The sequence below is a fragment of the Aureimonas sp. AU4 genome (assembly GCF_001463765.1).
GTDB lineage: Bacteria > Pseudomonadota > Alphaproteobacteria > Rhizobiales > Rhizobiaceae > Aureimonas.
Window position 1 is genome coordinate 1 of the sequence record NZ_BBWK01000051.1, and the last position, 56,757, is coordinate 56,757.

Here is a 56,757-nt window from a genome sequence, read left to right on the forward strand (position 1 = left end):
AGGGATAGGACCCATTGATCTGAGGTGTGCCGTCTAACTCAGGCTATGTCAGCGGGCTGGATATTGGCTGAGAGACCCAACCGTCCTCTTCTGGTTCTAAGCCGTGAGCCCTGCCCTTAGGCGCTATGCAACCTGTTTTCGCTTGCCGCCGTGTCGTTGAGACTCATCCGCGACAAGACGTATGTAAAGCCGCTCTAAATCGCGGGCTAGCAGCGCGGTTGCAAACGGGGGTGACGTATTGCGGCTGAGCCGAATACGATCCCGCAAGATACGAAGGCGATCGGGCGATTGGGCGAGATCGATCGCCCTTTGCTCATACTCGTCGAGATTTTGAGTAACAAGCTCCGGCAAGCCCATAGCTGTCAGGAGGCTTGCTGAGCCGCGCCCAGCAGGCGTATCGCCAGCGCATGTCAAAACAGGAAGTCCTGCCCACAATGCATCGCTAGCGGTCGTAAACGCGCTGACAGGTAGGGTGTCGAGAAACAGGTCAGCGAGGCCGCAACGGGCAAGATGTTCCTGCGGCTTCGCTGGCGGTGCCAGAAGAAGCCTCGCCGGATCGATGCCGCGGCGGCATGCCTCGCTCCGAAGATTATTACCCTGTTCCTCGGAGCGTACCAGCAAACAAAGTATGCTACGTGGAACTGCATGAAGGATGCGCATCCAGCGATCGAAAACATGCGGCGCAAACTTGTAAGCAGCATTGAAACAACAGAACACGAACACATTGTCGCTCACGCCGTAGTGATTTCGCGTAACCGATCCATCTGGCTGAGGTCGAAGCGTATCGTTCGGCTGAAAGCAATTTGGCAAATAAGCGAAGCGCTCGGTCGAGTGAGCCTCGTATTCAGGCGGAGACACAACCGGATCAGTTATGACGTAGTCGATGAAGCTCGCCCCCATTGTGCCAGGGAACCCAAGATAATTGACTTGGATGGGTGCAGGGCGCCAACTCAAAATTTCGGTCCGTGCCCGACTGGTGTAACCTTTCATGTCGACAAGAATATCGATCTGATCGGTGTAGATGAGTTGCGCTGCGGCTTTTGAAGACGTGTCTCGCAGATCTCGGAAGTGGTCAAACGAGCGGAGCACCCTGGTCCGCATATCACTCTGATGGTTCGGGCCATAAGAGTAGCCAAACACTTCGACACTGCTGCGATCATGCGCTTCGAAAAGTTCGGCTACTAGCCGGGACGTGGCGTGGTCATGAAAGTCGCCCGATAGATACCCAACTTTCACGCGCTTACCTGGCTCCGAGCGTCGAAGGGGTAGCTGTTGACTGACTTCTTTTTCGAAATCACGGGCCCATAGTAGAGCGCAAGCATGCTGCTCCGCATTCGTTGCTTGCGTAGCCATTAGAGCGAGCGGAGGAACTCGAATTCCCTGCGCCACGAAGTCTCGTATACGTCCATCATCCTCATCGAAGCTATCCCAGTCGCAAACTTGACGTTTTAAACTTGCGACCTGCAGCAATAAATTGCAATTGTTCGGCCGCATTCTATAAACGCGTTTCGCGTGACGTAGGGCTTCCTGCGATCGTCCCAGCGCCAACAAGATCGAGATTAGCGCGTGATACGCTTCGGGGTTTTCAGGAGCAGCAAGAACAGACTTGTTTGCATGACCCAACGCGGTATCGAGACTTGATTGCTGGAAATCAAGTTGGGCCAAGTTTTGCCAAGCGCGATAGTCTGATGGCGCGCTTGCAGCGGCTCGGCGAAAATATGAGCGAGCGATCGCCTCTTTCCCGAGTTCAATCGACATAACCCCTGCGGCGAGAAGCGCATCCCCATGTCTAGGATTAACTTCGAGGATGCGACGATATAGGCTGAGCGATCCACTAAAATTTTTCTCCTGCGATAACTTTCTCGCCGACTTCAGGAGATCATCGATACGCCGCATTGGCTTTCTCAGTATGGAGGCTCAAAAACTATAAACCGACAGGCAAAATCTGACCTGACATGTTTCTGACGATACGGCAATCATACGATTCTCCATCGAGAATGCAGCGAACCGAACACAACTCCAAATTGATCCGCTCACCAACCCGGTTCCCAAACTCGGCGTTGAAGCGCGATGTCGTTCCCCGGCCCAAGCAACTACTACGGAATCAACTACTTCGACTCACGTATTGAGGAAGGGCGCAAGAAGGAGATCCGTCGGCTCGGCTAACGGACCACCTGCCGCAAAAAACCTTGCCTAGGAACGAGCCTTCCAGATGCTGATCGACGGCATGACGTTCGACTTGGCGCTCGCTCAGAGCGTCTTTACGCATCCGCCGATCACTCACCCGCGCCCGTGCATGACGCACCTATGGCCTCGCATGCGTAAGGGCGGCCGCTTCTTCTGGACGTTCTTCATGGCGTCGGAGAGCCTCGATGCGAGCGTATCACTGCGACCGCCGCCCTTTGGCGAGGAGCAAACCTTCTCCTACTGCGACCCGTTCCATGCCTGGAACAAGGACATCCTGTTCGCGACGCAAGGACTCGCCTGGCACCTCGAAGGCGTTCGAGATTCGGACCACCCGCGCGGCCAACAGATAGCGCATTTTGTTGCGGTCTGACGGCGGCGATAGCCAACCGCAGGACTATCGCGCGGGAGTATTCGCTGCTGTTGAGATCGAGACCCGCAAAGAGCCAGAACGAAGGGGGTTTACGCCTCAACACTTCCAGCCATGTTGCATTTCATGTCGCACGGAGTAGCCGGGGCTAACAGGAAACCCCTGCAAATCAGGGGAAATAGTTGCAACACAGATGCGACATGAGCGGAGCCCAACGCTCCTACCCTGCCAGATTTATATCACTGTAATCGTTGACAAAAAGAATGGTACGGTTGGGCGGGTTCGAACCGCCGACCTTCGGAGCCACAATCCGACGCTCTAACCAGCTGAGCTACAACCGCACGAAGACGTGCCCGGCTGAGCCGGGCGTGGTCGAGGAGTGATTAAGGGCATTTGCGACGGCGCGCAAGCCTTTAGCGTGAAGGACGAAACGGAAAGCCGCCGTCCGGGCGGCTCTCCCCTTCTGTTTTGCGAGCCTTTCAGCGGCTCTCGCCGCCGCCATCGGGGCGTGGCGCGGCCTCGCGCGCCGGCCGCATCACCTCCTCGGCGGCCGAGCGCGTCATCTCCTGCATGGCGCGCGCCTGGTCGGTCGCCAGCTCGATCTGGCGACGAAGGTACCGGGTCTGGATCTCGATGAACTCCGAGAAGGACCCGGCGGACGACAGCTTCTGCAGGTGCTCGAAATTCATCTCGGCCTGCGCGCGCAGGCCTTCGATGGCGCGCTTCGACAGGTTGAGCGAGCCGTTATGAGCCTGGTCGACGGTCGCCTCCAGCGTCCGCGTCGCCTCGTCGGCGGCGCTGCGCATCCGGCCGTAGGCCTCGCGCGACTGTTCCAGCGAACTCTGCGTCATCGTGCGGAAGGCCTCGCCGAGGCGCGCCGGATCGAGGCCCATGGCGGCCTGTGCGCCGCGCATGGCGTCGGCGCCGGGCATGGCGTCGAAGGCGCGGCGGGTCTCCTCGAAGGGATCGCGCGGAGCGCCTCCCGATGGCGTGTTGGCGTCGCTCATGCTTCTCCTCCCTGTCGGTTGATTCCCGTCTCCCGACAACACCGCAGCCCCCGTCCCGGTTGCCTTTGTGCCGCGGTCCCGTTAACCGTCCGGGCGGCTGATCGCGGTGCCGACGCTCCATGTTCTGGATTCGATCCGCCCCAGCCCTTATTAACGTCGCGGTAACCCTGTCCTCTTGACCGCGACATCGCTCCCTTGGCCTCCATCCTCGACATCATGAGCCGGAAGACGGTTCGGCGCCTGAACGGCGCCGGCACGGCGCTGGCGGTTCTGTCGCCGGATCTCGGCGGCATCCTGTGGGCGAACCGCGCGGGGCGCAGGCTCCTGGGCGCGGACGCCGCCGCCAACCAGCCCGGCCTCCGCGCCGCCACGGCCGCGCTGGCCGAGCGCGGCCGCACGCAGCTCCTGCTGCGGCCGGCCGATCCGGCCCTCGGCCGCGCCGTGCTCGCGCGCCTCGAGCGCGACGAAACGCTGGGGGTTCTCCTGACGGCCCGCCTGGAGACGGCCGAGGAGACCCTGGGCGAGCGCGCCGAGCGCTATCTCGAGGAAGCCGCCGTCGAGGGATCGCCGGCCTGCATCGCCTCGGCGGACGGATGTCTCGCGGGCACGCCGGCGCTGCCCGCCTCCGAGCGCGGCCTTCTCGGCCTTCAGGGCTCGGAGTTCCTCCAGTCCGACGAGGACCACCTGACGATCGAGGACGAGGCCGGCGCGCTGGTCTTCGCGCGCGTCGCCGACGACCTCGTCCTGATCCATCTCGCCGACCGCCTGCGGGACGAGGACGCGCCGTCCACCATCGCGCCGGCGGAGATCGAACCGCCGCCGGCCGAGCCCGAGCGCCCGCCCGAGCCCGAGCCGGTTTCCGAGCCCGAGCCCGTCGGTGAAGTCGAGCCGCCCGAGGTCGTGCCCGCGCCGCTCGAGCCCGAGCCCGTGGAAACGCCGGCGCCCGCAGCCGAGGCCATGCGCGAGCCCTTCCGGGCGCGGCTCGACGCCGAGCCCGTCCGCTTCGTCTGGCAGATCGACGCGCAGGGTCGCTTCTCGCAACTCTCGCCCGAGTTCGCGGCCGTGGTCGGCCCCCACGCGGCGGACGTGATCGGTCGCGCCTTCTCGGACGTCGCCGCCGTGTTCGGCTTCGACACGGGCCACGAGATCGAGCGCCTCCTGGAGCGCCGCGACACCTGGAGCGGACGCTCGGTCCTGTGGCCGATCGAGGGCACCGACCGGCGGGCGCCGGTCGATCTCGCCGCCTTGCCCGTGTTCAGCCGCGAGCGGCGCTTCGAGGGCTTCCGGGGCTTCGGCGTCGTGCGCCCGGCCGAAAGCGCCGCCGATCCCGACGCGATCGGCCTCGCCCTGTCGGCGCCCGAGCCGCGCCTGCCCGCCGCCACGCCCGAGCCTTCCCGGCCGCCCGAGAGCGAGACGCAGCCCGGCCGCCCCTTCGGTCGCCGCATCGGCGGACCGGAGCGGGGCGCCCCCGCGCCCGCCGGCGTGGTGGCCCTCGAGGAGCGCCGGCGCCAGCGCGAGCAGGTCCTCTCCAGCGCGGAGGAAGCCGCCTTCCGCGCCATCGGCGCCGAGCTTGCCCCGCGTCCCGCGCCCGCGCCGGCCGCCCCCACCTCGGCGGGCTCGCCGGCCGCCGCGCTCGCCGCCGTGTTCGACGCCCTGCCCCTGGCCGTCGTGGCGCTTCACGACGACAGCCTTGTCTACGCCAACCAGCGCTTCTTCGATGCGACCGGCTACGAGGACGTCGCGAGCCTCGAAGAGGCGGGCGGGCTCGACCGCCTGGTCGTGTCCTGCGGCGGGGCCGAGGGCGAGGAAAGCCGCCTGCGCCGCGCCGACGGCTCGGTGGTCGAGACCGGGCTCCATCTCCAGCGCATCGCGATGGCCGGCCACAACTGCCTTCTCCTGTCGTTTCCCCCGCTGGCCGAGGACCCGGCGGCGCGCGAGGGCGAGCGTGCGCAGGCGCGCGAGCTGGAGGTCGAGGTCGCCGAACTCCAGACCGTTCTCGACACGGCCACCGACGGCATCCTGCTTCTGGACGAGGGCGCGCGCGTGCGCCGCATGAACGGGGCCGCCGAGGCGCTGTTCGGCCTCGAGCCCGACCGCTACCTGAACCTGCCCTTCACGGAGCTCCTGGCGCCCGCGAGCCGCGCGCTCGCCAAGGGATACATCGAGACGCTACGCGACGAGGGCATGGCGGCCGTGCTCAACGACGGTCGCGAGGTCGAGGCGCTGGTGGACGGGGGCGCGGCGACGACGCCGCTCTTCGTCACGCTCGGCGCGCTCGCGGGCCGGCGCGGCTGGTGCGTGGTGGTGCGCGACCTCACCCACTGGAAGGACGTGGAGCGCGACCTCGTGTCCGCCCGTCGCCAGGCCGAGGACGCCTCGTTCCACAAGAGCCGCTTCCTCGCCAACATCAGCCACGAGCTGCGCACGCCGCTCAACGCCATCATCGGCTTTGCCGACGTCATGGCCTCGGAATGCTTCGGGCCGATCGGCCACGAGCGCTATCTCGAATATCTCGGCGACATCAAGCGCTCGGGTCACCACGTGCTCGACCTCGTCAACGACCTCCTTGACATCTCCAAGATCGAGGCCGGCAAGATGGAGCTGAGCTTCGAGGCGGTCCCGCTCGACGAGGTCGTGGCCGAGGTGGTGGCCCTGATGCAGCCCCAGGCCAACCGCGAGCGCGTGATCGTGCGCTCGGTCCTGCCCTCCGACGTGCCGCCCGTCGTGGCCGACCGGCGCTCCGTCCGGCAGATCGCGCTGAACCTTCTGGCCAACGCCGTGCGCTTCACCCCGCCCGGCGGCCAGATCATCGCCTCCACCGCCTATGGCGAGGGCGGCGAGGTGGCGCTGCGCTTCCGCGACTCGGGGATCGGCATGACCGAGCACGAGATCGCCATCGCCCTCACCCCCTTCCAGCAGGTGAAGAGCGGCGGGCGCGGCGAGGGAACCGGTCTCGGCCTGCCCATCACCAAGGCCATGGCCGAGGCCAACCAGGCGCTCTTCACGATCTCCTCGACGCCTGGCGAGGGAACGCTCGTGGAGATCGTCTTCCCTGCCCAGCGCGTGCTCGCCCACTGACCGCCGCCGACCCGCCTTGCGGGGAACGCATTGTCCTGCGACAGGCCGCGTGACACGATGTCTCTTTTGGGCCCCGCCCGATTCCCAACCGGCCGTTCGGCCCGAAGGATCTGAGTTGCCGAACCCCCTCCGCCCGGTCGCCGCTTGGGCATCGCGCCGGCTCCCCCCGAGGGGAAGCGCGCGCCGGCGCCGGCGGGTCCTGGGCGCGCTGGCGGTTCTCGGGCTCCTGTGCGCCGGGCTGGCGCTTCTCGTGTCGCAGGTCTCGCTCGCACTGCCCGACGCGCGGCGCGAGGTCGAGGCCCGCCTTTCGCGCCTTCTCGACGGGCCGGTCCACGTGGACGGGCAGGCCAGCTTCTCGCTCCTGCCCCTGCCGCGCGCCAGCCTGCGCGACGTGCGCATCCTCGCGGCCCGGCCGGACGAGGACCCGGTGGCGGTCGACATCGACCAGGTGGATGCCGACTTCGACGTCGTGGCGGCCCTGTTCGGCCGGGTCGCGATCAAGCGCGTCACCCTCCTGCGCCCCGAGATCATGACGGAAGCGCCCGAGCCCGTGGCCTCGCCCCCGCCGGCCGCCGAGGCGCCGCCCCTTCCCCCGGCCATCCCCTTCGCCGCGCAGACCCCCGAGGCGTCGCGCCGGCTCGACGACTTCCTCCAGCGCTTTTCCGGCATCAACGAGATCCGGGTGCGCGACGGGCTCCTGCGCGTTCCAGGCCAGGCCGGCGGCTTCAGCAACGCCAACCTCGTGTTCCGCTGGCCGGGCGAGGACGAGGCGGCGACGCTGTCGGGCTCCTATGTCTGGAACGGCGAGCCGACGCAGATCAGCCTCGTCGTGGAGCGCCCCCGCCCCTTTCTGGCGGGCACGGCGTCGCCGCTGAGCCTCACGCTCAACGCGCCGCCGCTCGCCGTGCTCTTCTCGGGCGAGGGCTCGGCCGGGGACAGGCTGCAGCTGGCGGGCCGCCTCCAGCTCTCCACGCCCTCCCTGTCGCGCACGGTGCGCTGGCTCGGCGAGCGCTCCCTGACCCTGCCCGACTTCGGCGCGCTGGCCTTCGACACGCAGCTCAAGGTCTTCGGCACGCGCGCGAGCCTCGGCGCGCTCGAACTGAACCTCGGCGGCAACCAGGCACGCGGCGCGCTGGAGGCGACGCGCGACGAGGGAGGACGGCCCGCCGTCTCGGGGACGCTCGCCTTCGACACGATCGACCTGGCCGCCTTCGGCGGGGCCATGGCGCCGCCGCCGCGCGCCCTCATCGACTTCCAGCGGCCCCTGCGCACGGCGTTCCTGCGCGACATCGACATCGACCTGCGCCTGTCGGCGGCGCGCGCCAGCCTCGACCGGCTGCGTCTGGGCGAACTCGCCGCCGCCGTGAAGGTGACCGCCGGTCGGGCCGTGTTCGACGTCGGCGACATGGCGATCCTGGGCGGGCGCGGGCAGATGCGCCTGTCGCTCGACACGCGGCCGCCGAACCGCCTGTCGGGCTCGGCCAGACTACGCGGCATCGGCCTGGCGTCGCTGCGCGAGACGACCGGCACGCTCCTGCCGCTGAGCTCCGGCACGGCCGACATCGAGGTCGACGTCGACACGCCCGCCGACAACTGGGGCGACGTGGCGCTCGCCAACCGGACGCGCATCGAGGTGAGCGCGCGCGACGGTGCGCTGGCGGGGCTCGACCTGCGCCTCCTGCGCGAGGCGGGCTCCCACAAGCTCTCGGCGGCCGAGGCCGGCGCCGGGTTCCGTACGCTGACCGCCCATCTCGAGGGCACGGGGGGCACGCTGCGGCTCGACACCGCGCGGATCGAGACGCAGGAGGGCGCGACCACCCTCTCGGGCCGCTACGACCTGCGCACGGCCGGGCTCGAGGCCACCGGCTCCTTCGACCCGGCGAAGGTCGAGGCATCGGGTCGGGGCGACACGTTCATCCCTTCGCAACCCATACCGTTCAGGATCGGGGGCGAATGGCCCAGCCCGGAGATGACCGTCGGTCCTCCCCGCCGGCCGATCTGACGAGAGGTCGTCTCCCCGAGCCTTTCGTCCGTTTCAGCGCGAACGGAGCCGCCCCCGCGATGCAGCCCACCCGATCCCGGCCCCGCCTTTTCCTTGCCGCTCTCCTGCTTTCGGCGACGGCCCTGCCGGGCGCCGCGCTGGCAGCCGGCTCGGTGATCGTCCAGGGCGCCCAGAAGGGCGCGGGCTCGGTCGCCGAGGCGCGCCCGGCCGGCGCGAAGCAGGCGGCAAGCGATCCGCAGCGCTGCGCCGCCGCCTTTCACGAGCGCCTCAAGGCTGTGCGCGAGGGCCCCTATGCCGCGCTGAAGGCGCTCGGCACGCCGCCCGCCGGCACGGCGTCGGCACCGGCGGAGGGCGCGACCTTCCTGTTTCCGCCCTCGGGTCGCCCCCGCACCGAGGCCGAGACGCGCGCGCTCCGCTCGGCCGCCGCCTTCCTGCGGCGTGGCCCGGGCGCGGCCGCGCTCCCGCTGACGAACGACGGGCGCTGGGTCGCGGCGCGGCTGCGCGAGGACCTTGCCGACTTCCTGACGCAGTCCGAGACGACCTATCTGTGCGCGGGCACGGCCGAATATCTCGCGATCCTTCGCCGCCAGGCCGAGCGCCTAGGCCCCTCGGGCGACCGCCGCGAGGAGGATCTTCTGACCCAGCGCGAGGCCGCCCGCCGCCTCGTCGCGCAGGCGAGCCGCCTGATGGAGCCCGCCCCCGTTCCCACCGCCGCGCCCGAGCGCGAGGCGCCGGCGATGGCGGGCGGCGAGACGCTGCGCCGCAGCGTCGGCCTGGAAGCCGAGCCCATGGGGCCGCCCGCGCCCTCGATGCTGGTGGCGGCAAGCCACGGCGCGACGCGCATCTCGGAAGGCGATTTCGACGCCGACCTTCCGCCGCTCGCCCAGAAGCCGGAATGGCGCCTGGACTCGGAGGGCGACATTCTCGCCGCGATCGACCATCTGACGGACGAGGCCAAGGTCGCGGGTCTGCTGGCGCCCGCCGCGCCGGGTGGCACGGATGCGATCACGACGGGCGCGATCGCGGTCGCGGCGCCGGAGCGCGCCGTTCCCGCGCGCCTTTTCGCCCTGCGCGATGCGGTGGCGGGATCGGCGCCGCTTCGCGCCGACGGCCTCCTGCGGACCGATCTCGTCGCCGCCCTGTCGAGCCTGGAGGTCCTGGACACGCTCCGGCTCGCGGCCGCCGAGCCCGCCGATCCGCTGCCCTCGGCCTTCGAGGCGGTGTTCAAGGCCATCGAGACGGCGCGCGAGGAAAGCGGTCGCGTCGGTCCCTGAAGGCTATCGGCCGCCGGCGGCCAGCCGCTCGTCGGTGACGCGGCGCCGCTCGCGCCGTCGCGTGACGACCGCGCCCGCGACGACGCCGAGCGCGACCACCGAGATCAGCATGGTGGAGACGGCGTTGATCTCGGGCGTCACGCCGAGGCGCACCTGGCTGTAGATGCGCATCGGCAGCGTGTTGGCGCCCGGCCCCGAGGTGAAGCTCGCGATCACGAGGTCGTCCAGCGAGAGCGTGAAGGCCAGCATCCAGCCCGCCGCGACCGCCGGCCAGATCACCGGTAGCGTCACGAGCCAGAAGGCGCGCGCCGGCGTGCAGCCGAGATCCTGGGCCGCCTCCTCGAGGCGCGGATCGACCGAGACGAGGCGCGACTGAACCACGACCGCCACGAAACAGAGCGTCAGCGTCGTGTGCGCGATGGTGAGCGTCCAGAAGCCCCGGTCGAAGCCCACCGCCACGAACAGGAGAAGCAGGGACAGGCCGGTGATCACCTCGGGCATGACGAGGGGCGCGGCGACCATGCCGGAAAACAGCGTGCGACCCGGAAAGCGCGTGTAGCGGGCGAGCGCGAGCGCCGCGAGTGTGCCCAGAACGGTGGCCGCGCTCGCCGACAGGACCGCGACGCGCAGGGTGACCCAGGCCGCGTCGAGGAACTGCTGGTTCTGGAACACCGCCCCGTACCAGCGCGTCGAGAAGCCGCCCCAGACAGTGACGAGCTGCGAGGCGTTGAACGAGTAGACCACCAGGATCAGGATCGGCAGGTAGAGAAAGCTGAAGCCCAGCGCGAGCGAGACGAGGTTGAAGACGGAAGGACCGCGCCCGTTCATGCCGCGCTCCGCGCCTGGATGCGCTGGAACAGCATGATCGGGATCACGAGCACGAGGAGAAGCAGGATCGCCACCGCCGAGGCAACCGGCCAGTCGCGGTTGGCGAAGAACTCGTCCCACAGCGTCTTGCCGATCATCAGCGTCTGCGAGCCGCCGAGAAGATCGGGGATCACGAACTCGCCCACCGCCGGGATGAAGACCAGGAACGAGCCCGCCACCACGCCCGGCAGCGAGAGCGGAAAGGTGATGCTCCAGAAGGCCCGCAGCGGCGGGCAGCCGAGGTCGGCCGCCGCCTCCAGGAGCCGCCCGTCGAGCCGCTCCAGCGAGGCGTAGATCGGCAGCACCATGAAGGGCAGGTAGGAGTAGACGATGCCGATGAAGACGGCGGTCTCGGTGTTGAGGAGTTGCAGCGGCTGGCTGACGATCCCGAGCCCGAGCAGCGCCTGGTTGAGATAGCCCTCGGGCCGCAGGATGCCGATCCAGGCGTAGACCCGGATCAGGAAGCTCGTCCAGAAGGGCAGCACCGTCAGCATCACGAGGACGACGCGCGTCGAGGGCCCGCAGCGCGCCATGCCGTAGGCGAGCGGATAGGCGACAAGAAGCGTCAGGACGGTCGAGATCGCGGCGATGCGCAGGCTCGACAGGTAGGCGTTGAGGTAGAGCGGGTCGCCGGCGAGCCACGTGTAGCTCTGGACGCCGAGTTCGCGCGCGGAGGCGGCGAGCGAGGAAATCCCCTGCCCGGCATCGAAGGTCGGAACGTAGGGCGGCATCGCGATCGCGCTCTCGGAGAACGAGATCTTGAGCACGATCAGGAAGGGAACGAGGAAGAGCGCGACGAGCCAGAGATAGGGGATGCCGATGACGGCCGCGCGCCACGTGTCGAAGCCGCGCCTCCCGCTCAAGGCGCGTCCCCTTCCAGGATCACGCCCGCCTCGCGGTCGAAGGTCAGCCAGACCTCCTCCTCCCAGCCGATCTGCTCGCTCTTCTCGCGCTGCCGGTTGACCACGGTCGAGCGCACCGTCTCGCCGCCGGAAAGGCGCACGTTGAACAGCGTGACGTCGCCGAGATAGGCGATGTCCCAGACAAGGCCCCGGAAGGCGTTGACCGACGGGTCGGCCGGCGCGCGGCGCGAAAGCTCCAGCTTCTCGGGGCGGATCGCGAAGCTCGCGCGGGCGCCCGGCGCCAGCGCCGCGCCCGAACGCGTCTCGACGAGGCCGGCGGCGGTACGCAGCCGCACGACCCCGTTCGCCGTTTCCTCCACCTCGCCCTCGAGGATCGTGACGTTGCCCACGAAGTCCGCGACGTAGCGGCTGGTGGGCGCCTCGTAGACTACGGCGGGCGGGGCGACCTGCAGGATGCGCCCCTCGCGCATCACGGCGATGCGGTCCGACATGGTCATCGCCTCCTCCTGGTCGTGCGTGACCACCACGAAGGTGAGGCCGAGCTCCTGCTGGAGGTCCATGAGCTCGAACTGCGTCTCCTCGCGCAGCTTCTTGTCGAGCGCGCCGAGCGGCTCGTCGAGGAGCAGCACCTTGGGTCGCTTGGCGAGCGAGCGGGCGAGCGCGACGCGCTGCTGCTGTCCGCCCGACAACTGCTGCGGCCGTCGCTTGGCGTAGGGCTCGAGCTTCACGAGCTTCAGCATCTCGGCGACGCGATCCTGGATCTCGGAGCGCGCCATGCCGTCCTGGCGCAGCCCGAAGCCGACGTTCCGCTCTACGCTCATGTGCGGAAACAGCGCGTAGCTCTGGAACATCATGTTGAGCGGCCGCCGGTAGGGCGGCACGCCGCGCAGGCTCGTCCCGCCGAGGCGGATGTCGCCCGCCGTCGGCTCCTCGAAGCCGGCGAGCATGCGCAGGAGCGTCGACTTTCCGCAGCCCGAGGCGCCCAGGAGCGCGAAGAACTCGCGCGGGTAGATGCCGAGCGACAGGTCGTCGACCGCGGTCGCGCTCCCGAAGCGCTTGGTGACGCGGTCGAACTCGATCAGCGGCCGGGCGGCCGGGTCGTTCCAGGGCTCGAAGGAGCGGCGGATGTTGCCGAGGGACTTGGCGTTAGCTGCGGTCGCCATGCCTCTTACTGGCCGGTCTTCACCGTGGTGAACAGGCGCGTCACCAGGCGCTGCGCGCGGCTGTCGTAGGGCGCCTTGGTGAACAGAACGGCCAACGTCTGCTCGTTCGGGTAGATCGCCGGATCGTCCAGGATCTCCTTGTTGATCAAGGGTTGCGAGGTGAGGTTGCCGTTGGCGTAGCTCACGAAGTCGGTCGCCTTGGCGATGACCTCGGGCCGCATCATGAAGTTGATGAACTCGTGCGCCTCGGCCACGTGCGGCGCGTCGGCGGGGATCGCCATCTGGTCGAACCACATCATGGCGCCTTCCTTGGGGATGGCGTAGGCGACCTCGGTGCCGTTGTTCGCCTCGCTGGCGCGGTCTCGCGCCTGGAAGACGTCGCCCGAGAAGCCGACCGCCACGCAGATGTCACCGTTGGCGAGCGCGTTGATGTATTCCGAGGAGTGGAACTTGCGGATGAACGGACGGATCGAGGCGAGCATGTCCTCGACGCGCTTGAGATCGGCGGGAGCCGAGGAGTTCGGGTCGAGGCCGAGATAACGCAGCGCGGCCGGTACGATCTCACCCGGCGCGTCCAGCATGTCGATGCCGCATTTCGACAGGGCCTCGGCGTTCTTCGGGTCGAACACGAGGGCCCAGCTGTCGGTCGGGGCACCGGGCAGGGCCTCGGCCACCTTCTTCGGATTGTATCCGATGCCGGTCGTGCCCCACATGTAGTTGACCGAGTAGCTGTTGCCGGGGTCATAGGCGGCGACGCGCTCGCTCACCAGCGGCCACATGTTCTTCGAGTTCGGCAGCTTCGAGGGGTCGAGCTTCTGGAAGACGCCCGCCTGGATCTGGCGCGCGAGGTATTCCGCCGAGGGCACCACCACGTCGTAGCCGCTGCCGCCGGCGAGCAGGCGCGTCTCCAGGATCTCGTTGGAATCGTAGGTGTCGTAGACGACCCGGATACCGGTCTCCTTGGTGAACTGGTCGATCAGCGAGGCGTCGATATAGTCCGACCAGTTGAAGACGTTGACCACGCGCTCCTGCGCGGATGCGGAAGCGGCGAGGAGGGCGAGCCCGCCGGCAAGAAGCAGGGAAAGGGAGCGCATCGGCGTCGTCCTTCGTGGGAATGCGTCGTCGGGCGACGAACGACAGACCCGCTCGCGGGTGGACGAGCGGGCGGCGGATAGGCGTTACGGCTGCGCACATTATGCGCAGGCTTTCGCGTCCGCCTAGTCCCGCGCCGCCTTTTCCTCGCCGGGCTCCCGCGTCATGAACACCGCGCCCGCCCCGAAGGAGGCGAGCTTGGCGGCGATCCTCTCGCCCTGCCGCTCGCAAAACCCGAAGCGCGCCCAGAAGGGCGCCGTGCCGTAGACCGAGACGAGCATGGCGGGCCGCCCGCCCGCCAGTCGCAGGAGCCGCGCGATCACCGGCTCGGCGAGCCGCCGGCCCCGAAAGGCGGGGTGGAGCGCGACATCGTGGATGTAGAGGCTATCGGCATCCTCCGGCAGCGCGCCGAGCACCGTGTCGAGGGTCGGCGGCGCGCCGAGGCGGGCGGGGTAGCTCACCGCGTAGCCGGCCAGCTCTAGACCCGGCCCCGGCAGAACCCACTGTCCCTCGGGAAACAGCGCGAGGCGGTCGTGGAACACGCTCGCCCCTTCGAAGAACGTGGGGTGGACGACGTCCGCGAGCCGCATCACCGCCGGAACGTCGGCGGCGCGCATCGCGCGCCATTCGCCCGCCGGCGGCGCCGCGCTCACCGATGCTTCTGCCCCGCGCCGTAGAACATGCGCTCCCAGGCCTTGTGGGCCTTGTAGCCCTCGCGCACGAAGGGGGTGAAGACGGCCATGTTGAGCACCGCCTTGTTGGTGAGCGAGGCTGGAAAGCGCAGCGGCTTCTCGAAGTCGACGAACAGGACCACGCGCACCTGGTCGGAGTGGTTCCAGGCCTCGTGCTCGTAGGCGTCGTCGAAGATCAGGGCCTTGCCTTCCTCCCAGTGGCAGGTCCGGTCGGCGACGCGGATGCCGATCTTGTCGGGCTGGTCGGGGACGACGAGACCGAGATGGAAGCGCAGGACCCCGTTATAGGGGCCGCGATGGGGCGGCAGGTGCTTGCCCGGCTCGAAGATCGAGAACATCGCCGACTTCAGGCCCGGAATCTTCTGCAGGATGCGCCAGGTCTCGGGGCACTGGCGGATGGCCTCCTCCGACTTGATGCCGTAGCCGCACAGGAAGAAGGTCTTCCAGTTCTGGTCCGACGAGATGGAGCGCACCTCCGACGAGATCTCGTGGAAGGCCGGAAGGTCCCCTTTGCGCACCAGGATCTTGTCGAGCTCCGCCCGGATCAGGCGCCACTCGGCCTCCACCTCGCGCGCCCAGGGGAAGTCGTCGGTCGGATAGACCGGCGGGTTGCCGTTGGCGGCATAGCGCAGGTTCAGCCGCTCGGCCCCGTCCACGAGGCGCTGGACCGTGCGCGCCACCGCGCTCTGCCCGCCCATCGTGTCCTCGAGCCCCGCCGTCTTCGTCTTCTGTTCCGCCTGCGCCATGCCTGAAGTCCCTGGGGCTCTCGGGGCCGACGATCGTCGCCGGACCTTGATGAGGTTCACCGAACCTTGATCGCGGCGTTTCGATGACAAGCCTTCGCCCGTCAACAGCGCTTCCGAAACGGCGACCCGGTTGTTCCGGTGCCGCCTTCCTCCCCCATCGGTGCCGGGCTATGCTCACGTCCGAGGAACCTTTGCCAAGCCTTAGGACCGCATGTCGGAACGCCCCAGACCGCCCAAGCCGGACAACGCCTCTTCGGCCAAGATCCGGCGAGACAAGCCCAAGAAGCGCACGGGCGCCGAGCCCGCAGGCGGCGCAAGCCCGGCGCCCGGCCGCTTCGCGCAGCCGCGGGAGCCTGCGGGCCGGCGCGCCTTTCTCGACGCGCGCCGGGGCGTTTCCACCATGGGCGAGGCCGCGCAATGGCTTCAGGCCCGGCGGATCGAGGATATCGAGTGCATCACGCCGGACCTCGCCGGCGTGGCGCGCGGCAAGATGATGCCGGCCAAGAAGTTCACCGGCAACACGTCGCTGGCGCTGCCCTCCGCGCTCTTCATGCACACGATCTCGGGCGAGTATCCGGACGAGACCGGCACGTTCCGCTACTCGCCCAACGACGGCGACCTCAAGCTCGTGCCCGACCTCTCGACGCTGGCCGAGGTGCCCTGGGAGAGCGACCCGACCGCGCAGGTGATCTGCGACCTCGTGGACACGAGCGGGCAGGCGGTGGACTATACCCCGCGCAACGTCCTGAAGCGGGTCGTCTCGCTTTACCAGGAGCGCGGCTGGCGGCCGATCGTGGCGCCCGAGATCGAGTTCTACCTCGTCTCCAAGAACGTCGACCCGGACTATCCGCTGACGCCCCCGGTGGGCCGCTCGGGGCGGCAGATCTCGGGCGGCCAGGCTTATTCCATCGGCGGCGTCAACGAGTTCGACGAGCTGATCGACGACATCTACCACTTCTCGGACGCGCAGGGGCTCGAGATCGACACGCTGATCCACGAGGACGGCGCGGCGCAGCTCGAGATCAACCTGCGCCACGGCGATCCCGTCCAGCTCGCCGACCAGGTCTTCATGTTCAAGCGCACGATCCGCGAGGCGGCGCTCAAGCACGACATCTACGCGACCTTCATGGCCAAGCCCATCCAGGGCCAGCCGGGCTCGGCGCTCCACATCCACCAGTCGGTGGTGGACGCGGAGGGGCGCAACGTCTTCTCCCTGCCCGACGGCAGCCCTTCCCCGCTCTTCTTCCATTTCATCGGCGGAATGCAGCGCTACGTGCCGGCGGCCCTCGTGATGATGGCGCCCTACGTCAACTCCTACCGGCGCCTGACCTACGGCATGTCGGCGCCCACCAACAGCGCCTGGGGCTACGACAACCGCACCACGGCCTTCCGCGTGCCGACCTCGGACGCGGCGGGGCGACGCGTCGAGAACCGCCTCCCCTCCTCGGACGCCAATCCCTACCTCGCGCTCGCCGCATCGCTCGCCTGCGGCTGGCTGGGCATGGTCAACGAGGCGCAGCCCGACCAGCCGACCGACAAGACCGCCAACGAGGACGGCGCGATCTCGCTGCCGCGCGGCCTTCTGGAGGCCGTCGCCGCCTTCGAGGCGGAGGAGGCCTTCGGAGACGTTCTCAGCCGCGAGTTCGTGGGCACCTATGCCGGCATCAAGCGCGGCGAGTTCGAGACCTTCATGCAGGTGATCAGCCCCTGGGAGCGGGAGTTCCTGCTCCTCAACGTCTAGCGCGGGCGAACCGCTGGATGGACGCCGCCGCCTACCAGTCGCCGATCTCTCCGGGCCGCTCGTGGTACGAGGACTCCGTGCCAGACCGGCCGCGCTACCCCGCACTCGACGGCTCGCTCGACGTGGACGTGGCGATCGTGGGCGGCGGCTTCACGGGGCTCTCGGCGGCCCTCCATCTGGCCGAGCGGGGCGCCCGGGTCTGCGTCCTCGAGGGCGCGCGCCTCGGCGACGGGGCGTCGGGGCGCAACGGCGGCCAGATGGGCACGGGCCACCGGCTCTGGCCCGAGGAACTGGAGGCCGCCTTCGGGCTGGAGCGGGCGCGCCGGCTCTTCGCGCTCGCCGAGGACGCCAAGACCCATCTCATGGAGCTGATGGCGACCCACGGCATCGAGGCCGACTACCGTCCGGGCCAGATATCCCTCGCCCATCGCCGGCGCTTCCACGAGCCCTTCCGCCGCCATGCCGAGACGATGGCGAGCCGCTTCGGCTACGCCTCGATCCGCTTCCTCGACGCCGCCGAGACGCAGGAGCGGACCGGCTCGCGCACCTATGGCGCCGGCCTCCTCGACACCGGCACCGGCCATCTCCACCCGATGAAGCTTCTGGTCGGCACCGCGCGGGCGGCCGCGCGCGCAGGCGCCCTTCTGTTCGAGGAAACGCGCGCCCGGCGCATCTGGCGGCGCGAGGGACGGGTCGAGATCGAGACGGCGCGCGGCACGGTGCGCGCCGAGCGCCTGCTTCTCGCCACCAACGCGCATGGCGGACGGCTGAACGCGCGCAACGCCGCCCATGTGATGCCGATCCGCTCCTTCATCGCGGCGACCGCGCCGCTCGCCGAGCCGCATCGCGTCCTGCCCGGCGGCGAGGCGGCCGACGACTCGCGCTTCGTGGTGCGCTACTTCCGCAAGAGCGCGGACGACCGGCTCCTGTTCGGCGGACGCGAGGCTTACGGATCGGGCGCGGGCGACATCGCGGGCGCGATCCGCCGGCAGATCGCGGACGTCTACCCCCATCTCGCCGATGTCGCGATCACCCATGCCTGGGGCGGTTCGGTGGCCGTGACGACGACCCGCATGCCCTATGTCGACAGTCCCGAGCCCGGCGTGACCACGATCGGCGGCTATTCCGGCCACGGCGTCATGCTCTCGCACTTCGCGGGCCGGCTCTATGCCGAGCGCGTGATGGGCAATCGCGACCGCCTCGCGGAACTGGAGTCCCTGCGCGTTCCCGCCTTTCCGGGCGGCGACCGGCTTCGCGCGCCGCTGCTCTTCCTGGCCATGACCTGGTTCGCGTTGCGCGACCGTTTGTAGAAGGCGTCGGCCGCCATTACTCTCTTGTATCGCGCGATCAGATCGTTAAGCCCTCGGTCCGGCTGCGCCCCGCAGCCAAACGAGCCCCGCTCGCGCGACGAAGGCCCCGCCGACGTGACCCATACGCTGACCCTGCCCGGCGCAGACCCGGCCGGCGCCGACGCTCCCGGCGAGACGTTGCGCGACCGGCTGCGCGCCGACACGCGCGAGGCGCACGAGGCGCTGGACGCCCGCTTCAGCCCGATGATGGCGGGCGACGCCGGCCGCTACGCGCTGTTTCTCCTGATGAACCGCGACGCCCATGCCGCGATCGAGCCCCTCCTGTCCGCCAGTCCCCTGGCCGGCGAATGGCGGGCGACCGGTCGCCTCGAGGCCGCGCGGCAGGATTGCCGGATCCTCGGCCTCCCCGCGGAGCGCGCGGTTCCGGCGCCCCCCGAGCTCGACGCGGGCACGCGCGCGGGCGCGCTCGGCCTCGCCTATGTCCTGGAGGGATCGCGGCTCGGCGCCAAATATCTACTGCGCGCTCTTGCGCGGGCGCCCGCTCGAAATCCGTTTCCGACGCATTATCTAGAGGCCTCGAGCGATGCCGGCCCCTTCACCGGGCTGATGCGGGCTATGGCGCGCGAGAGCTTCTCGCCGGCCGAGCTTTCGCGGTCGACCGAGGTCGCTCGCCATACATTCCGCTTCTTCGGACGCCTGGCCGACGAACACGAGACCGCAGGACCGCTTGGCTCTTGAACATTAGCCCTCCCTCCCACGCTGCGGACGTCGACCTCACCAACTGCGACCGCGAGCCGATCCAGTTCCTCGGGCACATCCAGAATTTCGGCATCCTGATCGCGGTCTCCATGGACTGGCTGATCGAGCGCGTGTCGGAGAACCTGTCCGACCACGTCGCGTGCGACGTGCGCGACCTGCCGGGCGAGCCGGTGCTCAAGATCCTGCCCGAGTCGGCCGTCCACGCGATCCGGGGCCGCCTCCAGGTGCTCTCGGCCAACGAGGGCGCCGAGCGCATCTTCGGCTTCGACCTCTTCGACAACGGCGGGCGCTTCGACATCGCGGTCCACGTGTCGGGCCACTCGATCGTGATCGAGGCCGAGCCCGCCTCGGAGCGCCCGAACATCAATCCCGGCGCGCTCGTCAAGAGCATGATCTCGCGCGTCCAGAAGACCGACGGGCTCGACCCCCTGTTCCGCGAATGCGTGCGCCAGCTGCGCGGTATCACGGGCTTCGACCGCGTGATGCTCTACCGCTTCGCATCGTCGGGCGCGGGCTCGGTGATCGCCGAATCGGTGCGCTCGGGGCTCGGCGCGTTTCTGGGCCTGAACTACCCCGCGACCGACATCCCCACCCAGGCGCGCGCGCTCTACGTGCGCAACCAGATCCGCATCATTGCCGACGTCAACGCGCCGACGGTCGGCATCTTCCCCGAGCTCGACCCGCACGGCCAGCCGCTCGACCTCTCGCTCTCGACGCTGCGCTCGGTCTCGCCGATCCATCTCGAATATCTCCGGAACATGGGCGTCTCGGCCTCCATGTCCGTGTCGATCGTGATCGACGGCAAGCTGTGGGGCCTGTTCGCGCTCCACCACTACGCCCCGCGCCACCTGCCGATGGAAATCCGCAACGCCACCGAGCTCTTCGGGCAGATGGTGTCGCTGATCGTCGAGGGCCGGCTCTACAAGGAGCGCCAGAGCGTCGAGGAGGCCGCGCGCGCGCTGCACGACAGGTTCGTGGCCAAGATGGCCTCGGTCGCGACCACGCTCGAATCCATCGTCGAGTTCGCCGACGAGCTGCGCGAGATCATCCCCTGCGACGGCTTCGCGGTCTGGGCCAAGGGCGAGGGGCGCTGCTTCGGCTCGACGCCTTCGCCCGACGAGCTGCCGGGCCTGGCCCGCTTCCTGAACCGCGCCGGATCGAGCCGGGTCTACGCGAGCGACGAGATCTCGGCGCTCCATCCGCCGGCCGCCGACTACATGGACCGCGCGGCGGGCGTCCTTGCCATTCCGATCTCGCGCGCCCCACGCGACTACATCCTCTTCTTCCGCCGCGAGATCGTCCAGACCGTCACCTGGGCGGGCGATCCCAAGACCAAGGAGCGCATGGTCGGGCCGCACGGCGTGCGCCTGACGCCGCGCAAGAGCTTCGAGGCCTGGAAGGAGACCGTGCACGGGCGCTCGCTGCCCTGGACCGACTCGGAGCGGAAGTCGGCCGAGGCGCTGCGCGTCTCGATCCTGGAAGTGCTCCTGCGCTTCAACGAGGAGTCGGAGCGCCAGGCGAACCTCGCGACCCAGCGCCAGGAACTCCTGATCGCCGAGCTCAACCACCGCGTCCGCAACATCCTGTCGCTGATCCGCGCCCTCGTCGCCCAGTCGAAGCCCGGCGCCGCCGATGTCGACGAGTTCGCCCGCATCATCGGCGGCCGCATCCAGGCGCTCGCGCGCGCCCACGACCAGATCACCGGCACGGAGTTCTCGGCGACCTCGCTCGCGAGCATCATCCAGACCGAGGTCTCGGCCTATATCGGCTCCAAGATCCAGCGCGTGCACCTGGACGGGCCCGACATCTTCGTGGAGGCGGTCGCCTTCTCGACGCTCGCCCTCGTGTTCCACGAGCTCGTCACCAACTCGGCGAAGTACGGCGCCCTGTCGGACTCGTCCGGCACGATCGACGTCCGCTGGCACATCGACGAGAGCGACGACAGCTGCCGCATCACGTGGACCGAAAGCGGCGGTCCGCCGGTCGCCCCGCCCGCGCGGCGCGGCTTCGGCTCCACCATCATCGAGCGCTCGATCCCGCACGATCTCGGCGGCGAGGCGAGCCTCGACTATCGCCTGAGCGGCCTCACGGCGCGCTTCACCCTGCCCCAGCAGGTCTTCCACCTCCAGCCACCCAAGCCCGCCGGCGCCCAGCCCGTGCCGAAGGACTCGAGCGACATGTCCCAGCCCCCCGTTCCCACGTCTCTCAAGGGACTGCGCGGCCTGATCGTGGAGGACAACATGATCATCTCGCTCGATGCCGAGCAGCTGATGATCGACAACGGCATGGTGGAGGTCTACATCGCGGCGAGCGTGGCCGAGGCGCGGCGCATCATCGAGACGCAAGCCATCGACGTCGCCCTTCTGGACGTGAACCTCGGCACCGAGACGAGCTTCCCGCTCGTCGGCAACCTCAACCAGCGCGGCATTCCCTTCGTCTTCGTGACGGGCTACGGCGAGCACGTGGAGCTTCCCCCCGAGGCCGAGGAGGCCAGCGCCATCAAGAAGCCGTTCGGCAACGACCAGCTCGTGGGCGCTATCGCCCGCGCCGTCGCCAAGCGGTCGTCGAACTGAACCGGAGTGGAGCTGGAGGGCATCGAGAGCCCTCCTTCCCCATTTCAATCGATTGAATTATACCGGGCCGTCCGGCGCCTCCCCGCCGTGCGTCAAGTCCGGCAGAGCCTGAGGTGGCAGAGGAAAGCCCGTGTCCAGTCAGATCATACCGGTTGAGCTCTTCGATTACGTCGTCTTCGGCGGCAACGGCGACCTGGCCGAGCGCAAGCTCCTGCCCGCCCTCTACCATCGCGACCACGACGGGCAGATCCCGGACGGCTCGCGCATCATCGGCGCCTCGCGCACGGCCCTGACGGACGAGGAATACCGCACCTTCGCCCGCGAGGCGCTGGAGAACTTCGTGGCCGAGAAGGACCGCGAGCCGGCCGCGGTCGACCGCTTCCTCGCCCGCCTCTCCTACCGCGCCGTCGACGCGCGCTCCGATGACGGCTGGGAGGCCCTGAAGACCCTCCTCGACGAGGCCGGCGACAAGCGCATCCGCGCGTTCTACCTCGCGGTCGGTCCCGCGCTCTTCGGGGATCTGGCCACGCGCATCCGCACGCTGGGCCTTGCCAACGAGAAGACGCGCCTCGTGGTCGAGAAGCCGGTGGGGCGCGACCTCGCCTCGGCCAAGGCGCTGAACGCGCTGATCGGCGAGCATTTCGAGGAAAGCCAGGTCTTCCGCATCGACCACTATCTCGGCAAGGAGACCGTGCAGAACCTCATGGCTCTGCGCTTTGCCAACATGCTCTACGAGCCGCTCTGGAACTCGGCCTTCGTGGACCACGTCCAGATCACGGTCGCCGAGAGCGTCGGCCTCGAGGGCCGCGCGGGCTACTACGACAAGGCCGGCGCGCTGCGCGACATGGTGCAGAACCATATCCTGCAGCTGATGACGCTGGTGGCGCTCGAGCCGCCGTCCTCGCTCAGCGCCGACGCGCTGCGCGACGAGAAGCTGAAGATCCTGCGCTCGCTGAAACCCATTACCAGCGCCAATGTCGAGCAGCTCACCGTGCGCGGCCAGTACAAGGCCGGCGCCTCCAACGGGGGCGCCGTGAAGGGCTATGTCGACGACCTGAACGACGGGCCGAGCGACACCGAGACCTTCGTCGCCATCAAGGCCGAGATCGACAACTGGCGCTGGGCGGGCGTGCCCTTCTACATCCGCACCGGCAAGCGCCTGGCCGAGCGCGTCAGCGAGATCGTGGTCACCTTCCGGCCGATCCCGCACTCGATCTTCGGCGGCACCGCCGGCCACATCGCCGCCAACCAGCTCGTCGTGCGCCTGCAGCCCGACGAGGGCGTGAAGCAGTGGCTGATGATCAAGGACCCGGGCCCCGGCGGCATGCGCCTGCGCCACGTGCCGCTCGACATGAGCTTTGCCGAGAGCTTCGGCGTGCGCAATCCCGATGCCTACGAGCGCCTCCTGATGGACGTGATCCGCGGCAATCAGACCCTGTTCATGCGCCGCGACGAGGTCGAGGCGGCCTGGGAATGGGTCGATCCCATCCTGAAGAGCTGGGAGGAGATCGGGGTCCGCCCGCAGGGCTACACGTCCGGCACCTGGGGCCCGTCCTCCTCGATCGCGCTGATCGAGCGCGACGGCCGCACCTGGCACGAGCCGGATTGAGGGGGAGCGGATGCTGAAGCGCCACGAATACGACACGCGCGAGGCGCTGGCCGAGGCGCTGGCGGCGGGCGTCGCCGCCGTCCTGGCGGGCGGCATCGCGACCAACGGGCAGGCGCTCCTGGCCGTGTCCGGCGGCTCGACCCCCCGGCTCTTCTTCCGGCACCTCTCGCAGGCCGCGATCGACTGGAGCCGCGTGACCGTGGTGCTGGTGGACGAGCGCTGGGTTCCCGAGACGAGCGAGCGCTCCAACGCCCGACTCGTCCGCGAGAACCTCCTGCAGGGCCCCGCGAGCGCCGCGCGGACCGAGTTCTTCTTCCAGGAGGGCGAGAGCGCGGACGAGGCGCAAGCCTCGCTGTCGCGCCGCTTCGCCGCTCTGCCCCGGCCCTTCGACGTCGTGGTGCTGGGCATGGGCGACGACGGTCACACCGCCTCCTTCTTTCCGGGCGGCGACCGGCTGGCGCAGGCGATCGACCTCGCCGATCCGGCCGCCGTCGTGCCGATGCGCGCGCCCGGCGCCGCCGAGCCGCGCATAACCCTCACGCTCTCGCGTCTCGCCGACGCCCGCCTTCTCGCCGTCCATATCGAGGGCGACAACAAGCGGGAGACGCTGGAGCGGGCGCTGGCCGGCACCGATCCGGCCGAGATGCCGGTTCGCGCCGTCTTCCGGCTCGAACGCCAGACGCCGATCGAACTCTTCTGGGCGCCCTGAGCGCCCGGCCGAAGCCTGGGCGCGCCACGGCGCGCCGGGGCCCCTTGAAGGACGCCGACCCATGACCGCCGACCGCCGCATCGAGGACATCACCGACCGCATCCGCGAGCGCTCGCGCGCCACCCGCGAGCCCTATCTCGCCCGCCTCAAGGCGGCGGGCGCCTCCAAGGGCCCGCAGCGCGCCCGGCTCAACTGCGGCAACCTCGCCCATGGTTTCGCCGCCTGCGGCCCGGTGGACAAGGAGCGGCTGACCGGCGACCGCACGCTGAACCTCGGCATCATCACCGCCTATAACGACATGCTCTCGGCCCACCAGCCGTTCGAGACCTATCCGGAGATGATCCGTCAGGTGGCGCGCGAGATGGGCGCGACCGCGCAGGTCGCGGGCGGCGTGCCGGCCATGTGCGATGGCGTGACGCAAGGCCAGACCGGCATGGAGCTGTCGCTCTTCTCGCGGGACGTGATCGCCATGGCGACCGCGGTGGGCTTGTCCCACGACATGTTCGACGCCGCGCTCTACCTCGGCGTCTGCGACAAGATCGTGCCGGGCCTCGTGATCGGGGCGCTCGCCTTCGGCCACCTGCCGGCGATCTTCGTGCCCGCCGGCCCCATGACGAGCGGTTTGCCGAACGACGAAAAGGCGCGCGTGCGCCAGCTCTACGCGGAAGGCAAGGTCGGCCGGGCCGAGCTGCTGGAGGCCGAGTCCAAGAGCTACCACGGCCCCGGCACCTGCACCTTCTACGGCACGGCCAACTCCAACCAGATGCTGATGGAGATCATGGGCCTCCACACGCCCGGCTCCTCGTTCGTGAACCCCGGCACCCCCTTGCGCGACGCGCTGACGCGCGAGGCGACGCGCCGCGCGCTCGCCATCACCGCGCAGGGCAACGAGTACACGCCGGTCGGCCTCGTGGTGGACGAGCGGGCCGTCGTCAACGGCGTCGTCGGCCTCCATGCCACCGGCGGCTCCACCAACCACACGATGCATCTCGTCGCGATGGCCGCCGCCGCCGGCATCCAGCTGACCTGGCAGGACATCTCGGACCTCTCCGACACGACGCCGCTGCTCGCGCGCGTCTATCCCAACGGCCTGGCCGACGTGAACCACTTCCACGCCGCCGGCGGCATGGGCTTCCTGATCCGCGAGCTCCTCGACCACGGCCTGCTCCACGACGACGTGGCGACCAGCTGGGGCACGGGCCTGCGCGGCTACACGGTGGAGGCGCGCCTTTCCGCCGACGGGCACGGCGTCGAGCGCGTGCCCGCCCCCACGGCCAGCGGCGACCCGCGCGTGCTGGCCACCGCCGACGCGCCCTTCTCGGCGGAAGGGGGCCTGCGCGTCCTGAAGGGCAACATGGGCCGCGCCGTGATCAAGGTCTCGGCGGTCAAGCCCGAGCGCCGCGTGGTCGAGGCGCCCGCGCGCGTCTTCGAGAGCCAGGACGCGCTGCAGGCCGCCTTCAAGGCGGGCGAGCTTGTCGGCGACTTCGTGGCCGTCGTGCGCTTCCAGGGCCCCCGCTCCAACGGCATGCCCGAGCTTCACAAGCTCACCCCGACGCTGGGCGTCCTCCAGGACCGGGGCCAGCGCGTCGCGCTCGTCACCGACGGGCGCATGTCGGGGGCGTCCGGCAAGATCCCGGCCGCGATCCACGTGACGCCCGAGGCGGTGGACGGCGGCACGATCGCCCGCATCCGCGAGGGTGACATGATCCGCCTCGACGGCGAGACGGGGCGGCTCGAGATCCTGGTGGACGAGGCCGAGCTCACGGCCCGCCCGCCCGCCACGGCCGACCTCTCGGCCAACGAGGCCGGCATGGGGCGCGAGCTCTTCACCGTGTTCCGCCGCATGGTGGGCACGGCGGACGCGGGCGCCAGCGTCTTTTGACGCCTCCCATGCGCCTGGGATAGAACCGGACGGGCTGGTTGCCGTGCGCGACCGGCCCGTTGCCATTTGGAGTGTGCCGCGCGCGTGTCCCGTCTTCCCCGCCTGCCGCGCGGATCCCTGCGCTCTTTCGGCATCGTCCACGACGTTCTCGTCGCGGCGCTCGCCATCACGCTCTCGCTCGGCCTCGCCTTCGGTTTCGCGCCGCTCACCTATAGCTGGCAGCCGATCGCGCTGATCGGCGCCTTCACGCTTCTTTCCGCATTGATCTTCCCGCTCTTCTCGCTCAACAGCGGCGCGTGGCGCTACGCCTCGCTGCTCGACGTCGTGTCGATCGTGAAGGCGGTGACCGCCGTCAACGTCGTCTTCCTGATCGCCAACTTCATCCTGTTCCGGGGCGAGTACCTGCCGCGCTCGGCCGTGGTGATGACCTGGTTCATCATGATCGTGGCGCTCGGCGGCCCGCGCCTCGCCTACCGGCTCTACAAGGAGCGCGGCCTGTCCGACGGGCTGGCCGCCGGACTCAAGGGCGGGCGCGGCGAGCACGTCCTCCTCTACGGCTTCAACGACAATGCCGACCTCTTCATCCGCAACGCGCGCCGCTCGCATACGCCGGTCCACATCATCGGCCTGATCGACCGCCGGGCGAAGAACCGGCGCCGCCAGCTCCATGGGCTGCGCGTCCTCGGCTCGCTCGCCGACCTGCCCGCCATCGCGCGGCAGGCAGAGCACGGGGCGACGCCGGTCACCCAGCTCATCGTCACCGAGCCCCATCTCAGCCCCCGCGAGCTCGCCGAGATCGTGGAAGGCGCCGCGCCCCTCAAGATCGCCGTCAAGCGCCTGCCCGACATCTCGCGCGCCGATGGCGTCGACGGCGACCGGCCGATCGAGACGCTGCCCGTCTCGCTGGAGGACCTTCTCGGCCGCACCGAGATCGCGCTCGACGTCGACGAGGTCGCGCGCCTCATTCGCGGACGGCGCATCGCGGTGACGGGCGCGGGCGGCTCGATCGGCTCCGAGCTCGTCAACCAGATCGCGAGCTTCGAGCCGGCCGCCATGCTGCTGATCGACGCCTCGGAGTTCAACCTCTACTCGATCGGCCGCCGGATGGGCGACCAGCACCCCCATGTGCCGCGCGAGGAGCGCATCCTCGACGTGCGACGCGGCGAGCGGGTCGCGCGTCTCTTCGCCGAGTTCCGCCCCGAGGTCGTCTTCCACGCCGCCGCCCTCAAGCACGTGCCGATCGTGGAGGAGAACCCGATCGAGGGCATCGAGACCAACGTCATCGGCTCGCGCAACGTGGCCGACGCGGCGCTCGGCTGCGGCGCGCTCGCCATGGTCATGGTCTCGACCGACAAGGCCGTGAACCCGACCAACGTGATGGGCGCGACCAAGCGCGCGGCGGAGGCCTACTGCCAGGCGCTCGACCTGTCGCAGAACCAGACGCGCTTCATGACGGTGCGCTTCGGCAACGTCATGGGCTCGGCCGGCTCGGTGATCCCGCTGTTCCGCTCGCAGCTGGAGCGCGGCGGGCCGCTCACCGTCACCCATCCCGACATCACGCGCTTCTTCATGACGATTCCCGAGGCCTCGCGCCTCATCCTCCACGCGGCGGGCCACGGGCTCGGCACGCAAGCCGCGCGCGGGCAGATCTTCGTTCTCGACATGGGCGAGCCGATCCTCATCCGCGAGCTCGCCGAGCGGCTGATCCAGCTCGCGGGCCTGCGTCCGCACGAGGACATCGCGATCGAGTACACGGGCCTGCGCCCCGGCGAGAAGCTGTTCGAGGAGCTGTTCGGCGAGGGCGAGACCGTGGAGCCGACGGGCCGGGCGGGCTTGCGCATCGCGCGCTCGCGCGTCTCCGACCTCGGCTTCCTGCGGCGCAACTTCGAGACGCTGGCGCAGGGCCTCGGCGAGGGCGACGGTGCCCGCGCGGTGGAGCTCCTCGCCCATATCGTGCCGGAATTCGCGCGCTCGCGCCGCGAGCCGGCGCTGATCGGAGAGGCCGGCGCATCGCCCCGCCTCATCGCGCCGCCGGAGGCGTGAGACGCGTCAGGCCGCCGCGCGGCGCTCGGCCCGCACGGCGTGGCCGGCCTCGTCGAAGAGGCGCAGCGCGGCGGGCTCGGCGGCAAGATGCACGCTCGTGCCGCGCTCCAGGTGCACGGCGCCCGGCAGCTTGGCGACGAGCGGCTCGCCCCCGTCCCCTAGATCCACGTAGACCAGCGTCACCTCGCCGAGCGGCTCGACCAGCGTGACGGTGCCCGAGACCAGCGCCCGCGCGGCGTCGTCGACGAGGCGCAGGTCCTCCGGCCGGACGCCGAGATGGAGCCTGGAGCCCGGTGTCACGGCGATCGACCCGGCAGGGCCGAGCCGCAGGCGTCCGGCCCCCTCGCCCTCCACCGGCAGGATGTTCATGGCGGGCGAGCCGATGAAGCGCGCGACGAAGAGGTTGTCGGGGTCGGCGTAGAGGTCGAGCGGGCGGCCCACCTGCTCGACGCGCCCCCCGTTCAGCACCACGATCCGGTCGGCCAGCGTCATCGCCTCCACCTGGTCGTGGGTGACGTAGATCATGGTCGTGCCGTGCATCCGCTCGTGGAGGCGCGCGATCTCGATGCGGGTCTGGACGCGCAGCGCCGCGTCGAGGTTCGACAGGGGCTCGTCGAACAGGAAGATCTTCGGGTCGCGCGTGATGGCGCGCCCGATCGCGACGCGCTGGCGCTGGCCGCCCGACAGCGCCTTGGGCAGGCGCTCCAGATAGGGCTCGAGCTGGAGGATCGAGGCGGCGTGGCGCACGCGCCGGTCGATCTCGGACTTTGGCGTTCCCTTCTCCAGCGTCAGGCCGAAGGCCATGTTGTCGTAGACCGTCATGTGCGGGTAGAGCGCGTAGGACTGGAACACCATGGCGATGCCGCGCTGCTTGGGGCTCTCGGCGTTCACCACGCGCCCGTCGATCGTCATCGTGCCGCCGGTGATCTCCTCCAGTCCCGCGATCACGCGCAGGAGCGTGGACTTGCCGCAGCCCGACGGGCCGACGAACACCACGAACTCGCCCGAGCGGATGTCGAGGTCGATGCCGTGCAGGACGTCCACCGCGCCGTAGCTCTTGCGCACGCCCGTCAGCTTCAGATTGGCCATGGGTCGACTCCTTGAAAGACGCCGGAGGATCGGCGGTACCGGGCGCTCAGCCCTTCACGCCGCCGGCGGTGAGGCCCGAGATGATCTTGCGCTGGAACACGAGCACGAGGACGATGAGCGGCACGGTGACCACGACGGAGGCCGCCATGATCGTGCCCCAGGGCGTCTCCTGCTCCGAGGCGCCCGACAGGAGGGCGATCGCGACCGGCACGGTGCGCGTCTCGTTGTTGGCGACGAAGGTCAGCGCGAACAGGAACTCGTTCCAGGCCGCGATGAAGGCAAGAAGCCCCGTCGTCACCAGCGCCGGCCACATGAGCGGAAGGAAGACGCGGCGGATGATCGTGAAGGGCGAGGCGCCGTCCACGATCGCCGCCTCCTCGATCTCCACCGGCAGGTCGCGCATGAAGGTGGTGAGCACCCAGACCGTGAACGGCAGGGTGAAGATCATGTAGGCGAAGACGAGCGAGAAGAGCGTGTTGTAGAGCCCGAGCGAGCGGATCATCTCGAAGAGCCCCGCCAGCACCGCGATCTGCGGAAACATCGAGACCGCGAGGATGGTGAGCAGCAGCAGCCCCCTGCCCCGGAACGACACGCGCGACAGGGCGTAGGACGCCGTCACGGCCAGGAACAGCGAGATGGCGACCACCGAGAAGGCGACGATCACCGAGTTCAGGACGTTGCGCAGGAAGGTGCCCGACGTCAGCACGTTCTCGTAGTTCACGAGGCTGAAGGCGCGCGGCAGGTAGTCGATGCGGAAGAGGTCGGTGCCCGACTTCAGCGAGGTCAGGATCGCGTAGTAGAACGGAAACACCGAGAACAGGACGATGGCGACCACGAGGGCGTAGAAGCCGACGTTGCCGGCGGTGCGCTGGAGCGTTCGGGCGGTCATCGGCCCTCTCCCCCTTCGAGGTTGAGCCGGGCGGTCCTGATGTAGAGGAGCGTGATCATCGCGATCACCAGGAAGAGCATGGTCGAGGCGGCCGAGCCTTGGGCGAAGTTGTCGAACTGGAAGAGGTTCTCCTGCGCGTAGACGCTCATGGTCTTGGTGTCAGCGTTGTTGGGCGTCAGCACGTAGATGAGGTCGAAGACGCGCAGCGCGTCGAGCGCGCGGAAGATCACCGCCACCAGGATCGCCGGGCGGATGAGTGGCAGCGTCACGCGGAAGAAGACCTTGACCGGGTTCACGCCGTCGATCCTCGCCGCCTCGTAGACGTCGCCCGGCACCATCTGGAGGCCCGCCAGGATCAGGAGCGCCATGAAGGGCGTCGTCTTCCAGACGTCCACGATGATCACCGCGATCATCGCCGTGTCGGGCGAGGCGGTCCAGGCGATCGGCGCCGAGATCAGCCCGACGCGCAGGAGCATGTCGTTGAGGATGCCGAACTGGTCGTTCATCATCCAGGCCCACATCTTGGCCGAGACGATGGTGGGAATGGCCCAGGGGATGAGGACGGCGGCGCGCACCAGCGCCCGGCCGCGGAACTCGGCATTGAGCACGAGCGCGAAGACGAGGCCGAGCACCGTCTCGATCGACACCGAGATCAGCGTGTAGCGCACCGTGTTCCACACGGCCTGCCACCAGACGGGATCGACCAGGAGCCCGAAGGCCTCGCCCTCGCCGTCGCCGTAGTCCACCCATTCGTAGTAGTTGCGCAGGCCCACGAACTCGGCGCCCGCAAGATCGCCGAGCTTGGCATCGGTGAGCGAGAAGCGGATCGTCTGGGCGAGCGGCCAAGCGGCGACCAGCAGCAGAACGAGCAGCATCGGCAGGAGGAAGAGCCAGGCGGCGCGGCGGCGCTGCCGGTTCAGCGCCGAGCGCACGCATGCCGGCGCCTCGGCCTCGAGGGCGGATTGTGTCGGCGGGACGCCGAGCGAGACGTTGGCCATGGACTGCCTCGAAGGAGCGGACGGCCGACCGGATGCGAGCGGCCCCTGGGGCGGGTCCGGGGCCGCTCAGCGCGGCCCCGGCGATCTCACCACTCGCTGCGCTTCAGCCGGCGCAGCTGCTTCTCCAGCGCATCGAGGTTGGCCGCCGCCGTGCCCTGGCCGGACAAGGTCTTGTTGGCCGCCGTCCAGAACTGCTGCGAGACCTCGTTGTACTTGCCCTTGGTGGGGGCGGAAGGGCGTGCCGTGGCGTTCTCGAACACGGTCTTCCACTTGGCCACCAGCGGCTGCTTCTGCGCGATCTCGGGATCCTCGTAGAGCGCGGGGATCGTGGGCAGGCGGGCGGTGCCGAGCGCGCGCGCCTTCTGCGACTCGGCGGAGGTGAGGAACTTCACCAGATCCACCGCCGCCTGCTTGTGCTCGGAAAAGTTCGAGACCGCGAGGTTCCAGCCGCCGAGGCACGCAGCCGAGTTGCCGCCCGCGCCCGCGGGAAGGGGCGCTGCGTCGAACTTGCCCTTGATGGGCGAGTCGTCGCCGTTGGCGAGAGGGTAGGCATAGGGCCAGTTGCGCATGAAGACGGCGTTGCCGGTCTGCCAGACGCCGCGCGACTCCTCCTCCATGTAGCCGAGCACGCCGGCGGGCGCGATCGTGCCGACCCAGCCCTTGGCCATGTCGAGCGCCTCTGCGGCCTTGGGGTTGTTGACGGTGATGTTGCCGTCCGCGTCCACGATCTGGCCGCCGCCGTTCGAGGCGACCCATTCCAGCGCGTCGCAGGTCAGGCCCTCGTAGGCCGCGCCCTGGAACACGAAGCCGTTCATCTGCGCGTTGCCGGCCTGCCGCTCGCCGTCCTGCACGGCCTTGGCGGTCTCGGTCAGCTCGGCCCAGGTCTTGGGAACCGGCTTGCCGTACTTCTCCAGGAGGTCCTTGCGATAATAGAGAGCCGGCGCGTCGGCGTAGAGCGGCATGGCGACGAGCTTGCCGTCCACCGTCTGCGAGGCGACCACGGAGGGGTTGTGCTGGCCCACCACGTCCTTCATCGCCTCGGTGAGGTCCATGAAGTTGCTGGCGAGCTGCGGCGCCCAGATCACGTCGGTGCGGTAGACGTCGATGTCCTTGTTGCCGGCCGAGAGCCAGAGCCGGTACTGGCCGAACTGGTCCGAGGTCGAGGCCGGCATGGTGACGATCTTGACCGTGTGGCCGCTCGCCTTCTGGAAGGCGTCGAGCTGCGTGCGCATCTCCTCGACGTCCTTGCCGATCGAGCCGAGCACGATCGACAGCTCCTCGGCCATCGCGGGCGTGCCCGCCAGCGCGAGCCCCGTCGCCAGAACGGCCGCGAACCGGCGCATGTTGCTGGTCGTCATGTGTCCTCCCCTTGGCTGTCGCCCCGTTGGCCGGGGTCGACCCGGCAGCACCATCGCTCGCCCCTGCGCCGGATCAGCGGGGGTGCGACGGCTCGATGCCGGTGAACTAGGGCGAGTGAAGCGGTTCAGGAACGCCGGCGCAAGCCGGAACGCACCTCACAAGGGCGGCACGAGCGCCGCGGAGACGCAATTCCTGGGGATCGCCCGCTGCAGGCGCGTCAGGACCCGGCACCCTCCAGGCGGCGGCGGCGCAGGGCCGCCAGGCGCAGGCTGACGCGCTCGCGCGCGCCCTCGGGGGCGGACGGCCCCGCGTCCGGCTGATCGGCCGTCCCCTCGCCCTCGGGCGCCTTGTCGGCCTGCGCGCGGCGCGCGGCACCCAGCGCGCGGATGCGCTCGCGCAGCGCGTCGCGCCGGCGCTCCAGCTCGTCCTCGGACGGGCCGTCGTCGACGGCGTGCTCCCGGGAGGCACCGTCCTCGTCCGCTTCGGCGGTCTCTTCCTCGTGCGGGTGGGCGGCCAGATCGGCGGAGGCGTCGGTCGAGGGCGACGGCAGGTCGCGGCCAATCGCGTCGGAGGGCTCGGCCGCGCTCGTGCCGCGCAGTTCCCAGCCCGCGCCGACCGGTGCCGGCCGGGTTTCGGCAGGTTCGCTCGCACCCGCCGGCCCGTGCTCGGCGACGGTCTCGGCGCGGTCGTGGCTGAGGACGTCGCGGGCAAGCTGCGCGGCAGCCGCCTCCCCCATCGCGAACGAGGGGGCCTCGGCCGGCGCGCGATGGCCGCGCAGGGCCCTGACGATCGCGGCCAGAAGCACGATCGCGACGCCGAGCCCCGCGCCCGCGATGCCGCCGGCCGCGACCACGACCTTGCGCGACAGGCTGGAGGGAAGAAGCGGCACGCTCGCGTCGGAGATCACGCGCACGTTGGTGGTGTTGAGCGATTCCTGTTCGCTGGTCTGCCGGGCGCGCAGGAGATAGGCCTCGTAGACGGCGCGCGAGGCGTCGACCTCGCGCTCCAGCTCGCGCAGGCGCACGAAGGAGCCGCTGGTCTCGATCTGGCGCGAGCGCAGCGTGTCGATCTGCGCGGTGAGGTCGCGCTCGGTCGCCTGGGCGCGGGCGAGCTCGGTCTGGGCCGAGGCGACGATGCGCGAGAGCTCGGTCTGGATCGCACGGCGGGCCGAGGCGAGCGCCCCTTCCGAGGCGATGCGCTGGGGGTGGCGGGGGCCGAGGCGCGAGGCGAGGAGCGCCTCGTTCTGGGCGGCTTCCGCGTAGGTCTGGCGCAGGCGCTGGAGCGACTCGGAGTTCAGGCCCTCGGGAAACGAGCCCTCCACCACGTCGTCGACGCTCGCGCGGCGCAGCGACTCGGCGCGCACGTTGAGCGCCGTGATCTGGGCGCGCACGTCGGCGAGCTGGTTGTTGATGCGCGTGATGTACTCGTCGTCGATCAGCTTGCCGCCGACGCCGACCAGCCGGTTCTCGGCCTTGTAGGTCTCGACCGCCTCCTCCGTGTCGACGACGCGCTGGCGCAGCTCGGCCAGGCGCGACGACAGGGCCTGTGTCGCGCGGCGCGCGATCTCGGCCTGGGCGCGGCCCTGCTCGGCGATGAAGGTCTCGGTCACGAGGTTGGCGAGGCGCGCCGCCTTCTCGGCGTCCTCGGAGCGCACCGCGAGGTCGATCACGAAGCTGTTGGGGTTGCGCGCCGCCGCCACGTGCTTGCGGAACTCGGCCAGCGTCACGAGCTCGCGGTCGCGCACCATCGCCTCGCCGTCCTGCGAGCCGAAGACCGACAGAGCCGCCGAGAACCCGCCGAGGAGGCTCGTGCGCGTTCCGTTGAACTCGGAATCGGCCGTCAGCGTCGCCTCCGAGATGACGCGGCCGAGCACGCGGTCCGAGGTCATGACCGCGATCTGGCTTTCCACCAGCGCGAGGGTCGCGTCGGTCGACAGGCCCTGCGGCGTCACCGTGACGTCGTTCTGGACGATGTTGAGGTCGCGCGGGTCGAGGACGAGGCGGCTGACGGCGGTGAACTGCTTGGGCGTCGACATGGCGCTGGCGAGCGCCAGACCGGCTCCCGCGAGCGCGAAGAGCACGATGAGCCAGCGCGCGCGCCAGACCGACGAGAAGAGCGCCACCGGATCGAAGAGCCCGCCCGGCATCCTCCCGCCCGCCGGCGCGACAACGGCCGGCTGCGCCGGGCTGTGGCTCTCGTAGAACATGGACAGGCCTTCGCGACAGGGTGCCGAGCCCCGGTCGGGCTCCCGCGATGACCTTGCGTCAACATGGCAAAGAAAGGGTTAACGTACCCTCCTCCAGAGCGTGGCGGCAGGTGCGAGGCCGCCGCGCCTCAGGCCTGTGCGAGGCGCCGGCGCAGGAGCTCGTACCAGCGCTTGGGCACGAGGTCCGCATCCAGCGGCAGCGGGCGCACGGGCTGGCCGTCGGTGCGCGGCATCACGTCGCCCACCCAGCTGTAGCGGTCGGTCAGGCCCCAGGTGATCACGGCCTCGGGGCGCTGCCCGGCAAACAGCCCGTCCAGGAAGTCGCCGACCACCTTCTCCGCCGCCCGGTCGATCTCCTCGGGTCCGCCCGGCACCTGAAAGTCGATGACGTCGATCTCGGTGGCCAGAAGCCCGACGCCGAGCGTCTTCAGGTCGCGCCCGAAGCGCGCCATCGCCTCCGGGTCGATCTCGAAATGCGAGTAGAGGTGGCCCTGGATGCCGACCGCGTCGACGCGCAGGCCCCCGTCCTGCAGCTGGCGCACGAGGTCGAGCATCACGCGCCGCCGCGCGTCGTAGCGCGCGCCCCGGAACTCGAGGTCGTAGTCGTTGACGACGAGGCGCGCGCCCGGATCGGCGCGCGCGGCCTCGGCGAACGCGATCGGGATATGGCGGGGCCCGAGCGTGCGCAGCCACCACGTGTCGCGCAAGGGGCCGCCGCTCTCGCGCGGCTCGTGGGCGATCACCTCGTTCACGACGTCCCAGCTTTCGAGCCGCCCCCGGAAATGGCCGGCGGTGCGCTGGATATGCTCGCGCAGCACCATCTCGGCCTCGATCGGGTCCCGGATCCGCTCCAGCCACGCGGGGTTGCCGTCGTGCCAGACGAAGGTGTGTCCGCGCGAGGTCTTGCCGTTGGAGCGCGCCCAGTCGACGAGCCGGTCGGCGGGCCCGAACTCGAAGCTCTCGCGCGTGGGGCGCAGCATCGGGAACTTCAGCTCGTTCATCGGCAGGACGAGGTCGCACCGGTCCAGGAAGACCTGGGCGTAGGCGGGATCGCTGTCGAAGAAGTTGGACTGGATCGCCGCGCCGAAGGGCACGGGCGCGGCCGCCCGCGCTACGCGGGACGGGCCGATCGTTGCGGCGAGCGCGGCGGCTCCTCCCAGAAGCGAACGGCGCGTTAAGGCCGTTCTGCTAGACGGGAAGCGGCGCGGCCCGTTGGCCGTGCGGGTCTTGGGCATCACGGACACGCTCCTCGAGGCCCGGAAGATGGGCTGTCATCCATGGGCTCGATGGTGAGGCAAAGATTTGAAGGGAAGCTGAAGCTTCTCGCCGACTACGCCAAGCTCCTCGGCGGCTCGGGCGGCCGGCTCGTCTTGTCGCTCGCCTACTTCGCCGCGATCGCCAACGCGCTGAGCGTCGCCGACTACGGCCTCTTCGCCACGGCCTCGGCGACCGGCATCGTCCTGTCGCGCATCTTCGGCCTCGGCTTCGTGTCGCCGCTCTACCGCACCTCGGCCGCCCGCCCGCGCCTCATCGGCGTCTACACGGCGGGGCTGCTTCTGGCGGCGGTCGCCTCGCTGCCGCTGGTCGCGCTCGCCGCCGCCGGCTTCTACCTCGCGGTGTTCCGCGAGGATCTGGGCCCTGGTCCGTTCGCGCTGATCGTGGCGGCCGAGGTCCTCGCCTGGCGCACGCTCGAGGTCGTGTGCATCGTCAACAACGGCCTCGGCCGCTTCGGCCGCGCCTCGCTCCTGGTGGTGGGGGGAACGCTGGCCAAGGCATTGGCCGCGCTCGTCTTCCTCCGAATCGCCGGGCACGACGGCGGCCTCTGGTTCTGGGGGCTCCTGTATCTCGCCGCCAACGCGTTCTCGGCGCTCGCGGGCATCGCGTTCCTGTATCCGCGCCAGCGCCTGCGCATCGACATGCGGCTCTACCGCCGCCGCCTGCAGGACAGCCTGTCCGTCGCGGGCGCCGAGATCCTGTTCTACCTCCAGTCCGAGCTCGACAAGCTCCTGGTGCTCTCGGTCGGTGGCCCGCAGACGGCGGGCATCTACGCGCTTCTCATGCGGCTCATCGACCTCACCGCCCTGCCGGTGCGCTCGTTCAACATGATGGTGGTGCAGAAGATCATGCGCGCGCCGGGCTGGCTCGCCTCGTGGCGCATGCGGCTCGGGCTGGAGGGCGGCATCGCGCTGGTCTCGGCCGCGGGCGCGGGCGCGCTCGCGCTGGTGCTGCAGTTCGCGCCGCGGCTTCTGGGCGGCAACGTCGCCGAGGCCGTGCCCCTGATGCCGCTCGTGATCCTCGTGCCTGCCTTCCGCAACCTCGTGGAATACGAGAGCGAGCTTCTCTATGCGGGCGGGCGCACCACGGTCCGAGCGGGACTGCTGGCGCTTCTGGGCGTCGTCAAGGCCGCGCTCCTGACATGGCTCCTGCAGGGCGTGGGCGACGGCTCGACGGGATGGGTGGCGGGCCTCAACGCGGTCTTCGCCGCGCTCTGGACCCTTTCCTTCGCCGCGACCTACACGGCGCTCGCAGCGCCCGCAGGGCGGCGCGCCGCACTCGGGGCGGTGGGCGGGGCCGCCTGAGCGCAACCGGATCGGCGTCCGGACAAGGCTCCTAGAGACCGACCACCGAACGGATCAGGTCGGGGCTCGTTCCGGTGAAGGACTGGAGGCCGACCGCCACCTGATCGGCTTCCAGCCCGTCCAGAAAGGCGCGCACGCCCGTCTCGTCCAGCGGCGGCCCGATCCAGTAGACGGCGCAGAGCATCCGGTCGGTCGGCTCGTGCCGGTCGGGGCGCGCCTCGCACTCCTCCACGAAGCGTCCGTAGATCGTGCATTCCGACAGGGCGGCGGAGCCGACCAGCGCGCGCATGGCCGACCGGCCCGTCGCCTCGCGGATGCGGGCCAGCATGTCGCGCACCGAATCGGCGCGCCAGGCGATCAGGGTCGCGATGTAGCCGGTCTCGGTCTCGGCCGGCGCCTCGATGCCGAGAAGCCGACCCGCTCGCCGCGACCACTCCCCATGCTCGATCCGCAGGGCGTCGGTCACGACCTGGCGCATCGCGTCGGGCCGCCGGTAGAAGGATACGCGCCCGCCGTGGATCATCGAGCCCACCGCGAAGGGCCGCACGAAAAGCACATCGGAATCGAGCGAGACCAGCACGTCCTCGTCGAGCGCGGCCGCCATGGCGATGCGGCGCAGTTGCTGCACGTGCCAGCCGCGCAGGGGCGGGCCGAACGGCGTCACCCAGAGCGAGCGGCGCGGCCGGCCGAAAAGGGTCGGCACGGGCACGAGCCAGGCGGGCAGGATCTCGTTCTCGCAAACGACCCGTCGCCCCGGCCCCTCGAGGGCCCGGAACAGCGCGAGGTCGCGCCGCGCCACCAGGATCAGATGAACGGCATGGCCGGTGACGAAGCGGTCGATCGAGTCGCACAGGAGGCGGCATCGCTCGAAGTCGCCGCGATAGCTCGACGTCACGAGGGCGACGCGCATCAGCGCTCCGTCCCGCGCGCGATCTTCTGCCGGGCGACGCGCAGGAGAAAGGCGGGATTGCCGCGGATATAGCGCCGGGCGAGGCGCCGCGGCTCCAGCAAGAGGCGCCAGACCCATTCGGCGCGCAGGCGCCGCACGAGCGCGGGTGCGCGCGCGACCTTGCCGGCGGTGAAGTCCAGAAGCGCCCCGACGCCCATCGCGACCGCCGCCTCGCGCGCACCGACATGGCGATGCAGGAACATCTCCTGCCGGGGCACGCCGAGGCCGACCAGAAGAAGATCGGGCTTCAGGGCGCGCAGAAGCGCGGCCACGCCCTCGGCCTGGTCGCCCTCCTGAAAGAAGCCGTGCGAGACCGCCGTGAAGCGGTGCTGCGGGAAGCGCTCCGCGAAGCGCTGGGCCGCGCGTTCCGCCACGCCCGGCTCGCCGCCCACCAGCGCCACGCGCAGCGGCTCGGCGGCCGCGGCAAGGAGGCGCGGCACGAAGTCGGTCCCGTTGAGGTTTTCCGGAAAGGGCTCGCCGAACAGCAGGCGCGAGCCGAGATCGACCCCGATCCCGTCCGGCAGGCAGAGCGTTCCCTCCATGGCCTCGCGATAGTCCGCGTCCTCCAGCGAGACGTTAACGCAATGCGCGTTGGCAAAGGTGACGCGCAGGCCCATGCGGGTGCGCATCGCCTCCAGAACCGCGGCGACCGCCGTATCGCCGTCGACCGCCGCGACCGAGAGCCCACCGATGCGGCGCAGGACGAAGCGCGAAAGATCAGGGCCCGCCGCCGCGCGCCGCGTCGGCGACCGGGACGGCGAGGGCCGCGCGCTGACGAGGGCGCCGCTCATGCCGCGACGCCGCGTCGCCGGCGCTCGCGCCCGTCCCAGGCGCCGGCCGCGCTCGCCTCGGGTCGCAGCCGGGACAGGCCGGCGGAGAGCCCGGCCAGAAGACCCTGGTTCTGGCGCTGGGCGAAGGCGCCGCCGTCGAGGCGTCTCACCTCGCCCGCGCGAACCGCCGCCACCAGCGCCGCAAGGGCGCCGGCAAAGCTTGCCGCATCGTCCGCGACCCGCACGTTGGCGGGCAGGACGGCGCCGATGCCGCGCAGCGCGGCGGGCGTCGCCACGGCGGGCATCCCCTCCTCCAGCGTCTCGATGGTCTTGAGCTGCACGCCGGTCCCCCCGCGCGTGGCGATCGCGACGACGCGGCTCGAGCGCACGAAGTCGGCGGCATCCGGCACGCGGCCCCGGAAGCGGACCTGCGGGGGCGCGGCCGGCGGGGGCCCGTCGAAGACGCCGGCGATCTCGATCGTGACGTCGGGCGGAAGCCGGGGCACGACCTCTTGAAGAAACCAGTCCATGCCGACGCGGTTCGGCGCCCAGCTCCAGGTGCCGATCATGGCGACGTCGACGCGCGGTTCGCCGGGGTTTGTGCCTGCCCCGCGCTCACGGCCCGTCGCGAGGCTGAGCGTCACGGCGCGCGGGTCGCCCTCGAGGCCGAGGCGCCGCGCGTCGTCCTGCGCGAGCGTATGCACCACCGCAGCCTCGCGGCACAGCCACGCTTCGCCGCGCTCCAGAAGGCGAGCCTCGCGGGCATACAGGAGGCGCGACACCGGGGAGCGGGCATGCACGGCGTTCTCGCGTGCCGACAGATGCTCGACATTGTGGGCGATCAGGACGGTGGGCGCGATCCCGGTCAGCAAGGGGTAGGCGATCGGCATCTGGACCGAGGACAGGATCACCGCGTCGACCTGCCCGACCGCGTCGAGCCGGCGCCGCAGGGTCGCATCGTCCACCACGCGCAGCTTGGCCGAAGAGACCGTGAGACCCAAGCGCAGGGCCCGCACGACCCAGGCCGCCTTTCGCGCCCGCGAGGCACCGCTGTTCTCGATCGCCAACGGGCCGAGATCCAGGTGCGGACCGCGCGGCGCCTCGGCACCGGGCCGGCGGAAGCCCACCGGCACGAGTTCCACGCCGCACGCCTCCAGTCCCCGCGCGATCGCGCGGTTGGCGATCTCGAAGCCGGTCGCGGCCTGGGCCTCCGGCAGCCAGGATGAAACGAAGAGAGCGCGCATGGAGAACTTGTCCCGAGGATGCCCCAGAGTTAGCCGGCGGCCGTTACAAAAGCGTCAAGTCATCGGTGCGAAAGCGCGGCGTCGCGGCTACGCCTCCTTCATCCCGTTGCTTGACCGATTCTTCATCGCTTCCGCCGGAGGATGGCGGCCATGAGCCGATCATCCCCCCTTCCGGACCCGATCGAGATCCGCGCGCCCGGTCTCGATGCCGCGACCTGCGAGACGGTCGTCATCCTGCCGACCTTCCGGCGGCCCGCGCAGGTCGTGGCGACGCTGCGCTCGCTGGAAGCGCAGCTGCGACGGCACCACGCCGCCGTGATCGTGATGGACAACGACGACGAGGGACGCGAGGGGCTGGAGGCGGTTCGCCCGCTCCTCGCCTCGGGCGAGATCCGGGGGCTGGCGCTGGTCGCCCGCGAGCGTGGCAACTGTTCGGCCTACAATGCGGGCTTCCGCACCGCGCTCGCCGAGTTTCCGCGCATGGCGCAATGCCTCGTGATCGACGACGACGAGCTGGCCGGCGAGGACTGGATCGCCCGGATGCTGGCCGAACAAGGCCGCAGCGGCGCCGATGTCGTGGGGGGCCCGCAGGTGCCCGTCATCGAGAATCGCCTCGACCATGCGCTCGCCCGTCATCCCGTGTTCGGCGCGCCCTACCAGCGCTCGGGTCCCGTGCCGATCCTCCTGTCCTCGGGCAATGTCCTGATCCGCCGGGCGGTCCTCGAGGCGGCCGGCGACCCGGTGCTCGACACGGGCTTCAACTTCATCGGCGGCGGCGACAGCGACTTCTATTCCCGCATGCGCGAGCGGGGCTTCCGCTTCTCGTGGTGCGCCGAGGCCCTCGTGTTCGAGACCGTTCCCGAGCGGCGCACGCGCTTCGGCTGGCTCAACGCCCGGGCCCTTCGCAACGGCGCGCTCTCCTCGATCATCGAGCACCGCCGCCGTCCCGACCTCGCCGGCCGTCTGCGCACGCTCGGCAAGAGCCTCTGCCTGCTTCTGGCGGCGCCGATCCGAGGCGTCCTTCTCGGGTGGCGCCAGCGCCTGGCGCTTGCCGCGCTCTACCCGCTCCAGATCGCGATCGGACGCTTCATGGCCGAGATCGGCCTGATCGGCGAGCAGTACCGCCAGCCCGAGCGGAACTGACGGTGGCGCCCCGCGGCGTCCCGCCCTAGTTGCGGGCGCGACGCAAAGGCATCCCCCGCGAGGACTGACGCATGGACCTTCTCCGCCTGATGGCGCTCGACGACGAGGATCTCGCCATCCTCTCGGCCCATGCGCAGGACGGGGTGGCGCGGCTCGGCGACCTCGTCTACCTGCCCGCCGAGAAGCAGTTCGCGGTCGGCTTCAACCGCTTCCGCTGGGAGCGGGCGACCGCGCGCCGGCGCTGGTTCGGGCGGCCCGTCGCCTTCGAGCGGCGGCGCTCCGCGCTCCATTTCGACCGCGTCCTCGCCGTGCGCCGCCAGAACCTGCCGGCCGATCCCGACGCCGTCCTGGCGCTCCTCGCCATCCGCTGGCACCCCGGCGCGGCCCCGTCGGGCACGGTGGAGCTTGTGTTCGCCGGCCAGGGCGCGATAAGGCTCGACGTCGAGTGCATCGAGGCCCAGCTTGCCGACCTCGGCCCGGCCTGGGACACGCTGGCGCGTCCCGACCACGACCGGGGCTGAGCGCGGCGGGCCGCCCTATCCAGAAGGTCCCGCCTTGCCCCAACGGCTCCACAGCGCCGACCCCGACTTCGAGCCGCGCTTTCGCGACCTGCTCGCCGCCAAGCGCGAGGCCTCGGTGGACGTCGAGGCCGCCGTGCGCGCGATCCTCGACGACGTGCGCGCGCGGGGCGACGACGCCCTGATCGACTACACGCGTCGCTTCGACGCCCTGGAGCTGACGCCCGAAACGCTGCGCGTCTCGCCGGACGAGATCCAGGCGGCGCTGGAGGCGACCCCGGAGACGACGCTGGAGGCGCTGCGCTTCGCGCACGAGCGCATCCGCAGCCACCACGCGCGCCAGCGCCCCGCCGACGAGCGCTACACGGACTCGCTCGGCGCCGAGCTCGGCCACCGCTGGACGGCGGTGGAATCGGTCGGGCTCTACGTGCCGGGCGGAGCGGCGAGCTACCCCTCCTCGGTGCTGATGAACGCGGTGCCCGCCAAGGTCGCGGGCGTCCGGCGCATCGCCATGGTGGTGCCGGCCATGCGCGGCGCGCTGAACCCGCTCGTTCTGGCCGCCGCCTCGGTCGCCGGCGTGTCCGAGATCTACCGGGTGGGCGGCGCGCAGGCGATCGGCGCGCTTGCCTACGGCACGCACTCGATTCCCGCCGTCGCCAAGATCGTCGGCCCCGGCAACGCCTATGTGGCGAGCGCCAAACGGCAGGTCTTCGGAAGCGTCGGCATCGACATGGTGGCGGGCCCCTCCGAGGTCCTCGTGATCGCCGACGGCGAGAACGACCCGGACTGGCTGGCCGCCGACCTCCTGGCGCAGGCCGAGCACGACGCGGCCGCGCAGTCGATCCTCCTCACCGACAGCGCCGAGCTGGCCGATGCCGTGGAGCGGGCGGTGGAGCGCCAGCTCGCCACGCTCAACCGCTCGGCCACGGCCCGCGAGAGCTGGGAGACGTTCGGCGCCGTGATCGTGGTGCGCTCGCTCGACGAGGCGCCCGCGCTCGCCGACCGCATCGCGGCCGAGCATCTCGAGATCGCCACCGACGACCCCGACGCGCTGTTCGGGCGCATCCGCAACGCCGGCGCGGCCTTCCTCGGGCGCCACACGCCCGAGGTGATCGGCGACTATGTCGGCGGCTCCAACCACGTCCTGCCGACGGCGCGCTCGGCGCGCTTCTCCTCGGGCCTTTCGGTGCTCGACTTCGTGAAGCGCACCTCGATCCTCAAGCTCTCGGCCGAGACCTTGCGCGCGCTGGCACCGGCCGCGATCGAGCTGGCACGCGTGGAAGGACTCGACGCGCACGCGCGCTCGGTCGCCATCCGGCTCAATCCGGGCGCCTGACGGTGGGTGGCGGTCGCCTCGTCGCGGTGGAGCTCGACGCCTCGGTGGGCCGCGCCCCGCCCGACGTCGAGCACGAGCGGCGCGTCGCGATCGTCGACCTCCTGGAGGAGAACCGCTTCGAGCCGGTCGGCGCGCCCGAAGGGCCGTTGCGGCTGCGGCTCTCGCTCGCCGACCGTCGGCTCGTCTTCGACATCCGCTCCGAAGGCGATCAGGCGCTCGTGACCCACATCCTGTCGCTGACGCCCTTTCGTCGCGTGATCCGCGACTATTTCCTGATCTGCGACAGCTACCAGGAGGCGATCCGCACCGCCACGCCCTCGCAGATCGAGGCGATCGACATGGGCCGGCGCGGCATCCACAACGACGGGTCCGACCTCCTGCGCGAGCGGCTCGAGGGCAAGATCGCCCTCGACAAGGACACGGCGCGCCGCCTCTTCACGCTGATCTGCGTGCTGCATCGGCGCGCGTGAGGGAGGATGATCGGAGTGAGCGGGGAAGGGACGAGATGAGCGGCACCCCGGCAGGCGGCGCGCCCGGCTCGATCCTGTTCGTCTGCGGGCAGAACTCGATCCGCTCGCCCATGGCCGAGGCCATCGCTCGGGCCGTCCTGCCGGGCACCTACGTCGCATCGGCCGGGGTGAAGGGCGGCGAGCGCGACCCGTTCGTGGACGTCGTGCTGGCGGAAGAAGGCCTGACACTCGGCGACCGCAGGCCGCAGACGGTCGAGGATCTCGCGGACGGCTATTTCGATCTCGTCGTCACGCTCTCGCCCGAGGCCCATCACGCGGTGATGGACGCGACGGGCGCCGACGCCACCGCGGTCGAGTTCTGGCCCATGCCCGATCCCTCCGCCGTCAACGGCAGCCGCGACCAGATCCTCGACGCCTATCGCGACCTCTACCGGCGCATGCGCCGGCGCCTTACCGAGTTCGGCGAACGCCGGCGCCCGCCGGTCTAGTGCGCGTCGGCCTTCACGCCGGCGCGCGGCTTGGCGATGAAGACGGTCATGACGCACAGGCCGGCGAAGAGCGCGGTCAGGAACAGGAAGACGTCCGAGAAGGCCATGACGCTCGCCTCGCGCCGCACGAGGCCGACGAGCTGGCCGATCGCCGCGTTGGGGCCATCGAGCCCGCCCGCCGAAAGGCTGGCCGCCATCTGCGACAGGCGGTCCTCGGCGATCTGCGAACCCCAGCGCACGCGCTCGGCCAGACGGTCGTAGTGCAGCGCCGTGCGGTCGTTGATCATCGTGTTGATGATCGCAAGGCCCACCGCGCCGCCGAGGTTACGCGTCAGGTTGTAGAGGCCGGAGGCGCCCTTCATCTTGTCCGGGGTCAGCGTTCCCAGCGCCACGTTGTTGATCGGCACCATGGCCATCATCAGCCCGAAGCCGCGCAGGATCTGCGGGATGAAGAGCTCGCGGAAGTCCCAGTCGTGGGTGATGCCGCTCATCAGCCACGTGCCGAGCGCGAACGAGGTGAAGCCCATCAGCATCATGACGCGCGGATCGAGCTTGGTGGAAAGCTTGCCCGAGATCGGGGCGGTCGCGAACATGGCGAGGCCCGAGACGAACATGGTCTCGCCGATCATCAGCGAATCGTAGCCCCGGATGCGGCCGAGATAGACGGGGTAGAGATAGGTCAGGCCGTAGAGCCCGACGCCCATGATGAAGGAGAAGAGCGAGCCGAAGGCGAAGTTGCGGTTCGTGAACGCCGTCAGGTCGACGATCGGCTCCTTGGCCGTGAAGGCGCGGTAGAGGAACAGGAGCGCGCCCAGCACCAGGATCACGGTCATGACGACGATCACCTGGTCGTCGAACCAGTCGTCGAGCGGCCCCTCCTCCAGGACGTATTCGAGCGAGCCGAGGAAGGCGGCCATGCCGAGAAGCCCGAACCAGTCGAAGTTCTTGAAGAGCGCGAGGTTCGGCTTGTCGAAGTCGACGAGGTTCCAGACCGAGATCGCGACCACGATGCCGAAGGGCACGTTGACGAGAAACAGCCAGTGCCACGACAGCGCATGGCTGAGGTAGCCGCCGACGGTCGGGCCGATCGTGGGGGCGAGCGTCGCCACGAGGCCGATCATGGGCGAGACCACGGCGCGCTTGGAGGGCGGGAAGATCGTGAAGGCCGCCGCGAACACGCTCGGGATCATGCCGCCGCCGATGAAGCCCTGCAGCGCGCGGTAGATGATCATCTGGTCGATGTTGGTGGCCGTGGCGCACAGCGCCGAGGACGCCGTGAAACCGGCCGCCGCCAGCGTGAACAGGACGCGCGTCGACAGCATCCGGGCGAGGAACCCGGACAAGGGGATCATGATCACCTCGGCGATCAGGTAGGCGGTCTGGACCCAGGCGATCTCGTCGGTCGAGGCCGACAGGCCCGCCTGGATCTCGGCCAGCGAGGCCGAGACGATCTGGATGTCCAGGATCGCCATGAACATGCCGAACACCATCGCCATGAAGGCGAGCATCCGGCGCAGCGGCACGGCATCGGGGGCGGCGGGCGGCGCGGCGGCGCGCGGCGGGCCGCCGGCGGTCAGGGTCGTCGAGGACATGCGATCCCGCCTTTCGCGAGAGGAATCGGCTGAGGCTTAGCGGTTGGCGGCCCCGGTGGCGCCCGGCGCGGTGCGCCGGTCCACCGACACGGTGACCGAGAGGCCCGGCCGCAGCTTGCCGGAATGGGCGTCGGCCGGATCGATCGCGATCCGAACCGGCACGCGCTGCACGATCTTGGTGAAGTTGCCGGTCGCGTTGTCGGCCGGCAGCAGCGAGAAGACCGAGCCCGAGGCCGGCGAGACCGACTCCACCGTGCCCGTCACCTCGACGCCCGGCAGCGCATCGACCTCGATGCGCGCCCGCTCGCCCGCGACGATCTCGCCGAGCTGCGTTTCCTTGAAGTTCGCATCGACGAAGACCTTGTCGAGCGGCACGATCGCGGCGAGGCGCCGGCTCGGCGAGACGAGGTCGCCCGGCTGGGCCGCGAGGTTGCCGACGATCCCGTCATAGGGCGCGCGCAGCGTGGTGAAGGAGAGGTCGCGCGCCGCCTGGTCGCGGGCGACCGTGAGCTCGCCGGTCTTGCTCTCGCCTTCCTTGATCTGGGCATCCAGCACGCCGACCTGCGCCTCGGCGGCGCTGATCGTGGCATCGGCGCCACCGAGGCGCGCATCGGCCGCGGCCTTGGCGGAGCGGGCCTGGTCGAGCACGACCTGCGTGCCCGCGCCGGACTGGACGAGGCGCTGGGCGCGCTGGAGGTCGAGCGCGGCCTGGTCCGCCGTGCTCTGGAGCGCGGCGCGGTTGGCCTGCGCCTCGCCCACCTGCCGCTGGGCGGCTTCGCGCTGGGCGCGCACGCTGTCGATCGTGGCGTTCTGGGTGGCGAGCTTGGCCTCGGCCGAGCGCAAGGCGAGCTGGTAGTCGCCCGGGTCGATCTCGACGATCGGGTCGCCCGCCTTCACGGTCTGGTTCTCCACCACCGGGACGCTCGCGATATAGCCCGTGATCTTGGGCGTCATGATCGCCATGTCGGCTGAGACGTAGGCGTCGTCGGTCGTCACCATGAAGCGCCCGTCGATCCACCACTGGTGGCCGAACCAGGCGCCGCCCGCCACTGCCGCCAGGAGAACGCCCGACAGGAGAAGCTTGCGCAGGCCCCCGCCCTTCCGCTTGGGCGGTGCGGCCGCCTGCGCGGGCGCTGCGACCGGCGCGGTCTCGGACGTCTTGCGACCAACGACCTCGAGACGGGGCTGCGCGCGCTCGCCGGGCTCTCCGACCTTCTCGGTGACGGACTGGGACATGACAACCTCGGGAAAAATCGAACCGAACCGTTCAGTTCGATCTTGACCTAACGCGTCGCCTCGCGCATTTCAAGCGGGTCAAGGTGCACTGCAAAAAGAAAGTTCACCTTACCGTGAAAACCGTTTGAATCGGGAGGCTTCCTTGAGCGAGACCATGGCGCGGATCTGCCCGGCCGAAGGTCGCAGCGCGGCCGGCGAGGACCCGGCGAAGCGGCGCCAGATCCTGGAAGGCGCCAAGCGGGTCTTCGTGTCGACGGGCTTCGACGCGGCCTCGATGAACGACATCACGCGCGAGAGCGGCGTGTCGAAGTCGACCCTCTACGTCTACTTCCGCTCGAAGGAGGAGCTCTTCCACGCCCTGATCGCGGAGGAGCGCGAGGCCTACTTCGCCGATATCGAGGAACTCCTGGTCGATGCCGGGCGGCCCGACGTCACGCTGCGCCGCTTCGCGCAGCGCCTGTTCGACCTGATGCTCTCGCCCGAGGCCATGACCGCCAAGCGCACCGTGATCGCGGTGGCGAGCCGCATGCCCGAGCTCGGGCGCGAGTTCTACCGGCGCGGCCCGATGCGCGGCCTGGCGCTGGTCGCCGAATTCATCCGGCGCGCCAGCGAGCTCGGCACGCTCAAGGTCGAGGATCACGAGCTCGCCGCCTCGCAGTTCATCGAGCTGGCGACCGCCGGCGTCCTGCGCCGCCGCTTCTTCGACGACCAGGCCCCGCCCCTGTCGGCGTCCGAGCGCGACCGCATCGTCGACGCGGCCGTGCGCGTCTTCATGGCGGCCTACGGGCCGGACCGGCGGGACTGAACGCCCCCGCCGCCCGCTCGCGCCTCAACGCCCGGGCGTGGCGAAGTCGGCGATCGCGGCCTGGACCTCGGCCATGCCCCAGCCCTTCTCGGACGAGGTGGACAGAATGGCGGGATAGGCGGCGGGCCGCTTGCGGATCAGCTCGCGCGTCGCCGCCTCCAGCTTCGGCAGCGCGAGGTTCGAGATCTTGTCGGCCTTGGTCAGCACGATCTGGTAGGACACGGCGGCCTTGTCGAGGAGCTGGAGCACCTCGATGTCGTTGCCCTTGATGCCGTGGCGCGCGTCGATCAGCACGAAGACGCGCTTCAGCGTCGCGCGCCCCCGCAGGTAGTCGAAGACGAGCTTGGTCCAGGCGTCGACCTGGTCCTTGGGTGCCTTGGCGTAGCCGTAGCCCGGCATGTCGACGAGCGCGAGCGGCGGCAGGTCTCCCGCTTCGCCGGAATAGCCGTCCGGCACGAAGTAGTTCAGCTCCTGCGTGCGCCCCGGCGTGTTGGAGGTGCGCGCCAGCCCCTTCTGCCCGACCAGCCCGTTGATCAGCGACGACTTGCCGACGTTGGAGCGCCCCGCGAACGCGACCTCGGGCGGACCCTCGGGCGGCAGGAACTTCATGGACGGAACGCCCCGGATGAAGACCCAGGGGCGGGCAAAGAACAGGCGCGCCGATTCCAGGCGCGCGGCCTCGCGCGCGGCAGCCGCCTCGGTCTCGGGCGTCGCCTCGCTCATGCTCCGCGCTCCGCGACAAGAGGTTCGGGCGGGATGGAAAAGGGTCGGGGCCCGGCGGGCATGGCGGCTCCTGGCTCACAGGATCGGGCGGAAGCGAAGCCCCCGCGAGACTGGAAAGGTCCGGCTTTACGGGAAAGCCGCCGGGCGCGCCAGCATGTCGCCCCTGGTTCGGCCATCCCGCGCAGCGCTCCAATAGTTGACTCATGCCATCAAGTTTGCGACCTCCGGCCGGTCCGCCGCCCGCCGCGAGTTGCCTTGCATGATCCCGTTCCACCTTCCCGGCCGGCTCACGGCTTCCCGCGAGAGCCCCGGCCCGACGCGGCGCACGGTGCTCGGCGGCCTCGCCTGCGCGCTGTTCGCCCGGCCCGCGTGGGCGCAGGCGGAGATCCGCTTCCGGCACGTGTTCGGCGAGACGGTCCTTGCCAAGCCCGCCGTGCGCATCGTCTCGCTCGGCTTCACCACGCAGGATCCCCTCCTTGCGCTCGGCGTCCAGCCGGTCGCGGTGCGCGCCTGGTTCGGTGACCAGCCCGCCTCGATCTGGCCCTGGGCCCAGCCCTATCTCCGGGGCGAGGCGCCCGCCGTGATCGCGGGCGAGGTCGCGATGGAGACCGTGGCCTCGCTCCGACCCGATCTCATCGTCGCCATCGGCTCCGGCATCACGCAGGACGAATACGCGATCCTGTCGCAGATTGCGCCGACCCTCATGCAGCCGCCGGGGGCCGCGACCTACGCCCTGCCGTGGGACGAGACGACGCGCCTCCTCGGCCGCGCGCTCGGCCGCGATGCCCTGGCCGAGGAGCGCATCGCGGAAACGCGCCGGCTCTTCGCCGAGGCCCGGGCGCGCCATCCCGACTGGGAGGGCCGGAGCGCGGCGGCGGCCTACCATTTCGGCGGCGAGACGGGCGCCTTCACGGCCGAGGACACGCGCGGCCGCTTCCTGAGCGAACTCGGCTTCCAAATCCCGCAAGAGATCGAGCGGCTGGGCGGAGGCCACTTCTACGCCGGCCTCTCGCCCGAGGACCTGTCGCCGCTCGACGCGGATCTCCTCGTCTGGGTCTCGTCGCTCGACGCGGCGCCCGATCTCGCCGCCCTCCCCATGCGCCGGCTCCTCGGTGCGCACCGAGAGGGGCGCGAGGTCTTCGCCGGGGCGCTGACGGCCGGGGCCCTGTCCTTCGGCAGCGTCCTGTCCCTGCCCTTCGCGCTGGCGCAGCTGGAGGGCGACATGGCGCTGGCGCTCGACGGCGACCCGGCGACCGCCGTGCCCTCGGCGGTGCGCGCGGGCCTCGCGCCTTGAGGCTGCTGCTCGCCGCAGCGCTCCTCGCCCTGGCGGTGTTTCTGGCGCTCTCGCTCGGCGCGCGCCCGCTCGGCCTCGCCGAGGTCTGGCAGGCGCTCGCCGGCTTCGACCCACAGGACCCCGGCCACGTCGCGGTGCGCCTCGTGCGCCTGCCGCGCGTGGCGGCGGCGCTGGTCGCGGGCGCGGGCCTCGGCATCGCGGGCTCGGTGATGCAGGCGTTGACGCGCAACCCGCTTGCCGATCCCGGCATCCTCGGCGTCAGCGCCGGCTCGGCGCTCGCGGTCGTGCTCGGCTCCCTGTTTCTGGCGCGCGCCGACAGCGGCTTCCTTGCGCTTCTGGCCTTTCCGGGCGCGGCGCTGGCGGCGGTCGCGGTCTTCGCGCTGGGCGGCGCGCTGCGGGGCGACGCCGGCCCGGTGCGTCTCGTTCTGGCCGGCGCGGCGCTGAACGCCCTTCTCCTGTCGCTCGTCTCCGCCGTGGTGCTGACGCGCTCCGACTCGCTCGAGGTCTTCCGCTTCTGGGTCAACGGCTCGCTGGCGCAGGCGGGCGAGCGCCCGCTCGCCTCGATGGCGGCGGTGGCGCTCGGCGGCGCGCTCCTCGCCTTGGCGGTCGCGCCGACGCTCGAGACCCTGTCGCTGGGCAACGCCGTGGCGCGGGGGCTCGGCACGCGCCTCCTGCGCGCGCAAGGGACCGCGCTCCTCGTCGTCACGCTCCTCACCGGCGCCTCGGTCGCGGTGGCGGGCCCGGTCGCCTTTCTCGGGCTGATGGTGCCCCCGCTCGCCCGGCGCCTCGCGGGCCACGCCCTTCGCGCCGAGCTTCTCGCCTCCGCGCTTCTGAGCGCGACGCTGCTGCTTCTCGCCGACACGCTCGGCCGCCTCGTGATCGCCCCGGCCGAGCTGCGCGTCGGCCTCGTGACGGCGCTCGTCGGGGGGCCGATCTTCGTCCTCCTCGTGCGCCGCCTTTCGCTCGGGTCCCGCGCATGAGGGGCGCGCTCGGCCTCCTGGCACTCCTTCTCGCCGCCGCTCTCCTGTCGCTTGCGGTCGGGGAGACCCTGATCGGGCCGGGCGCGCTCTGGCGCGGGGTCTGGCATGGCGAGGGACCGGGCGCGCTGGCCGTGCGCGTCATCCGGGGTCCGCGCCTCGTCACCGCGCTCGGGGCCGGCGCGGCGCTCGGCCTGTCGGGCGCCGTGCTCCAGACGCTCCTGCGCAATCCCCTCGCCTCGCCCGACATTCTCGGCTTCAACGCGGGCGCGGGCCTGGCCGTGGTCGCGTCGATCGCGCTCGGCTGGACGCTGCCGCCGCCGCTCGTCGCGGCCCTCGGCGGCATCGCGAGCGCGCTTCTCGTGACCCTTCTCGCCCATCGCCCGGGCCGGGGCGACGCGACGCTGATCCTCGTCCTGGTCGGGCTCGGCGTCGGCTTCACGCTGACCGCCGTGACGAGCCTCCTGTCGCTCCGCTTGCCGGTGACGCAGGCCGCCGAAGCCCAGCGCTGGGTCGCGGGATCGCTCGCCGCGCGCAACGGGGGCCATGCGCTGCAGGTCTGGGTACCCGGCCTTGCGCTCGGCGCGATTCTGGCGGTGCAGGTCCGCTCGCTCCAGCTCCTGGAACTCGGCCCGGAGCTGGCGCGCGGCCTCGGGCTGCGGGTCGAGGGGGCACGCCTCGCGCTCGTCGGCACGGCCGTGCTGCTCGCGGCCGCCGGCGTCGCGGTGGCGGGACCGGTCGCCTTCGTCGCCCTCATGGCCCTCCCCCTCGGCCGGCGTGTCACGGGCGCGCGCGGCACGGCGGGTCGCCTCCTGTCGGCCGCCGGCGGCGGCGCGCTCGTCATGGCGCTGGCGGACCTTGCCGGACGCGCGGCGCTGCCGGGCATCCAGCTCCCGGTCGGCGTCACGGTGGGCGTGATGGGCGCGCCCTATCTTCTGTGGCGCCTCGCGCGCGAGATGGACCGGGGGGAGCTGTGAGCGAGATGATCCTGCGCGCCGAGGAGCTGTCGCTCGGCTACGGCGCGCGCCGCGTCGTCGAGAACCTGTCGCTCGACCTGCCGCCCCGCCGCATGACCGCGATCCTCGGGCCGAACGGCTGCGGCAAGTCCACGCTCCTGCGGGCGCTGGCCCGCCTCATCGAGCCCCTGTCGGGCCGCGTGACGCTCAACGGGGCGGACCTGCGCCGCGAGAACACGCGCCGCCTCGCGCGTCGCCTCGCGATCCTGCCCCAGGCGCCGCTGGCGCCGGGCGGCATCACGGTGCGCGAGCTCGTGGGCCGGGGCCGCGCGCCCTGGCGTGCCTTCCTCGCGCCCTGGAGCGAGGCCGACACCCTGGCCGTGCGCGGCGCGCTGGAAGCCGTCTCGATGAGCGCGCTCGCCGACCGGCCGGTGGACGAGCTGTCGGGCGGCCAGCGCCAGCGCGTCTGGCTGGCGCTGGCGCTCGCGCAGGACACGCCGGTTCTGCTCCTCGACGAGCCGACGACCTGGCTCGACCTGCCGCACCAACTGGAGGTTCTGCGCCTTCTTCGCACGCGCAACGAGAAGGCGGGCACGACCGTCGTCAGCGTTCTCCACGACCTCAACCTCGCGGCGCGCTTCTTCCACCATCTGGTGCTTCTGGGCGACGAAGGGCTGGTCGCCGCGGGTTCGCCCGTCGATGTCCTCACCGAAGCGAACCTTTTGCGCGCCTTCGGCCTTTCGGCCCGCGTTCTGGCCGACCCGGTCGCTGGCACGCCGATGGTGGTGCCGTTGTAGGGCGAGGGGCGCAAAGCTGACCTCACGCCTTCGTGAGCGATCGTTTGGTCGCATGACGAATGCGCGCCGGCACTCTATTTTCGGTTGTGCGGACGGGAGGCTGCTTCGATGACGGTAGAAGCGACAAGACGACAGGCGGAGAGGATCGAGGCGAGCCATGCCGCCCCGTCCCCGCGCCCTACGCCCGAACCCCTCCGCCCGGCCTCCGGCCTCATCCTCGGCCTGATGCTTTCAAGCGTCCTCTGGCTGGCGCTCCTGGTGCTCTGGCTTCTGTTCTAGCGGGTGGCGGAAGCCGATGGGCGCTTTCTCCAGGAAAGGGCGGGCTTCTCGATCGCATACCAGGACGCGACGCTCAGCGGCACGACGATGACGGTTGCCAGAAGCGCGTTTTCCCAGGGTGTCTGGCCCGGTCGCCAGATCGCCTGCTGGACGGGCCAGGCATAGATGTAGATCCCGTAGGAGAAGTCCCCGATGCGATCCAAATCCGCATGCGGCGCGAGGTAGGCGACGGCGAAGATCGCGTAGACGAGACAAACGGAAAGGACGACGGGAAAGAGTGCCGTGCCCCAGAACGGCCAGGGCAGGAGAACGGCGAGGACGGCCACCGCCCCGTTCAGTGGCACACGGTCCCGATTGATCCAGAACAGGGCGCCGATCACGAAATAAGCGAACTGCCGGTTATGATTGGACGCGATACCGAGCATCGGCAGGTAGGACTGCAGGACGTAGCCGGCGACCAGAATGGCGCCCAGCGCCGTGTTGGCGATGGCTCGTCGTCGAAAGCCGCCCATGAGCCCGAAGGCGAGTACGGCGACATAGCAGCGAAGTTCCAGGATCACGGTCCAAAGCGAACCGTTGACGGAATCGCTGAAGGGCCGGTCCGCGAAGACGCCGGGCAGCTGCGTCCGCAGATCCAGCAACAAGGCGCCCATGGCGAAGGACCATGTCTGAGGCGAGCGGAAGAACTCGCGTGCGCCGAGCGTCGAAAGCATCGGTCCGAGAACCAGAAGCATCAGCGCAAAGAAGGCGAGCGCGGCCGGGTAGAGCCGCAGGACCCTGCTGACGACGAAGTCCCGCCAGGGGCGGTTCTCGAAACTCGCCGTCACGAGAAAGCCGCTGATCGCGAAGAAGCCGGTCACGGCGATGGCCCCGATCCAGGTGCCGGGCATCATGAGGCGGGAAACGGGATCGAAGCCCGACCCCGTGAGTGGCCAGGCATGCCCCCATAGGACCAGCAGCGAGAAGACGAGGCGGATCAGCGTGAAGTTGTTGTCGCGCCGGCCGTCGAATCGCGACAGGCGAGTGAATGCGAGAAGCGGATGCGCCTCCATGCGCGCGGTGGTGATGCCCGGGCGATCGCGGTCCCGGGAAGGCGCGCCCAATCGCAAGCGTCTACCGGAAATGCTTCGACAGCTTCAGGCCCTGCGCCTGGTAGTTCGAGGCGAGATCGAGGCCGTAGAGGCGGTCCGGGCGGGCCGACATCGGCTCGTAGACGAGGCGGCCGACCGTCTGGCCGTGCTCCAGGATGAAGGGCACGTCGTGCGAGCGCACCTCGAGGACGGCGCGGCTGCCGGTGCCGCCCGCCCGCCCGTGGCCGAAGCCCGGGTCGAAGAAGCCGGCGTAGTGCACGCGGAACTCGCCCACCAGCGGGTCGAAGGGCGTCATCTCGGCCGCATAGTCGGGCGGCACGTGGACCGCCTCCTCCGATACGAGGATATAGAACTCGTCGGGGTCGAGCACGAGTTCGCCCGTGCCCGAGCGCCGGATCGGCTCCCAGTAGTCGAGGACGTCGTGCGCGGCGCGCCGGTCAACGTCGACGACGCCCGTATGGCGCTTGCCGCGATAGCCGACGAGGCCGCTCTCGTCGCCGCGAAGGTCGATCGAGACCGCGATGCCCATGTTGGAGATGTCGGGCCGCGCGGCGCTGGTCAGCCGCTCGCTCGCGTGCAGCGCGGCCAGCTCGTCGCCGCTCAAGATCGCGTCGCCGGAGCGGAAGCGGATCTGGCTGAGGCGCGAACCCTCCCGCGCGACGATCGGAAAGGTGCGCGGGGAGATCTCGATGAACAGCGGTCCCCGGTAGCCGGCGGCCACCTTGTCGAATTCCGGCGCCCCGTCGGTGAGGACGCGCGTGAAGATGTCGAGCCGGCCGGTGGAACTCTTGGGGTTGGTCGCAGCCCGAAGGTCGGCGGGAAGCGCGAGGCTCTCCAGGAGCGGCACGACATAGACGCAGCCCGTCTCCAGGACCGCCCCGGTGGAAAGGTCGATCTCGTGCATCGAGAAGCGCTCCAGCTTCTCGGCGACCGTGCGCCCGCGCCCCGGCAGGAAGCTGGCGCGCACCCGGTAGGCCTTGGGACCGAGCCGCAGGTCGAGGCTCGCCGGCTGGATCTGGTCGGGATCGAGCGGGCGCGGACTCGCGATCGCGCCGGACTGGTGGAGGCGCGCGATCTCGCGGTCGGGAAGGATGCCGGCGGTCATGGTCCTCCTTCTCCCACAAGCCTGACTTCCGCAAGGTTAAAGCGCGGGGCCGCCGGTTGCCATCGCGCGGGCGGAGGATTATGCCTCTCCGCCATCCCGTGGTGATTTTGGCCGGCCGGCTTGCAGCCACGTAAAACAACTCGCTAAGAGCCGCTTTCCGCCCGATTGCGCGCGCCTTTGCTCGAGTTCTCGATCCTCGAAGCCGGCCTCGGAGCGTCTGTCCATGCTGACCACCAACGACGAACACCGCCCCTTGCGGCCCGCGACCAGCCTCGTCCACGGCGGCACCATGCGCTCGCCCTTCGGCGAGACCTCCGAGGCGCTCTTCCTGACGCAAGGCTTCGTCTACGAGACGGCCGAGGCGGCCGAGCGGCGCTTCAAGGGCGAGGAGCCCGGCTTCGTCTACTCGCGCTACGCCAACCCGACGACGCGCATGTTCGAGGAGCGCATGATCGCGCTGGAAGGCGCCGAGGACGCGCGCGCCACCGCCAGCGGCATGGCCGCCGTCTCGGCCGCGCTTCAGTGCTCGGTCAAGGCCGGCGACCACGTGGTGGCCGCGCGCGCGCTGTTCGGCTCGTGTCGCTACATCATCGAGACCGTGCTCGGCCGCGCGGGCGTCGCGTCCACGCTGGTGGACGGGCGCGACCTCGACCAATGGCGCGCGGCGGTGCGGCCCGAGACCAAGGTGTTCTTCCTGGAGTCGCCCACCAACCCGACGCTGGAGGTGGTGGATATCGCGGCGGTGGCCGAGATCGCGCATGCGGCCGGCGCGATCCTGATCGTCGACAACGTCTTCGCGACGCCCCTCCAGCAGAAGCCGCTGGAGCTCGGCGCCGACGTCGTGGTCTATTCCGCCACCAAGCACATCGACGGCCAGGGCCGGTGTCTGGGCGGCGTGATCCTGTCGAACCAGACCTGGATCGACGAGACGCTGCAGGACTTCTTCCGCCACACCGGCCCCTCGCTCTCGCCCTTCAACGCCTGGACGCTCCTGAAGGGCCTGGAGACGCTGCCGCTGCGCGTCGCGCAGCAGAGCGCGAACGCCGCCAGGCTCGCCGACTTCCTCGCCGCCTCGCCCAAGGTCGCGCGCGTTCTCTACCCCGGCCGCGCCGACCATCCGGACGCCGCCGTCATCGCGCGCCAGATGAAGGGCGGCTCGACGCTGGTGGCCTTCGAGCTCGCCGGCGGCAAGGAGGCCGCCTTCCGCCTTTCCAACGCGCTGCGGATCGTGAAGATCTCCAACAATCTGGGCGACGCCAAGAGCCTGATCACGCATCCCGCCACGACCACGCACAAGAGCCTGACCGAGGAGGCGCGCGCCGAGCTCGGCATCGGGCCGGGGCTCCTGCGCCTGTCGGCGGGGATCGAGGACGGCGAGGATCTTCTGGAGGACTTCGAGCGGGCGCTGCGCCTCGCCTGAAGGCCGGCGGTCCCGGCCGATTTGACCTTTCGGGGCGTCCGGGCGACAAGCGTTTGGACGCCCTTTGTTCCCGGGCGCGAGTGCCAAAGACCCGAGACGCCATGTACACGGCCACCACGCGCCACATCACCGTCAGCGTGACCCCGAGCTACCTGCCCGACCAGTCCGAGCCGGACGAGAACCGCTGGGTCTTCGCCTACCGGATCGAGATCGAGAACGGCTCGCGCGAGACCGTGCAGCTGCGCTCGCGCTACTGGCACATCACCGACGCGCACGGCCATGTCGAGGAGGTGCAGGGGCCGGGCGTGGTGGGCGAGGAGCCGATCCTGTCGCCCGGCGACAGCTTCACCTACACGTCGGGCTGCCCGCTCGGCACGCCGTCCGGCATCATGCGCGGGCGCTTCCGCATGCAGGGCGTGGACGGCACCTATTTCGAGGTCGAGGTACCGGCCTTCTCGCTGGACGTGCCCAGCGACCGGC

At 70.3% G+C, this 56,757-nt stretch carries 47 protein-coding genes, 1 tRNA gene and 1 riboswitch (1 of these 49 only partly in view); of the genes, 25 read left to right on the forward strand and 23 right to left on the reverse strand.

What is annotated here, in order from left to right; genetic code table 11:
• Nucleotides 1–123 precede the first annotated feature (123 nt).
• Entirely contained in the window at nucleotides 124–1,896 is a 1,773-nt protein-coding gene (locus AUL35_RS21690; protein ID WP_082666363.1) for a tetratricopeptide repeat protein, read from the reverse strand.
• Between the two features lie 316 nt (nucleotides 1,897–2,212).
• On the opposite strand from AUL35_RS21690, the gene AUL35_RS15185 reads away from it, so the two are divergent.
• On the forward strand, nucleotides 2,213–2,557 hold the full coding sequence (locus AUL35_RS15185) for a hypothetical protein (RefSeq protein WP_062016223.1): 345 nt from the start codon (nucleotides 2,213–2,215) through the stop codon (nucleotides 2,555–2,557).
• 261 nt (nucleotides 2,558–2,818) lie between these two features.
• Here the strand turns inward: AUL35_RS15185 and AUL35_RS15190 are convergent.
• A tRNA-His gene (locus AUL35_RS15190) sits at nucleotides 2,819–2,895 on the reverse strand.
• Between the two features lie 138 nt (nucleotides 2,896–3,033).
• Nucleotides 3,034–3,561: a phasin family protein gene (locus tag AUL35_RS15195; RefSeq protein WP_062016225.1), complete on the reverse strand. Its 528-nt coding sequence runs from the start codon at nucleotides 3,559–3,561 to the stop codon at nucleotides 3,034–3,036.
• 195 nt (nucleotides 3,562–3,756) lie between these two features.
• Between AUL35_RS15195 and AUL35_RS15200 the strand changes: the two genes are divergently transcribed.
• The 3 genes from AUL35_RS15200 to AUL35_RS15210 all read left to right on the forward strand — a co-directional run bounded on the left by AUL35_RS15200 (nucleotide 3,757) and on the right by AUL35_RS15210 (nucleotide 9,915).
• Nucleotides 3,757–6,639 carry a PAS domain-containing protein gene (locus AUL35_RS15200; RefSeq protein ID WP_062016226.1) on the forward strand — a complete coding sequence of 961 codons (2,883 nt, stop codon included), beginning with the start codon at nucleotides 3,757–3,759 and terminating at the stop codon, nucleotides 6,637–6,639.
• Between the two features lie 115 nt (nucleotides 6,640–6,754).
• Nucleotides 6,755–8,641 (forward strand): AsmA-like C-terminal region-containing protein, encoded by a 1,887-nt coding sequence (locus tag AUL35_RS15205; RefSeq protein WP_062016228.1) that lies wholly within the window; start codon nucleotides 6,755–6,757, stop codon nucleotides 8,639–8,641.
• A gap of 59 nt (nucleotides 8,642–8,700) precedes the next feature.
• Nucleotides 8,701–9,915, forward strand: coding sequence for a hypothetical protein (locus AUL35_RS15210; protein WP_062016230.1), 1,215 nt, complete (start codon nucleotides 8,701–8,703; stop codon nucleotides 9,913–9,915).
• A 3-nt stretch (nucleotides 9,916–9,918) separates the two neighbouring features.
• Here the strand turns inward: AUL35_RS15210 and AUL35_RS15215 are convergent, their stop codons facing one another.
• From AUL35_RS15215 to AUL35_RS15240, 6 genes are all read right to left on the reverse strand, one after another.
• The gene (locus tag AUL35_RS15215) at nucleotides 9,919–10,743 is read right to left on the reverse strand and encodes an ABC transporter permease (RefSeq protein WP_062016232.1); all 825 of its coding nucleotides are present in this window, start codon (nucleotides 10,741–10,743) and stop codon (nucleotides 9,919–9,921) included.
• Nucleotides 10,740–11,645, reverse strand: a complete 906-nt coding sequence (locus AUL35_RS15220) for an ABC transporter permease subunit (protein ID WP_062016234.1) — start codon at nucleotides 11,643–11,645, stop codon at nucleotides 10,740–10,742. Before AUL35_RS15220 ends, AUL35_RS15215 begins: the two co-directional genes overlap by 4 nt.
• Nucleotides 11,642–12,808: an ABC transporter ATP-binding protein gene (locus tag AUL35_RS15225; RefSeq protein ID WP_062016236.1), complete on the reverse strand. Its 1,167-nt coding sequence runs from the start codon at nucleotides 12,806–12,808 to the stop codon at nucleotides 11,642–11,644. Before AUL35_RS15225 ends, AUL35_RS15220 begins: the two co-directional genes overlap by 4 nt.
• Before the next feature lie 5 nt (nucleotides 12,809–12,813).
• On the reverse strand, nucleotides 12,814–13,902 hold the full coding sequence (locus tag AUL35_RS15230) for a polyamine ABC transporter substrate-binding protein (RefSeq protein ID WP_062016238.1): 1,089 nt from the start codon (nucleotides 13,900–13,902) through the stop codon (nucleotides 12,814–12,816).
• Between the two features lie 123 nt (nucleotides 13,903–14,025).
• Nucleotides 14,026–14,553, reverse strand: a complete 528-nt coding sequence (locus tag AUL35_RS15235) for a hypothetical protein (RefSeq protein WP_062016240.1) — start codon at nucleotides 14,551–14,553, stop codon at nucleotides 14,026–14,028.
• Nucleotides 14,550–15,338 (reverse strand): aspartyl/asparaginyl beta-hydroxylase domain-containing protein, encoded by a 789-nt coding sequence (locus AUL35_RS15240; protein WP_062016242.1) that lies wholly within the window; start codon nucleotides 15,336–15,338, stop codon nucleotides 14,550–14,552. Before AUL35_RS15240 ends, AUL35_RS15235 begins: the two co-directional genes overlap by 4 nt.
• Nucleotides 15,339–15,549: 211 nt before the next feature.
• Between AUL35_RS15240 and AUL35_RS15245 the strand changes: the two genes are divergently transcribed.
• The 8 genes from AUL35_RS15245 to AUL35_RS15280 all read left to right on the forward strand — a co-directional run bounded on the left by AUL35_RS15245 (nucleotide 15,550) and on the right by AUL35_RS15280 (nucleotide 27,964).
• On the forward strand, nucleotides 15,550–17,079 hold the full coding sequence (locus AUL35_RS15245; RefSeq protein WP_062016244.1) for a glutamine synthetase family protein: 1,530 nt from the start codon (nucleotides 15,550–15,552) through the stop codon (nucleotides 17,077–17,079).
• Nucleotides 17,080–17,096: 17 nt separating this feature from the next.
• On the forward strand, nucleotides 17,097–18,389 hold the full coding sequence (locus AUL35_RS15250; RefSeq protein ID WP_062016246.1) for an FAD-binding oxidoreductase: 1,293 nt from the start codon (nucleotides 17,097–17,099) through the stop codon (nucleotides 18,387–18,389).
• 114 nt (nucleotides 18,390–18,503) lie between these two features.
• A complete protein-coding gene (locus tag AUL35_RS22940) occupies nucleotides 18,504–19,127 on the forward strand; it encodes a biliverdin-producing heme oxygenase (RefSeq protein WP_062016248.1) in 624 nt (207 codons plus the stop codon).
• Nucleotides 19,124–21,721, forward strand: a complete 2,598-nt coding sequence (locus AUL35_RS15260) for an HWE histidine kinase domain-containing protein (RefSeq protein WP_062016250.1) — start codon at nucleotides 19,124–19,126, stop codon at nucleotides 21,719–21,721. Before AUL35_RS22940 ends, AUL35_RS15260 begins: the two co-directional genes overlap by 4 nt.
• A gap of 130 nt (nucleotides 21,722–21,851) precedes the next feature.
• Nucleotides 21,852–23,330, forward strand: coding sequence for a glucose-6-phosphate dehydrogenase (gene zwf / locus AUL35_RS15265; protein WP_062016252.1), 1,479 nt, complete (start codon nucleotides 21,852–21,854; stop codon nucleotides 23,328–23,330).
• A gap of 10 nt (nucleotides 23,331–23,340) precedes the next feature.
• Nucleotides 23,341–24,039, forward strand: coding sequence for a 6-phosphogluconolactonase (gene pgl, locus AUL35_RS15270; protein WP_062016255.1), 699 nt, complete (start codon nucleotides 23,341–23,343; stop codon nucleotides 24,037–24,039).
• Nucleotides 24,040–24,100: 61 nt separating this feature from the next.
• Nucleotides 24,101–25,921: a phosphogluconate dehydratase gene (edd, locus tag AUL35_RS15275; RefSeq protein WP_062016257.1), complete on the forward strand. Its 1,821-nt coding sequence runs from the start codon at nucleotides 24,101–24,103 to the stop codon at nucleotides 25,919–25,921.
• A gap of 84 nt (nucleotides 25,922–26,005) precedes the next feature.
• Complete coding sequence (locus AUL35_RS15280) at nucleotides 26,006–27,964, forward strand: nucleoside-diphosphate sugar epimerase/dehydratase (RefSeq protein WP_244493791.1); 1,959 nt, start codon at nucleotides 26,006–26,008, stop codon at nucleotides 27,962–27,964.
• A 6-nt stretch (nucleotides 27,965–27,970) separates the two neighbouring features.
• Here AUL35_RS15280 and AUL35_RS15285 read toward each other — a convergent pair whose 3' ends face one another.
• The 6 genes from AUL35_RS15285 to AUL35_RS15310 all read right to left on the reverse strand — a co-directional run bounded on the left by AUL35_RS15285 (nucleotide 27,971) and on the right by AUL35_RS15310 (nucleotide 35,740).
• Nucleotides 27,971–29,053 carry an ABC transporter ATP-binding protein gene (locus AUL35_RS15285; protein WP_062016260.1) on the reverse strand — a complete coding sequence of 361 codons (1,083 nt, stop codon included), beginning with the start codon at nucleotides 29,051–29,053 and terminating at the stop codon, nucleotides 27,971–27,973.
• Nucleotides 29,054–29,099: 46 nt separating this feature from the next.
• Nucleotides 29,100–29,942: a carbohydrate ABC transporter permease gene (locus AUL35_RS15290; protein WP_062016262.1), complete on the reverse strand. Its 843-nt coding sequence runs from the start codon at nucleotides 29,940–29,942 to the stop codon at nucleotides 29,100–29,102.
• Nucleotides 29,939–30,940: a carbohydrate ABC transporter permease gene (locus AUL35_RS15295; protein WP_062016264.1), complete on the reverse strand. Its 1,002-nt coding sequence runs from the start codon at nucleotides 30,938–30,940 to the stop codon at nucleotides 29,939–29,941. Before AUL35_RS15295 ends, AUL35_RS15290 begins: the two co-directional genes overlap by 4 nt.
• Before the next feature lie 86 nt (nucleotides 30,941–31,026).
• Nucleotides 31,027–32,283, reverse strand: coding sequence for an ABC transporter substrate-binding protein (locus AUL35_RS15300; RefSeq protein ID WP_062016343.1), 1,257 nt, complete (start codon nucleotides 32,281–32,283; stop codon nucleotides 31,027–31,029).
• Nucleotides 32,284–32,516: 233 nt separating this feature from the next.
• Entirely contained in the window at nucleotides 32,517–34,505 is a 1,989-nt protein-coding gene (locus AUL35_RS15305; RefSeq protein ID WP_062016265.1) for a GumC family protein, read from the reverse strand.
• Nucleotides 34,506–34,633: 128 nt separating this feature from the next.
• Nucleotides 34,634–35,740, reverse strand: a complete 1,107-nt coding sequence (locus AUL35_RS15310; RefSeq protein ID WP_062016267.1) for an endo-1,4-beta-xylanase — start codon at nucleotides 35,738–35,740, stop codon at nucleotides 34,634–34,636.
• 42 nt (nucleotides 35,741–35,782) lie between these two features.
• Here AUL35_RS15310 and AUL35_RS15315 point away from each other — a divergent pair, with 42 nt between their 5' ends.
• The gene (locus AUL35_RS15315) at nucleotides 35,783–37,084 is read left to right on the forward strand and encodes a lipopolysaccharide biosynthesis protein (RefSeq protein WP_062016268.1); all 1,302 of its coding nucleotides are present in this window, start codon (nucleotides 35,783–35,785) and stop codon (nucleotides 37,082–37,084) included.
• Nucleotides 37,085–37,115: 31 nt separating this feature from the next.
• Here the strand turns inward: AUL35_RS15315 and AUL35_RS15320 are convergent, their stop codons facing one another.
• The 3 genes from AUL35_RS15320 to AUL35_RS15330 are packed head-to-tail and all read right to left on the reverse strand — an operon-like array spanning nucleotide 37,116 to nucleotide 40,047.
• Entirely contained in the window at nucleotides 37,116–37,994 is an 879-nt protein-coding gene (locus AUL35_RS15320) for a DUF6492 family protein (protein WP_062016270.1), read from the reverse strand.
• On the reverse strand, nucleotides 37,994–38,824 hold the full coding sequence (locus tag AUL35_RS15325) for a WecB/TagA/CpsF family glycosyltransferase (RefSeq protein ID WP_082666367.1): 831 nt from the start codon (nucleotides 38,822–38,824) through the stop codon (nucleotides 37,994–37,996). Before AUL35_RS15325 ends, AUL35_RS15320 begins: the two co-directional genes overlap by 1 nt.
• Nucleotides 38,821–40,047 carry a glycosyltransferase family 4 protein gene (locus tag AUL35_RS15330; RefSeq protein ID WP_062016272.1) on the reverse strand — a complete coding sequence of 409 codons (1,227 nt, stop codon included), beginning with the start codon at nucleotides 40,045–40,047 and terminating at the stop codon, nucleotides 38,821–38,823. The genes AUL35_RS15325 and AUL35_RS15330 overlap by 4 nt, the downstream gene beginning before the upstream one ends.
• A gap of 150 nt (nucleotides 40,048–40,197) precedes the next feature.
• On the opposite strand from AUL35_RS15330, the gene AUL35_RS15335 reads away from it, so the two are divergent.
• From AUL35_RS15335 to AUL35_RS15355, 5 genes are all read left to right on the forward strand, one after another.
• Nucleotides 40,198–41,190: a glycosyltransferase family 2 protein gene (locus AUL35_RS15335; RefSeq protein ID WP_062016274.1), complete on the forward strand. Its 993-nt coding sequence runs from the start codon at nucleotides 40,198–40,200 to the stop codon at nucleotides 41,188–41,190.
• Nucleotides 41,191–41,261: 71 nt separating this feature from the next.
• Complete coding sequence (locus tag AUL35_RS15340) at nucleotides 41,262–41,711, forward strand: DUF2948 family protein (RefSeq protein ID WP_062016276.1); 450 nt, start codon at nucleotides 41,262–41,264, stop codon at nucleotides 41,709–41,711.
• A 34-nt stretch (nucleotides 41,712–41,745) separates the two neighbouring features.
• Entirely contained in the window at nucleotides 41,746–43,044 is a 1,299-nt protein-coding gene (hisD, locus tag AUL35_RS15345; RefSeq protein ID WP_062016278.1) for a histidinol dehydrogenase, read from the forward strand.
• A 2-nt stretch (nucleotides 43,045–43,046) separates the two neighbouring features.
• Complete coding sequence (locus AUL35_RS15350; protein ID WP_156418019.1) at nucleotides 43,047–43,514, forward strand: UPF0262 family protein; 468 nt, start codon at nucleotides 43,047–43,049, stop codon at nucleotides 43,512–43,514.
• 35 nt (nucleotides 43,515–43,549) lie between these two features.
• Nucleotides 43,550–44,002: a low molecular weight phosphatase family protein gene (locus AUL35_RS15355; protein ID WP_062016282.1), complete on the forward strand. Its 453-nt coding sequence runs from the start codon at nucleotides 43,550–43,552 to the stop codon at nucleotides 44,000–44,002.
• On the opposite strand, the gene AUL35_RS15360 is transcribed toward AUL35_RS15355, so the two are convergent.
• Together AUL35_RS15360 and AUL35_RS15365 are read right to left on the reverse strand one after the other, a co-directional pair.
• Nucleotides 43,999–45,594, reverse strand: coding sequence for a DHA2 family efflux MFS transporter permease subunit (locus tag AUL35_RS15360; RefSeq protein ID WP_062016284.1), 1,596 nt, complete (start codon nucleotides 45,592–45,594; stop codon nucleotides 43,999–44,001). The genes AUL35_RS15355 and AUL35_RS15360 overlap by 4 nt on opposite strands.
• Nucleotides 45,595–45,630: 36 nt before the next feature.
• Complete coding sequence (locus AUL35_RS15365) at nucleotides 45,631–46,830, reverse strand: HlyD family secretion protein (protein ID WP_062016286.1); 1,200 nt, start codon at nucleotides 46,828–46,830, stop codon at nucleotides 45,631–45,633.
• A gap of 142 nt (nucleotides 46,831–46,972) precedes the next feature.
• On the opposite strand from AUL35_RS15365, the gene AUL35_RS15370 reads away from it, so the two are divergent.
• Nucleotides 46,973–47,635 (forward strand): TetR/AcrR family transcriptional regulator, encoded by a 663-nt coding sequence (locus AUL35_RS15370; RefSeq protein WP_082666368.1) that lies wholly within the window; start codon nucleotides 46,973–46,975, stop codon nucleotides 47,633–47,635.
• A gap of 24 nt (nucleotides 47,636–47,659) precedes the next feature.
• On the opposite strand, the gene yihA is transcribed toward AUL35_RS15370, so the two are convergent.
• Nucleotides 47,660–48,358, reverse strand: coding sequence for a ribosome biogenesis GTP-binding protein YihA/YsxC (gene yihA, locus AUL35_RS15375; RefSeq protein ID WP_082666369.1), 699 nt, complete (start codon nucleotides 48,356–48,358; stop codon nucleotides 47,660–47,662).
• A gap of 259 nt (nucleotides 48,359–48,617) precedes the next feature.
• Here yihA and AUL35_RS15380 point away from each other — a divergent pair, with 259 nt between their 5' ends.
• The 4 genes from AUL35_RS15380 to AUL35_RS15395 are packed head-to-tail and all read left to right on the forward strand — an operon-like array spanning nucleotide 48,618 to nucleotide 52,382.
• Entirely contained in the window at nucleotides 48,618–49,652 is a 1,035-nt protein-coding gene (locus tag AUL35_RS15380; RefSeq protein WP_062016288.1) for an iron-siderophore ABC transporter substrate-binding protein, read from the forward strand.
• Nucleotides 49,649–50,632 carry an iron ABC transporter permease gene (locus AUL35_RS15385; protein ID WP_062016290.1) on the forward strand — a complete coding sequence of 328 codons (984 nt, stop codon included), beginning with the start codon at nucleotides 49,649–49,651 and terminating at the stop codon, nucleotides 50,630–50,632. Before AUL35_RS15380 ends, AUL35_RS15385 begins: the two co-directional genes overlap by 4 nt.
• Complete coding sequence (locus AUL35_RS15390; RefSeq protein WP_062016292.1) at nucleotides 50,629–51,606, forward strand: iron chelate uptake ABC transporter family permease subunit; 978 nt, start codon at nucleotides 50,629–50,631, stop codon at nucleotides 51,604–51,606. Before AUL35_RS15385 ends, AUL35_RS15390 begins: the two co-directional genes overlap by 4 nt.
• A gap of 5 nt (nucleotides 51,607–51,611) precedes the next feature.
• Nucleotides 51,612–52,382: an ABC transporter ATP-binding protein gene (locus tag AUL35_RS15395; protein ID WP_062016351.1), complete on the forward strand. Its 771-nt coding sequence runs from the start codon at nucleotides 51,612–51,614 to the stop codon at nucleotides 52,380–52,382.
• 275 nt (nucleotides 52,383–52,657) lie between these two features.
• Here AUL35_RS15395 and AUL35_RS15400 read toward each other — a convergent pair whose 3' ends face one another.
• Both AUL35_RS15400 and AUL35_RS15405 read right to left on the reverse strand, forming a co-directional pair.
• On the reverse strand, nucleotides 52,658–53,764 hold the full coding sequence (locus tag AUL35_RS15400; protein WP_062016294.1) for an acyltransferase: 1,107 nt from the start codon (nucleotides 53,762–53,764) through the stop codon (nucleotides 52,658–52,660).
• 10 nt (nucleotides 53,765–53,774) lie between these two features.
• Nucleotides 53,775–54,857, reverse strand: a complete 1,083-nt coding sequence (locus tag AUL35_RS15405) for a 2'-deoxycytidine 5'-triphosphate deaminase (protein WP_062016296.1) — start codon at nucleotides 54,855–54,857, stop codon at nucleotides 53,775–53,777.
• 88 nt (nucleotides 54,858–54,945) lie between these two features.
• A riboswitch (SAM riboswitch) is annotated at nucleotides 54,946–55,023 on the forward strand.
• A gap of 57 nt (nucleotides 55,024–55,080) precedes the next feature.
• On the opposite strand from AUL35_RS15405, the gene AUL35_RS15410 reads away from it, so the two are divergent.
• The gene (locus tag AUL35_RS15410) at nucleotides 55,081–56,277 is read left to right on the forward strand and encodes an O-succinylhomoserine sulfhydrylase (protein WP_062016298.1); all 1,197 of its coding nucleotides are present in this window, start codon (nucleotides 55,081–55,083) and stop codon (nucleotides 56,275–56,277) included.
• A 101-nt stretch (nucleotides 56,278–56,378) separates the two neighbouring features.
• Nucleotides 56,379–56,757: the 5' portion of a Co2+/Mg2+ efflux protein ApaG gene (gene apaG, locus AUL35_RS15415; protein ID WP_062016300.1), read on the forward strand. 17 nt of this gene lie beyond the right edge of the window; the window shows 379 of its 396 coding nt (coding positions 1–379); the start codon lies at nucleotides 56,379–56,381; its stop codon lies beyond the right edge, outside the window.

Excerpts from the sequence above, each read along its gene's own strand:
- AUL35_RS21690 (WP_082666363.1), bottom strand. The coding sequence starts at position 1,896 with ATGCGGCGTATCGATGATCTCCTGAAGTCGGCGAGAAAGTTATCGCAG.
- AUL35_RS15185 (WP_062016223.1), top strand. The coding sequence starts at position 2,213 with ATGCTGATCGACGGCATGACGTTCGACTTGGCGCTCGCTCAGAGCGTC.
- AUL35_RS15195 (WP_062016225.1), bottom strand. The coding sequence starts at position 3,561 with ATGAGCGACGCCAACACGCCATCGGGAGGCGCTCCGCGCGATCCCTTC.
- AUL35_RS15210 (WP_062016230.1), top strand. The coding sequence starts at position 8,701 with ATGCAGCCCACCCGATCCCGGCCCCGCCTTTTCCTTGCCGCTCTCCTG.
- AUL35_RS15215 (WP_062016232.1), bottom strand. The coding sequence starts at position 10,743 with ATGAACGGGCGCGGTCCTTCCGTCTTCAACCTCGTCTCGCTCGCGCTG.
- AUL35_RS15225 (WP_062016236.1), bottom strand. The coding sequence starts at position 12,808 with ATGGCGACCGCAGCTAACGCCAAGTCCCTCGGCAACATCCGCCGCTCC.
- AUL35_RS15230 (WP_062016238.1), bottom strand. The coding sequence starts at position 13,902 with ATGCGCTCCCTTTCCCTGCTTCTTGCCGGCGGGCTCGCCCTCCTCGCC.
- AUL35_RS15240 (WP_062016242.1), bottom strand. The coding sequence starts at position 15,338 with ATGGCGCAGGCGGAACAGAAGACGAAGACGGCGGGGCTCGAGGACACG.
- AUL35_RS15245 (WP_062016244.1), top strand. The coding sequence starts at position 15,550 with ATGTCGGAACGCCCCAGACCGCCCAAGCCGGACAACGCCTCTTCGGCC.
- AUL35_RS15250 (WP_062016246.1), top strand. The coding sequence starts at position 17,097 with ATGGACGCCGCCGCCTACCAGTCGCCGATCTCTCCGGGCCGCTCGTGG.
- pgl (WP_062016255.1), top strand. The coding sequence starts at position 23,341 with ATGCTGAAGCGCCACGAATACGACACGCGCGAGGCGCTGGCCGAGGCG.
- edd (WP_062016257.1), top strand. The coding sequence starts at position 24,101 with ATGACCGCCGACCGCCGCATCGAGGACATCACCGACCGCATCCGCGAG.
- AUL35_RS15285 (WP_062016260.1), bottom strand. The coding sequence starts at position 29,053 with ATGGCCAATCTGAAGCTGACGGGCGTGCGCAAGAGCTACGGCGCGGTG.
- AUL35_RS15290 (WP_062016262.1), bottom strand. The coding sequence starts at position 29,942 with ATGACCGCCCGAACGCTCCAGCGCACCGCCGGCAACGTCGGCTTCTAC.
- AUL35_RS15295 (WP_062016264.1), bottom strand. The coding sequence starts at position 30,940 with ATGGCCAACGTCTCGCTCGGCGTCCCGCCGACACAATCCGCCCTCGAG.
- AUL35_RS15300 (WP_062016343.1), bottom strand. The coding sequence starts at position 32,283 with ATGCGCCGGTTCGCGGCCGTTCTGGCGACGGGGCTCGCGCTGGCGGGC.
- AUL35_RS15305 (WP_062016265.1), bottom strand. The coding sequence starts at position 34,505 with ATGTTCTACGAGAGCCACAGCCCGGCGCAGCCGGCCGTTGTCGCGCCG.
- AUL35_RS15310 (WP_062016267.1), bottom strand. The coding sequence starts at position 35,740 with ATGCCCAAGACCCGCACGGCCAACGGGCCGCGCCGCTTCCCGTCTAGC.
- AUL35_RS15315 (WP_062016268.1), top strand. The coding sequence starts at position 35,783 with ATGGGCTCGATGGTGAGGCAAAGATTTGAAGGGAAGCTGAAGCTTCTC.
- AUL35_RS15320 (WP_062016270.1), bottom strand. The coding sequence starts at position 37,994 with ATGCGCGTCGCCCTCGTGACGTCGAGCTATCGCGGCGACTTCGAGCGA.
- AUL35_RS15325 (WP_082666367.1), bottom strand. The coding sequence starts at position 38,824 with ATGAGCGGCGCCCTCGTCAGCGCGCGGCCCTCGCCGTCCCGGTCGCCG.
- AUL35_RS15330 (WP_062016272.1), bottom strand. The coding sequence starts at position 40,047 with ATGCGCGCTCTCTTCGTTTCATCCTGGCTGCCGGAGGCCCAGGCCGCG.
- AUL35_RS15335 (WP_062016274.1), top strand. The coding sequence starts at position 40,198 with ATGAGCCGATCATCCCCCCTTCCGGACCCGATCGAGATCCGCGCGCCC.
- AUL35_RS15340 (WP_062016276.1), top strand. The coding sequence starts at position 41,262 with ATGGACCTTCTCCGCCTGATGGCGCTCGACGACGAGGATCTCGCCATC.
- AUL35_RS15355 (WP_062016282.1), top strand. The coding sequence starts at position 43,550 with ATGAGCGGCACCCCGGCAGGCGGCGCGCCCGGCTCGATCCTGTTCGTC.
- AUL35_RS15360 (WP_062016284.1), bottom strand. The coding sequence starts at position 45,594 with ATGTCCTCGACGACCCTGACCGCCGGCGGCCCGCCGCGCGCCGCCGCG.
- AUL35_RS15365 (WP_062016286.1), bottom strand. The coding sequence starts at position 46,830 with ATGTCCCAGTCCGTCACCGAGAAGGTCGGAGAGCCCGGCGAGCGCGCG.
- yihA (WP_082666369.1), bottom strand. The coding sequence starts at position 48,358 with ATGAGCGAGGCGACGCCCGAGACCGAGGCGGCTGCCGCGCGCGAGGCC.
- AUL35_RS15380 (WP_062016288.1), top strand. The coding sequence starts at position 48,618 with ATGATCCCGTTCCACCTTCCCGGCCGGCTCACGGCTTCCCGCGAGAGC.
- AUL35_RS15390 (WP_062016292.1), top strand. The coding sequence starts at position 50,629 with ATGAGGGGCGCGCTCGGCCTCCTGGCACTCCTTCTCGCCGCCGCTCTC.
- AUL35_RS15395 (WP_062016351.1), top strand. The coding sequence starts at position 51,612 with ATGATCCTGCGCGCCGAGGAGCTGTCGCTCGGCTACGGCGCGCGCCGC.
- AUL35_RS15405 (WP_062016296.1), bottom strand. The coding sequence starts at position 54,857 with ATGACCGCCGGCATCCTTCCCGACCGCGAGATCGCGCGCCTCCACCAG.
- AUL35_RS15410 (WP_062016298.1), top strand. The coding sequence starts at position 55,081 with ATGCTGACCACCAACGACGAACACCGCCCCTTGCGGCCCGCGACCAGC.